We start from the raw sequence: 57,671 nt of genomic DNA, 5'->3' as shown, positions 1-57,671 counted from the left end.
ACGACACCGGAGGGACAGCGCCGCGATAAGGCCGACCCTATGGCGCGTGCTGCTGAGCTCCCACCGGCTACCGGGTCGATTGTTGCGACCTCTGACTACGCCTGGGGTGACCAAGCGTGGATGGAAAAGCGCGCCAACACTGACTGGACCGAAGAGCCCATCTCTATCTACGAGGTCCACTTGGGTTCCTGGAAGCAGGGCCTGAGCTACGAAGTTATGGCGGAGAAGCTGGTGCGCTACGTGGTCGACATGGGCTACACCCACGTGGAGTTCATGCCGGTATGTGAGCACCCGTTCACCGGTTCCTGGGGTTATCAGGTTTCCGGCTACTACGCTCCGACCAGCCGCTTCGGCACCCCAGATCAGTTCCGCGGTCTAGTTGATGCCTTCCACGCCGCTGGCATCGGTGTCATCATGGACTGGGTTCCGGGGCACTTCCCGAAGGACGAGTTCGCACTTGCCCGCTTCGATGGCACGGCTTGCTACGAGCACCCGGACTGGCGCCGCGGCGAGCAGCGCGACTGGGGCACCTACGTTTTCGACTTCGGCCGCAACGAGGTACGCAACTTCCTCTACGCCAACGCACTGTACTGGGCGGAAGAGTTCCACATCGACGGTCTGCGCGTCGACGCAGTGGCTTCCATGCTGTACCTGGACTACTCCCGCAATGAAGGCGAGTGGCTGCCGAACCAGTACGGTGGCCGTGAAAACCTCGATGCTGTTCAGTTCCTGCAGGAATTCAACGCCACGGTACACAAGCACAACCCGGGCTTCCTCACCGTGGCCGAAGAATCCACTTCTTGGCCGGGTGTGACCGCACCTACCGAGCACGGTGGCTTGGGCTTCTCTATGAAGTGGAACATGGGCTGGATGAATGACACGCTGGAGTACTTCAGCAAGGAGCCGATTTACCGCTCCTACCACCACCATGAGCTCACTTTCGCTATGGTCTACGCCTACTCGGAAGAGTTCATTCTGCCGATTAGCCACGACGAGGTCGTGCACGGCAAGGGCTCGCTGTGGGAGCGCATGCCGGGCGGCGATTGGGATAAGGCCGCAGGCCTACGTACTTTCCTGACCTTCATGTGGGCACACCCGGGCAAGCAGCTTCTATTCCAGGGTCAGGATCTTGGCCAGAACCACGAGTGGAACCACGATGAGTCCGTGGCTTGGGACAACCTCGAAGGTTGGAGCGGCGAATTCCACCGCGGCATTCAGCTGCTGGTTAAGGACATCAACGCCATCTACAAGGAAAACCCGGCGTTCTACACCCAGGATGACCGCCCAGAGGGCTTCCAGTGGATTAACGCGGATGATTCCACAAACAATGTTGTGTCCTTTGTCCGTTACGGCACCGATGGATCGGTCGTCGCCTGTGTCTATAACCTGTCGGGAACCACGCAGGAAATCTACAAGATTGGCGTACCGCGCGGTGGTCAATGGACGGAGATCCTGAACACAAACGCATCGCGTTACGAGGGCTCCGGCTACGGTGAAAACGGTACTGTGACCGCGGTTGAGCACGGTTGGAACGGCCAGGCTCACTCGATTGATTTGGTGCTGCCGGCCAACACCGCCGTTTGGCTGAAGTGGCAGGGCTAGTCCCGAATCAAGCCAAACAAAAGACAATCTCATAGGAATTGCCCGTGCTGCACGGTTTTCAGTGATCTGAGTTTCGGCCTGAAAACCTGACTCACGGGCAATTTTGTTTTAGGGAGCGTATCCAGGTTTTATCCTCGGAACGGATTGAACCAGTCAGGTTCCAAAGATTCGTTGTAATTCGCAGAATCTGAATCATCGGTGTACGCGGATCCATCCATGCTGTCGGTTCCGATGCGATCCGGAATGCCGTCGCCATCCTCATCTGCACTCCACGTCGCAGCCTGCTTAGCACTCAGTGGCTTGCCATCCTCACCAAGGCGATTGTAATCCGGCAGCAGCGGGGCTATTTGGGAACCCAGCTGGCCGAGCAGTCCGTCGGTAAGCTCATTGAGCGGCACCTCATCAAAGCGCGTCGTAATGGCGTAAGCGATGGGTCCGGCTGCGGTGTACAAAATACCGTGGTCATTAACGCCCTCGGCAGTGTCACCGGTCTTCTGGACCGCGGAGCCGACGTACATCACAAACTTCTGCGAACCACCGTAAGTGAGGTAGGTCAATGCAGTTTGTGCCGTGTCCTTGGTAATGAAGTTGTGCTTTGAGGTGCCATCGGCCACTTCCTGGAGACGTGCCATGAACAGCGCAGCTTGAGAGGGAGTAAACCAGGACCGATCACCGCTGGGATTGGGGATGTTGAACTTGTTGCCCAGGTGGTAGCGCTTGTCATCAACACCGGCTTCCTTGATGGTTTTGTTGACCTCGTCGAAACCACCGACAGCGTCAATCAACCCATTCGCCGCGGTGTTGTCCGAATACCGCATCACGTACTGCAACAGCCCGTCGAGCGTGTATTGGCCAGGGCCAATCACGCTTCCGCCAACACCATTGTCCCAATCGACCGTCACCGTCTTGTCTAGGTCATCGCCGAATTTCTTCAGCGCAGTAACCACTAACGGAGCCTTGATGGTCGATGCGGAGTACTCCTTCGTATCCTCGCCTACCGACGCCGTGAGCCCTTTGTATGGACCGTCAATGACACGCAAATAGACACCTAAATCAATGCCATAGTTGTCGGAGAAACTCTTAGCCGCAGTATCGAGGACGTCCTGTGCATCAGACCAGGTGACTTCCTCGGAAGCATCCCAACCGTTATCTGGAGCATTAGGTTTTGTGGTAGCAGTGGTGGCCTTGGACCCGGTGGTGCTTGGGACATCGATGGTGCACCCCGCCAACAGAGTCGAGGCCGAAAGCGCAACAATGACCGAGGCGGAAGTAGCGCGAAGGGCTTTGGGGCGAAGTCGCATGCAAAACTCCTGGCTGCAGAAAACTGAAGACCAAAGGCACCTAGCGCAGTATGAACTGTCTGAGGTGAACAGGTGGATGAGATGCAGTGGTAACTGCTGTAAACCACTGAGAACTGTTGGAAGATTACCACCTTCCGAAAAATCTCGTTGCACTGGGGCGCAGCTTTTGTGCAACAATGGATTAAATATAGACATGATTAAAAGAATCAATGTCCAACGGTGCACCCAGGCAGTTGAGCTGCACATTTGATGCTTAATGCTTCAACGATGCCTCGTCCGAGACCGCTGCTAGAAATAGCGCACGGCACCGAAAATCGGAGGAAGTGAATCGCAATGAAGGAAAAGGTACATCGCTTGATGGACCGCATGCAGATTCGCCATGCCCATATGCGCAACACCTGGTATGGGCCGGTACTCTCCCCGGTTCTTCTCGTCGCAGGCTTCGTATTGCTCATTGTTGGCATTATCATTTTGCCAACTCCTGCTCCCGGATGGCTCTGCATCTTTGTTGCACTGGGAATTCTCTCGTTGGTGCATCCGCCGACACGTCGCCTGAACATCTGGTTGGCAGCAAAATTGGACGCCTTTTACGCCTGGTATGCGGAGCGTCATGTGGCAATGAAAGCAACACTTTTCCTGTTGCTAATGGCGTTTATGGCCGCTGTAATGGGCAGCGTCTACTACTTCATGGCTCCGGATGACTGGCCATACACCGACGCTTCAAGCTAGGAGCCTGAGCGCTTTCCAGGCTCCTAGTACAGTGCCCCTAGTCCAGTACTCCTAGTACAGTGCGCTAGCCATCCTCCGGCGTGCATCCAATGCCACTGGATCTGCGGTATCGAATAGCACAAGCAGCTCTAGTAGACGCGACTTGATGGCCTCACGGTCATCGCCAAACACCTGCGGGAGCAACTTCAACAAACGATCGAGCGCCTTCGCTGGATCGTCGACAAGCATCGTGACATCCGCGGCATCGAGGGCGAGCGCGACGTCCTTCGGCGCAGCGTCGGCCTTTGCAATTGGATCTGCGCTGCGATCGATTTTGGCAGCGCGGGCGAAGAAGGACACATTCGCGTGAGCGCGCTTCAGCCCCTGATTTGCGGGCTCGGACTGCAGCATAGCGTCATACAGCTCCAACGCTCCGTCGAAATCGCCCTCCTCGAGCAACTCTTCAGCCTGCTCCAAACGCGGGTCATCGGTGGGTACGGGATTGCCGAAGAAGTCAGTCGGCTCCGGAGCCTCCGGCCCGCTGCCCTCCCCAGCCATACGAGTTCCCGCCGGCAACCCCTTGAGACGACCCCGAGTGGCCTCCATAACCTGCGCCAGCCACTGCTCCAGCCAATCCCTGGTTTTCTCGCCGACAAACATGCCAATGGGACTGCCCATAGCCACAGCCGTGACTGTCGGCACTGCCTGCACACCGAATGCCTGGGCCAGCTGCGGATGCTCCTCAGCATCTGCCCACGCCAGGATCCAGTTCAAATTAGCCTCACGGGCCAAGCCTTCTAGCTCAGCCCGAAGACGCAACGAATCAGCTGCTCCAGCCATGCCGATCAAGACAATAACCGGTACCTGCTCCGAGCGCAGAACGACTTCTGCCTCAAGAGTCTGCGGGGCAATCTCAACTACAGGAGGAAGCCCATTTCCCTGATCACTGGTTGCCCGCTCGATCTCCTCTCGGCGCTTACGTTCGGCTTCGGCGCGCTGGTGGAGCTGCTCCAAATCAACCGTGCCGGGCGGTGGTGGCGGAGTCGAGCACTCGCGGTGACCGTGTGCTCCATGCGAGTGACCATGAGAATGGCCATGTGCGTGACCATGTCCAGCTGGCATCGTAAAAGGGTTCCTCTCCAGTGTCGTCGTAAAGCCTATGTGAAGACCTATGTAGAGCCTACGTGTCCAATCCGAACAAGAGACTAGTCGGTGGCTTTTAGCACATCCTCGACCGCATCCACTTTCGCACGCAGCTGCCCGGTATATCCGTTACGAATGTCCGCCTTGATGACCAGAGAAGTTCGTGGACTGACACGGCTGACTGCTTCCGTGGCTCGCTTAATGACATCCATCACCTCATCCCATTCGCCTTCAACAAGGGTGAACATGGCATTGGTCTCGTTGGGCAGGCCAGATTCGCGCACAACACGCACGGCTTCAGCAACGGCCTCAGCCATTCCCTGCTCAGGATCGGAGAAAGTGGGGGCAACAGAAAATGCGACAATCATGGCGCCGATAATAGCGAGTACCCTGGAAACTATGAGTGAGACACAGATTCCCGTTCCCCATAAGTACGTAGTCGCTGTTGATCACGTCGGCGTCGCAGTCCCGGATTTTGATGCCGCTATCGAGTGGTACCGCGCAAACCTTGGTTTCATCAACTACCACGATGAAGTCAATGAAGAGCAGGGCGTCCACGAGGCCATGGTCGGCCCGGCCGACAAGGTTGAAGGTGGCACTCTGGTTCAGATTCTTGCGCCACTGAATGACCAGTCCACGATTGCAAAGTACCTGGACAAGAAGGGGCCAGGAATCCAGCAGTACGCAGTTCGCGTCACTGATCTGGAGGCGCTGATGGCGCACCTGAAGGAGCAGGGCACCCGGGTGCTGTACCCGGAGCCGAAGATCGGTACCGCAGGTTCGCGCATCAACTTCATCCACCCGAAGGATGCCGGTGGCGTCCTGCTGGAGCTCGTTGAGCCGGCTAAGTAAATCTATCCCCAGCGGCGCGTGATAGTGCGGTGAGCTCTATTGCGCCAGCAGTTAGTGTGCCAATGGCGCCGGTCATCGGCGCCTGCACCATAATCCTGCGGCCAAGCTACGATGTGCGAGGTCCCGGGCATGATTTCCTGGTCGCACCCTGGACAGCGATAAACCTTGTTCGACTGTCCAGCGCTGATGTTACGCACCGCAAAGTCCACGTCCTGCCAACCGGCAGGCCCAGATTCAGTGCGGGTGTTTTGGAAAGAACTGCCAAATGCGGGCAGGCTGCCGCGATTCTGGCCGTGGTTATTACGCCCGCCGCGTTGATTACCTCGTTGATTACCGCGCCGCTTGTGGTTTCGCCTAGGCATGGCTAGAACAACCGCAATTCATTGGACTCCAGGCCACGCAGGGCGTCGTAATCCACGGTCACACAGCGAATCCCACGATCCTCTGCCAGAGTCTTGGCCTGTGGCTTAATCTCCTGGGCAGCAAAAATCCCTTCCACCGGTGCCAGCAGCTCATCGCGGTTCAGCATCTCCAAGTACCGGGTTAGCTGCTCAACACCGTCGATACCGCCCCGACGCTTAACCTCGACTGCAACGGTGGCGCCGTTTTCATCGCGGCCAAGCAGATCCACCGGTCCGATCGGGGTTGGGTATTCGCGCCTAATCAGGGTGTAGCCCTCGCCGAACGTTGTGAACTGATCTGCAAGCAGTTCCTGTAGATGCGCTTCTACCCCGTCTTTCTCAAGGCCAGGGTCCTCTCCCAGTTCGTACGTGCTATCAGCCAGCACCTTGCCGATAGTGATACGAAGTTGCTCGCCCTTCTTATTCTCAACGACCCAGAGCTTTTCACCAGTGTCTTCCCCCGACTCGTCGAGAATATCCTTCTCCGTCAGCGTGCACGGCGGTGTCATCCAGTTCAGAGGCTTATATGCACGGTCGTCGGCATGCACAGAAACTGACCCATCTGCTTTCACCAACAGCAAGCGCGGGGCATGAGGCAGATGGGCATTCAAGCGACCGACATAGTCAACAGTGCATTCAGCAATCACAAGGCGCATTCCCCTACCCTAACGTGACTGCCGCGCGGGAGAAAACAATACCCACTAGAGCCTTAGCAATAGCCTGTCGTAAGAGACTAGTACTGACTTCCCCGGCCACGGTTATAAGCCGAACGGAAGCGTCGCTCAATATCTGTAGGAAACTCACGAGTCTGGCGTGACGACGGCTTCGACTCCACCCACGCCACCAGCGCAGTGTCCGAGGACGAGTCCACGGCAAACTCCCATTCGGTATTTTTCCCCGTTTTAATCCTGACTACCCGAAGCCCGGGCGCGAAAAAACCCGCCTCGATGTCAGTCGGATCTCGGCGATCCACAATAGTGACATCGTGACGGGCAAATTCGGCATCACAGCCAGGACGCAGCGAACGTAGCTTGTACATCTTCAACGTCGACTCTGAATAAACAATGACACCATGGCGCCAATGACTGCCATCACCTGCAGGAAGGCGACGAGCAATAACAGGAGTACCTTTTGCATGCAGGCTGGCGAAACGCCACAGGGCAAGGACCCCGCCGACGATCAACATCGCACCGATAATCATGAACATGATTGACATCATGGTTACGCTTGAAAACACTATCTGCCAGCCTCGCATCCGGGTGAATAGACGACGAACCTTGGTTCAAAAGCGCTTTAGAGGCTTTTTACAAACCCTACCCGATTGTTGCACTGACATGAAAAATAACTAAGAAAAACGGGGCGGGAAGCTGGCAAGATTTCTCTTGCGAGCTCCCCGCCCCGTTTAAAGAAGCAGGAAGAATACGGTCGTGCGACCGGATGTTCAGGCGAAAAGACTAGTTGGTGGAAGCGCGACGAGCCGCGCGGACCTCCGACTCAGCCTGTGCCTTTACTGCAGGGTCATCCGAAGTCAGGTTGGACTCGGCCTCGGAGAGGTTAACCTCGTCAGCCCAGATTGCCTTATCCGCGAGGATCGAAACCTTCGAGGTAGACACGGAAATGAACCCACCCTGTACCGAAGCGACAAGAACCTTGCCGTCTGCGGTCTTGATGGTCACCGTGCCGTTGTTGACCAGCTGGCCAAGCAACGGCTGGTGTCCGGGCAGCACGCCGATCTCACCCTCGGTGGTCTGGGCAGAGACCAAGGTGGCCTTGCCCTTCCAGAGCGGTCGCTCAACGGCAACCAGTTCAGCGGTGATTTCAGCCATGAGGATGCCCCTTACTTCTTCTGCATTTCAGCGTACTTCTTCTCGACATCGTCGAGGCCACCCAGGCCGTCGAAGGCCATCTCCGGGTAGTTGTCGAAGTCGCCCTTGCAGATGCGGTCGAAGGCAACAATGGTGTCCTTCAGCGGGACGTACGAACCAGGCAGACCCGTGAACTTCTCAGCAACGAAGAAGTTCTGACCCAAGAATCGCTGGATACGACGTGCACGCTGCACGGTCACCTTGTCCTCCTCAGACAGCTCGTCCATACCGAGGATGGCGATGATGTCCTGGAGTTCCTTGTTCTTCTGCAGGATGTTAATAACCTGCTGAGCAACTCGGTAGTGCTCCTCACCGACGATCGACGGCTCGAGGATACGAGAAGTCGAAGTCAGCGGGTTCACTGCCGGGTAAATACCCTTCGATGCGATCGAGCGGTCGAGCTCGGTGGTTGCATCGAGGTGGGCGAAGGTCGTTGCCGGAGCCGGGTCGGTGTAGTCATCGGCAGGCACGTAGACGGCCTGCAGAGAGGTAATCGAACGGCCCTTGGTGGACGTAATGCGCTCCTGCAGAACACCCATCTCGTCAGCCAGGGTCGGCTGGTAACCCACGGCGGAAGGCATACGACCCAGCAGGGTCGAAACCTCAGAACCGGCCTGGGTGAAACGGAAGATGTTGTCAATGAAGAGCAACACGTCCTGGTGCTGAACATCGCGGAAGTACTCTGCCATGGTCAGACCCGACAGCGCGACACGCATACGGACTCCCGGAGGCTCGTCCATCTGGCCGAAGACGAGGGCGGTGTCCTGGAGAACGCCCATCTCTTCCATTTCCAGGAAGAGGTCGGTGCCCTCACGGGTACGCTCACCAACACCGGCGAAGACCGAAGTACCGGAGAACTCGCGTGCAATACGAGTAATCATCTCCTGGATCAGAACGGTCTTACCGACACCGGCACCACCGAACAGACCAATCTTGCCGCCCTTAACGTACGGGGTCAGCAGGTCGATGACCTTAATACCGGTTTCCAGAATCTCGGTCTTGCCCTCGAGCTGGTCGAAGGCCGGCGGCTCACGGTGGATGCCCCACTGCTCACCATCGCGACCCAAGCCCGGCTCATCCAGGCAGTCGCCCATTGCGTTAAAGACGTGACCCTTGACGACGTCACCAACCGGAACCGAAATCGGCTTACCGGTGTCCTTGACCTCTGCACCGCGGACCAGGCCGTCGGTCGGAGCCATAGCAATGGTACGAACCATGTTGTCACCGAGGTGCTGTGCAGTCTCGAGGACAATGGTCTTGGCGACCGAAGGAAGGGTAACTTCCACGGTCAGCGCGTTGTAAAGTGCCGGCAGTTCGTTACGCGGGAACTCCACGTCGACGACGGCACCGATGACACGCACAACACGGCCCACAGCCGTGGTGGTGTTCTGCTCACTTAGAGCTGTGCTCATATCTAGTCACTTTCTCCGCTGTCGTCGAGCGCACCGGCGCCACCGACGATTTCTGTGATTTCCTGGGTAATCTGTGCCTGACGTGCCTGGTTAGCAACACGCGAGAGGTCCTTGACCAGCTCGGTAGCGTTGTCCGTCGCGGACTTCATAGCGTTACGACGGGCAGCGGACTCAGAGGCAGCGGCCTCGAGCATCACTGCGAACAGAGTGCGGGACACGTACTGCGGCAGAAGCTCTGCCAACAGGGTGTCTGCATCAGGCTCGAATTCATAGTCCGGATTGAGGTCATCTGATCCATCGGACAGCATGTCCTCGCCCTGAGCAATCTCGACATCCTCGTACACAGGCTCAATCGGGAGCATCTGGTGTGCACGCGGAATCTGAGAAAGCATGGACACGAATTCCGTGTAGACAACGTGGACCTGGTCGAAGCCCTGAACGGCCTCGCCGTTGGTGCCACGCAGGCCTTCGCGGTACTTGGCAGTGCCCTCGGCCGTAGCGTTGAAACCATCAATGAGGTGACGACGCACGTCGTGGGTTGCGGCGTAGTCCGGATCCTGGGAGAAGCCCTCCCACGTACCGGCGAGCTCGACACCACGGAAGTCGTAGTAGTCGGTGCCCTTACGGCCAGTCACGTAGAGAACGACCTCATGCCCCTGCTCTTCCAGAGCGGTACGCAGTTCTGCAGCCTTCTTCAGGACGTTGTGGTTGTAGCCGCCACACATGCCGCGGTCACTGGTGACAACCAGGACAGCAACACGCTGGTTACCCTCACGCTCTACGAGCATCGGGTGATCCAACGACGAAGCCGATGCGAGACGTCCGATGACCTTCTCGATTTCGTCGGCGTACGGCTGGGAGTCTGCCACGCGACGCTGCGCCTTGGTAATGCGCGAGGTTGCGATAAGCTCCTGGGCCTTGGTGATCTTCTTGGTCGAGTTCACCGACTTGATTCGGGCTCGAAGTTCACGAAGATTTGCCATGTCCTATTCCCTCCCTTCAATTGCGAAAACGGTCATTGAGTAGCTCAACCTGCCTAGTTCTGGGCAGTCTTGCGGGAGACCGAAATCTGCTGCTTCTTGAGCTCGCCCTCGTCGAGTGCCTCGACCGGAGCCTCGGAAGCCAGCGGTGCACCCTCAGAAGTCTGGAAGGACTTCTTGAAGTTAGCGGTAGCGGACTTCAGAGCAGCCTTGGACTCGTCAGAGAAGGCGACGCCGCCGTCAATCTGCTCGAAGACTGCAGGCTGAGTGTCCTGCAGGTGCTCAAGCAGCTCGGCCTCGAAGCGACGGACGTCCTCAACCGGGACATCGTCGAATTCGCCCTCACCAGCGAGGTAGATGGAGGTCATCTGGTACTCGACCGGCTGCGGGTGGTTTTCCTTCTGCTTCAGCAGCTCAACCAGACGCTGACCGCGCTCCAGCTGACGCTTGGAGGCATCGTCCAGGTCGGATGCGAACATTGCGAATGCTTCCAGGTCGCGGTAGGACGCGAGGTCCAGACGCAGGTTACCGGAAACCTTCTTCATGCCCTTGGTCTGTGCGGCACCACCAACACGGGAAACCGACACACCGACGTTAATAGCCGGGCGGACACCCTGGTTGAACAGGTCGGACTCGAGGAAGACCTGGCCGTCGGTAATGGAAATGACGTTGGTCGGAATGAAGGCCGACACGTCGTTTGCCTTGGTCTCGATGATCGGCAGTGCGGTCAGCGAGCCTGCACCCATGTCGTCGGAGAGCTTCGCAGCACGCTCCAGCAGACGGGAGTGGAGGTAGAAGACGTCACCCGGGTAAGCTTCGCGTCCCGGCGGACGACGCAGCAGCAGCGAGATGGCACGGTATGCCTCTGCCTGCTTAGTCAGATCATCGTAAATGACCAGGACGTGCTTGCCCTGGTACATCCAGTGCTGACCCAGTGCGGCGCCTGCGAATGGTGCAAGCCACTTGAAGCCTGCGGCATCCGACGCCGGGGCAGCAACGATGGTGGTGTACTCGAGTGCGCCCTGCTCCTCCAGGGTCTGGCGCACACCAGCAATGGTGGAGCCCTTCTGACCGATAGCAACGTAGATGCATCGCACCTGCTTGCTCGGGTCACCGGACTCCCAGTTAGCCTTCTGGTTCAAAATGGTGTCCAGGCAGACCGCGGTCTTACCGGTCTTACGGTCACCAATGATCAGCTGACGCTGACCACGACCAATTGGGGTCATTGCGTCGATGGCCTTAATACCAGTAGCCATCGGCTCTTCAACCGGCTGACGCTGCAGCACGGTCGGTGCCTGCAGCTCGAGGACGCGGTCCTCTTCAGCCTCAATGTCGCCCAGGCCGTCAATCGGCTGGCCCAGGGGGTTAATTACGCGACCGAGGAACTTGTCCCCGACCGGAATCGAAAGGACGTCACCCGTCCGCTTTACCTCGTCACCCTCTTTAAGCGACTCGAAGTTACCCAGCACCACAACGCCGACCTTGTCGGTGTCGAGGTTCTGAGCGACGCCAATAACGCCGCCCGGGAACTCCAGAAGCTCATTCGTCATGACCGACGGCATTCCCGAAACCTGGGCGATACCATCAGCTGCACTGATAACAACGCCAACCTCCTCGCGGGAGGCCTCCGGGGAGTAGCTCGAGGTGTAGTTCGCAATCGCGCTACGGATCTCGTCGGAGGAGATCGTCAGCTCCGCCATGTTCTTCCTGCTCTCGGTAATATTCTTCCAGTGATTAATCGTCTAAACCATCCGTCAGCCGAGGCCGACGCGCAGCTTCTCAAGCTTTGTTGAAAGGCTACCGTCGATGACCTCGTCGCCAACCCGGATGACCAGTCCACCGAGAATCGACTTATCGATCACGGTGTGGATGGACATCGCCTTGCCGTAGACTCGGCCGAGCTTGTCCGCCAGTGCTCGCTCTTGCTCGTCAGAGACGGCCGTGGCACTGGTCACGCGAGCGACGACGTGGTTCCGCAGGCCGGCGGCTAGCCGGGACAGGGAGTCTATGTCGTCCGCGGGGCGCTTGGATGGGCGGCCAACAGCCTGCAGTGCCAGGGTCTCGGTCACGGAAGTGACCTTGCCGTACAGCACAGAGGCGAGGAGCCCACGCTTGGCTTCGGGGGTTGCGGCCTTGTCGGCCAGCAGCTGTTCAAGCTGCGACTGCTCAGCCAGGATGTGTCCCAGTTGGAACAGCTCAGACTCAACGGTCTCAAGCTGTCCCTGGCCTTCGGCAGAGCGAAGGAGGGCTCGACGGCCCAGCTCTACCAAACCCTCACGCATTTCACGCGGGGTGGACCATACCTGCGCGGCAGCATCCACGACGAGGTTAAGAGTCGTCTCAGATACCTTGCCCGCGAACAGGCTCCGGACAAGGCCGGAACGCTGTTCCGCAGTCGCCGAGGTGTCGGCGACAGCGACACGCAGGCCGCGGTCGGAGTCCAGGACCTCGACGATGTCGAAAAGCTCGGAACCAGTCTGAGCAGCCTGAGCAACAGCGACATTGTCGCCACCGATAGCGGCGTCCAGTCGCTGGCTAAGGGCTGCCAGGGATTCGCGGCTTGCTGCGTGCATGTCGCCTACTTTCCGGCCGGGGCCACGGTGTCAAGGTTGGACAAGAAGTTGTCAATCGTCGACGAGTTACGAACGTCGTCGGAAAGCTGCTCGCCCAGAAGGCGCTCAGCGAGATTGATGGAGTTCTGGCCCATTTCCTTGCGCAGCTCTGCGACTACCTGCTCACGCTGGGCAGCGAGCTGCTTTTCACCGGACTCGATGATTCGTGCGCTCTCGTCATTGGCCTTAGTCGTAGCGTCTGCAATGATGCGCTGACCCTGTGCACGGGCTTCGTCGCGAATCTTTGCTGCTTCAGTACGGGCCTCTGCGAGCTGACTGTTGTACTTTTCCAGAGCGGCCTTCGCCTCGGCCTGTGCAGCCTCAGCGCGCTCAATGCCGCCCTCAATCCGGTCCTCCCGCTCGGTCAGGACCTCCTGGAACTTCGGAAGAACGAGCTTCCAGAAGAGAACCAGGATAACTACCAGCGGGACAACGGACCAGACGATGTCATAGGTCTTTGGCAGCAGCGGGTTAATGGACTCTCCCATCGGGAGGTCACCCGCAGCTAGCAAAAAGGTGAAATCTGTCATGGTTTACGTGTTCTCCGCTTGAAGGTCCGGACTTAAACAAAAACGAAGCCTGCGACCAGGCCGATTAGGGCGAGAGCCTCAGTGAAGGCAATGCCCAGGAACATGGTGGTACGCAGCTGGCCGGCCATCTCAGGCTGGCGTGCCATGCCCTCAACGGTCTTGCCGGCGACGATGCCGATGCCGAGGCCCGGGCCCAGGGTGGACAGACCGTAACCGATGGTCTTCAGGCCAGCGTTGGTGTCGACAGCCTGGACAGCGTCCTGAGCGGAGAGGATGACGTCGTTCATTATGAACCGTTCCCTTTCTTAAAGGATGGCCCCGGATTTAAGATTATTGAAAGTAGGCCCGGGGCTTTGTGGGTCAAGTGGGTCTTTCTATTAAGTTTGCGAGGCCTTGTTGCCGAATGTGCGGCCTCATTAGTTATGGGTTAGTGCTCGTCTGCGTGCAGCGACAGTTCGATGTAGACGGCGCTCAGCAGGGCAAAGATGTATGCCTGCAGGAAAATCACCAGCATCTCGAACAGCGTGAATGCTACCGCAGCGACAAGGGTCAACCCGGACAGGGCGGTCCAACCATTCAGCTGCCAGAAGAAGAAGTTCGTGGCACCGAAAAGCAGGACTAGAACCATGTGGCCCGCCAGCATGTTGGCCATCAGACGGATGGTCAGCGTAACTGGGCGGAGAACGAAGTTGGAGAAAATCTCGATCGGCACCACGATGAGGTGGAGTACCGGTGGCAAGTTCGGAATAACGACTGCCGACTTCACAAACTTGAAGAAGCCCATCTTCTTCGAGCCCGCGTAAATGAAGGCAACGTATGCGAACAGGGCCAGAACCAGTGGCATACCGATTCGGGCGTTCGGCGAAATATTGAGGCCAGGAATAATAGCCGCAATATTCATCGAGATAACAAGGAAGAAGATGGTGGCCAGAACCGGAAGGAAACGACGCCCCTCCTTCTTACCCAGAATCTCCTCCGCGATGTGGATGCGGACGAAGTCCAGCATCAACTCCGCAACGTTCTGCAGACCAGTCGGCACGAGCTTCGGACGACGCATTGCGACGACGAAGAACACGGCGACGATCACGGCCATCAAAAGACGAACAATCATCAGGCGGTCCATGGCGTACCAGTCGCCACTGCCACCTAGAATGAAGTCGCCAAATTGTTCACCCGGGAAATACTCCTCCTGCAAGTTGGGTGAGTGAAACTCACCCCGCATCTCGGCAAGTGTTGTAACGCTCAGCGTTCTCTCCCGTGATTGGGCCGCTAGAACTATTGTCAAGCGGTGCGAAGGACGTCATTTAACGTGTCGCGCCGCGGATTCCATTCGCTCATCAGCACGGCGCTCACGGGGACCGTACCTGTGGAAATGATAGTTATTTCGCTACAGGCCGTCTTACCCGAAACTCAGGATAACAGTTCTGACTCATTTTCCCCACCCGGTACACCCCCGCGTTTCCGACCCCGAATCCAACAAAGAGGCCGACCCCCTCTGTGGGTTTCGGCCTCTATTTGTGGCATCTTCTGCACAAACTGGACAATATGCTTATTACCTGCGGTTTTAGAAGCGCTTTGCAGCCTCTCAGCAGGTCAACAAGTTATTAACGAGCTATTCGTCCTTCATTGGTTGCACATAAGTGAGGTTAGATTGCGACATTCCCCACACTTCTGCACCGAGTGTCACCATCAGAGTGAGTACAACAGTGACGAAGAAAGTCATGTTGTCATAAAACTCAAGATTTCTAATAACAACCAGGACACCGATTAGTACGACAATCTTCAACAACCAACCACCCAGTACAACGGCAAGCGTAACGGACGGCGAAGTTCGAGCAGTAAAGAGGATGCCTAGAACGGTAAGCAATACGAAGCTTCCGCTAATGCCCGCTCCAAGGAGTACGCCCCAGACACCGGGCATACCGTTTTTGCCACCCCAGACCAGCAGCGAAAGCACGGTAATCACAGCGAGCGCGATTGCGCCCGAGCGAGCAGCAGCCAGCAGCGGTCGCCGCGAATCATCGTATTTAGACTCGGGCTCCGGAGTTGTTTTTTCAGTCACGGTCGAAGATTGTACCTTCTGCGTCCACGTCGACGTCTTATAACCTGCCGGACCCCACTTCCACTTCTGGGACGCGCTCCCCTTGAACGGTCGTCGGCAAGCGCATTGCGACGACGGAGGGTGAAGACAACCGCGATGATAAGCAGGACCCCGAAGGTGAGAGCGACGAATTCAAAGGGGAAAATGGTGGTGGCAACGGCGGCGTACGCGACGACCGACACCCATAGGTAAAGCACTAGCACCACGCGGCGATGACTGTGCCCCATCGACAAGAGGCGGTGGTGAATATGCATTTTGTCGGGTGAGAAAGGTGACTTGCCCTGGCTGACGCGGCGAACGACAGCAAGCAGCAAGTCGAGCATTGGCACGCTAATTGCTGCGATGACGACCACAACCGGCGAGATTAGAGCGATGACGTCAGCGGTGCCGTACATGGAGGGCGCGATGCGTCCCGACGCCGACACCGATGCCGCTGCGAGCAGCAAGCCGATCATCATGGCACCGGAATCGCCCATGAAAATGCGTGCGGGCTCGAAGTTGTGCGGCAAGAAGCCCAGGCAAGCGCCGAGGAGGCACGCGGAGATCATCGCGGGTGGATAGGCGGAGACGGTTCCGCCTTGGTCGTGAAGCATGACCATCGAATAGACAAGGATTGCAGCTGCGGCGATCATGCCGAGTCCAGCTGCGAGACCATCAATGCCGTCAACAAAATTGAAGGCGTTAATCAATGCCACAGTAAATAGGACAGTCAACACTGTGGACATGATTGGATCGAGAATGAGCGTGGCGCCGCCACTAAAAGGGATATAGAGCAGATACCAGTTGACGCCCATAAATGACATCAAAAGTGCCGCCGCGACCTGCCCCACCAGCTTGGTGAGGGCATCTAAGTCAAAGAGGTCATCCCAAATACCGACGATTAGCAGGAGCGACGCGGCCGCCACGACTGCCCTCATATCTGGAGTCATAGGTGGAAAACCACGGTTGAGGGCCGGCATCACCGAGGCAAGGGCGATAGCTGCGACCACGCCGGAGTACATCGCCACGCCTCCGAGTCTGGGCTTCGGAATATCGTGGACATCGCGCGTGCGGGGCGCATCCAACCAGCCCGAACGGACCAGCACATAACGCACCACTCCAGTGAGCAAATAACTGACAGCAGCGGAAACTAAAACGAGCATGGCGAGCTCGCGGATGGGCACACCTGCCCCACCCGACTGGGCTGCCAATAAGCTCATGTCCGCCACTAGGTACTACTCACCCACACAATCGCTGCAGATACTAAATAGGAAAAGCCTTAGGTAGCCAAGACTACTGCCCCAGCAGTCGCTCGGGCGTAGTACTCAAAACCTCGGCAACCGCCGCTGCTGACACAGCGCCTTCGCGCAGAATCCGCGGCACTGGAGTCGAGATATCGACAATCGTCGATGGGGTGCCAATCGTGGCTTCGCCGCCGTCGACGTAGACAGCCGCTTCCCCACCCAACATCTGCTTGGCACGCACGGCATTGGTGGCCGGTGCCTGGCCGGAGATGTTCGCACTGGACACGGCCATCGGACCGGTGCGGCGCAGAATCTCGATAGCAATTGGGTGCAGCGGCATGCGCAGCATGACCGTTCCCGCGGTATCACCAAGGTTCCATGGCAAGCTCGGCGCCTGGTTCACAACCAGCGACAGTCCGCCCGGCCAGAAAGCCTCCACCAGCGTGCGAGCAGCTGGCGAGTATTCGCGGACGAGCCCCTCAATCGTGTTCCAGGAACCCACGAGCACCGGTACCGGCATATCCGGGCCGCGGTGCTTGGCACGCAGCAAGGAGGCAACGGCCTGGTTATCAAAGGCATCGCAGCCAAGGCCATAGACGGTATCGGTAGGCATAACGACCAGCCGTCCTGCCTTCACTGCATCTACTGCTGCTGCAATTGCGCGTTCGCGGTTTTCATCTGTGCTGCAGTCCATAATCCTGCTCATCAGATTTGTGCTCCTGCTTCAAAGTTTGCTTTTAAGATTAATTTTTGCGTCCCACCGTAAAACGATCACGGCCTGCAAAGTCACGGCGGATCTCTACATCAGCGTAATCCCAGGTGTCCTTCAGCAGTGAACTGACATCGTCTCCTGAAGAGTCATCGTGCTCGATGCCGATGACTCCACCCGGCCGCACCAGCGCATCCACTAGGTTCATCATAGGTCGAATGACATCTAGCCCATCGTCGCCGCCGAAGACCGCAGAGTGCGGATCAGCTCTCACTTCGGGCGCAACCTCGGTGTCTTCGGGCACATATGGAGGGTTGGACACAACAATGTCGGTCTCATCTACCCAATCTGCGAGTTCACCGCCAGCATCAATCAGCTGTATATCCGTGACATCGCCAGCAATCAGACGCACACGCCCATCGCCGTACGTCTCGATATTCTTCGCAGCCCACGCCCGTGCCCGCTCAGAGAGCTCCACAGCCACCACGTCCGCTTCGGGTACGGCATCGGCAATCGCCAACGCAAGCGCACCAGATCCGGTACACAAGTCAACGATTTTCGGCTTGACGACGCCACTTGCGACCAGTTCACGGGCTCGATCGATTGCCCACTGCGCAAGCAGTTCCGTCTCCGGCCGGGGTACAAAAACACCGGGCCCAACCTGTAGTTCCAGGCTCATCATCGGCGCCGTACCGAGGATGTGCTGCAGTGGCTCACGAGCCACTCTGCGGGCCAGTACCTCGGCCAGATACTTGCGACCGTCCTCATCGGTGTACGGTTCGTCTCCGCGGAAGATGATGTCTGCCGGTCCCGCATTGATAGCAGCTGCAATTAGCGCCCGCGCGTCGGCATCCGGAGAAGCCAGCGCCGCGTCGTCAAGCGTGCGACGCGCATAGCGAAACAGCTCGCCGAGGGTACGGACGGAATCCGGTAACGTCGGCGAGCTATTTTCTGCGGGCGTGGGGCTACTCGGCTTCAAGACGCTCAGCGCGCTCCGCGTCGTGGAGGGCCTTGAGCAGGTCATCCATGTCGCCGCCCAGCACCGAGTCCAGGTTGTGAGCCTTGTAACCGATGCGGTGATCGGAAACGCGGTTCTCCGGGAAGTTGTAAGTGCGGATGCGCTCGGAGCGATCCATGTTGCGCACCTGAGACTTACGCTGGTCAGAGGCGGCCTCGGCAATCTCCTCTTCCTTCATCTGCTGCAGTCGAGCAGCAAGGACCTGCATAGCGCGGGCCTTGTTCTGAATCTGCGAGCGTTCCTTCTGACAGGTAACAACGAGACCAGTCGGCAGGTGCGTCAGGCGAACGGCGGAGTCAGTGGTGTTAACACCCTGACCGCCCTTACCGGAGGAGCGGTAGACGTCGACACGCAGATCCTTTTCATCAATCTGAATGTCTTCGACCTCGTCGGGCTCCGGGTAGACCAGCACACCAGCGGCGGACGTCTGAATACGGCCCTGAGATTCGGTAACCGGCACGCGCTGCACGCGGTGAACGCCACCTTCAAACTTGAACACGCTCCACGCACCGTCACGGGACGGAGTCTTAGCTCGGATGGACATAGTCATGTCCTTCACGCCGCCGAGATCAGACTCGGACAGCCCGAGAATCTCGGTGGTAAAGCCGTGCTTTTCTGCATAGCGCTGGTACATACGAGCGAGCTCACCTGCGAAGAGCGCTGCCTCCTCACCGCCGGCACCGGACTTGAGCTCCATAACGATGTCATCGCTGTCGTGCGGATCGCGCGGAGCCAGCAGGTCGGCGAGCTTTTCCTCGAGCTCCTCTGCCTCGACAGCGAGACGCTCAGCCTCAGCTGCGAATTCGGAGTCCTCGTATGCCATCTCGCGAGCTGCCTCCAGGTCATCCTGGACCTCAGTCAACTTCTTGTGAGTCTGAATGACCGGCTGCAACTCATTGAAGCGCTTGCCGACCTTACGGGCAGCCTTCGGGTCGTTGTGCAGCTCGGGGTCTGCCAGCTGCGCCTCAAGGCCGTGGTATTCGGAGAGGATGTCGTCAACTGCGGAAACCTGATTAGCCATTGAATATTCCTTCAGATTGTGATGGGTGAAATGCTAGTAGGTGCTGTGGTTTGCGGCTAACCCCAGCTAAAGCATGTCGTCCACATCAACGTCGGCGGCCATTGGTGCAGAAGAAGCCACCTGCATCAGGAATTCCTTATTGTTCCGGGTCTTCTTCAGCTGCTTAATCAACAGGTCAATAGCAGCCTGCGACTCTAGCGCGGAGAGGATGCGGCGCAGCTTGTGCATAATGCGAGCCTCCTCCGTGCTGAGCAGCAGCTCATCCTTACGAGTACCCGACGGGTTGACATCCACTGCCGGGAACACGCGGCGCTCGGAGATTTTACGGTCGAGCTTCAGCTCGGCGTTACCGGTGCCCTTGAACTCCTCGAAGATGACGGTATCGCCTGCGGAGCCGGTCTCCACCATCGCGGTGGCGATGATGGTGAGGCTGCCGCCTTCCTCGATGTTTCGGGCAGCACCCAAGAAGCGCTTCGGTGGGTACAGAGCGTTGGAGTCCACACCACCGGAGAGGATTCGTCCCGATGCCGGCGAAGAGTTGTTGTACGCACGGCCAAGGCGGGTAATGGAGTCCAGCAGTACGACGACGTCCTGCCCCTGTTCCACCAGACGCTTTGCACGCTCAATAGCCAACTCGGCCACTGCCGTGTGATCTGACGGCGGGCGGTCGAAAGTGGAGGCAATGACCTCGCCACGGACACTGCGCTGCATGTCGGTGACTTCCTCCGGGCGCTCGTCGACAAGCACGACCATCATGTAGCACTCGGGGTTGTTCGTCGCGATAGCGTTCGCGATGTTCTGCAGGATCGTGGTCTTACCGGCCTTCGGCGGCGAAACGATGAGCGCACGCTGACCCTTACCAATCGGCATAATCAGGTCGATGACGCGAGTGGTGAGGATCTTCTGCTCGGTCTCCAGACGCAGGCGACGGTTCGGGTACAGCGGGGTGAGCTTAGCGAAGTTCGGCCGCTGCTTTGCCTGCTCCGGATCGATGCCGTTTACAGTTTCGACCTTGACCAGCGGGTTGTACTTGCGGCGATTACGGCCGTTGCCATGAGTGACCTGGCCCGAGCCATTCTCACGCGGCATGCGGACCTGACCAGTGACGGCGTCGCCCTTGCGCAGACCGTATTTACGAACCATTTGCGCGGACACCAGCACATCGTTAGAGCCCGGCAGGTATCCGGACGTGCGCACGAATGCGGTCTTGTTATCTAGCACATCGACGATGCCAGCCACCGGCTGGAGAACGTCATCCTCGCGGATCTCGTCCTGACCGCCGTGTCCCCCACCGTTGTTATCGCGTCCGCGACGGTCGCGGCGATTGCGACGGTTGCGGCGGTTACGGTTGCCACGACCGTCATCGTCATGGTTATTGCGGTCGTTATTGCGATTGTTGTTGCGACCGCGGCGGTTGTTGCGGTTGCCGCGGCCTTCATCGTCGTTGTCTCGATCGTGGTTGTTGCGATCGTTGCGGTTATTACGGTCGTTGCGATCACCGCGGTCATTACGATCATTACGATCGTTGCGATTGTCGTTGCGATCACCGCGGTCGTTGCCGTTATCGGAATCGTCGCGGCTATCGTTGCTGCGATCGTCCTGATTCTCCTGCTCGCGCTGACGAGCACGGTTACGACGATTTCGACGCTGCTGAGAACGGGACATCTCCTCGCGACCATCCGCGTTGGCGTCGTCTCGCTTGTCGTTGCCCTTGTCGCTCTTGTCGGCGCTCTTACTGGAACCCTTATCCGCGCTTTCCGACGGCGATTCCTTGGCATCCTTCGCCTTGGAGCCGGTATCCGCAGCCCCAGCCGCAGCCTTCTTCGCGCGAGATTTCCGAGCTGGAGCGGAACCAGCAGCCGGGGCACCATTCTTAATGGCCTCAATCAGCTCATGCTTGCGCATGGCGGAGATGCCGCGAATGCCCTTGCTGGAAGCGATTTCACGCAGTTCTGCCATTCGGAGGGCCGCAAGATTCTCTGGGCCGCCTGCCGTGGCAGTGGTGTCCGTATCGGTCACGGATGTCCTTTCATCGACCTTCCCTGCAGTCACTCTCTACAGGGGGCTATGTCATTGACACTTTTTCGCTCTTACTGCCCGCCACCGCGTGTGCTCCGTCGTCGAACCTTTACCACGTGCGGAAAAGTAGCCGCAGCTGACGGGAAACTATCGAAAAAGCCAGGCAAAAGACCTCGACGTTGAAACTAAACCGAGGCATCTTGCCTACATTATTTCCGCATCTCAAACCCGAGCGTCCGGGCTGAAGATGGTTAGGAAATTTTAGGTCCACAGCACCGCAAGACTATGTAGTCGCACTACTGATTTATGTGTTTTCAATGTCACGTTGCGCCATCGCGTTGTGTGAACAACTGCGAAGGTCAACGGCATGCGGAGTACATGAAGAAGTACGTATCTAGCCGCGTATTGAAAACGACCTATTGCCCAAGGATAGTCACCAAATAGTCAGGTAGCAACACTAGTTCTCACCTGCGTTTCGCTAGGTCGCGGGGCTGTGAGTCGGTACTGTAGAGCTCATGCGCAGTACGATGCCTCATATTCCTCTCAATATCGCTCAGATTGTGGAATACGGTCGCACCATTCACGGTCGGACTCCGGTGACCTCCTGGAACAGTGACGGCCCCGAGACCACCACTTTTGCCGCCATCGCCGCACGCGCTAGTGCGCTGGCACATGCACTTCGCGATGAGCTCGGCATCGACGGGGATCAGCGCATCGCTACCCTGATGTACAACTGCGCCGAACACTTCGAGGTCTTCCTCGGCGTCGCCTCCATGGGCGCGGTATTCCAGCCGCTGAACAAGCAGCTCATGCCGGATCAGATTGTGCACATTATCAATCACGCCGATGACCAGGTCATCATCGCGGACCCGACCGAGATCGAACTGCTCGCCGAGGTTCTTCCGCACTGCCCGCGCGTCCGCGCTGTCATCATTATCGGTATCGGTGATCTGTCTGACGTGGCTGAGCAACTGCCGGATGGTATCCCGTGGTACTCCTACGAATCGCTCATCGACGGACGCCCCAGCCGCTTCGACTGGCCTGAGCTCGATGAAAACTCCGGTGCAGCCATGTGCTATTCGACGGGCACCGAGGGCGCACCTAAAGGTGTCGTCTACAGCCACCGTTCGCTGTACTTGCACAGCCTGAATATGCGCACCACTGACTCCTTTGCCATCTCGCATGGAAACCCGTGGCTTTGCTGTGTGCCCATTTATCACGTCCTGTCCTGGGGCGTGCCGCTGGCCTCCTTCATGTGCGGGGCGTCGCTAATCTTCCCCGGCGCGGACCTGTCCGCACCGCGTCTGGCAGAAATCATCGAAACCTCAATGCCGCGCGTAGCTCAGGGCGTGCCGACGCTGTGGATTAACCTCATGGCACACTACCTCAGCAATCCTCCGAAGCGCATGAGTCTGCAGGAGATTTTCTCGGGCGGTTCTCCTGTCCCACCTGCATTGATTCGGCTATGGGAAGAGCGCTACGGTGTCGATGTCATCCACTTCTGGGGCATGACCGAGACTTCGCCTATCGGTACCGTGGCACGACCTCCGTACGGCGCCTCCGGTGAGGCCCGCGAACGCTACCGTGTCAGCCAAGGACGTTTCCCGGACATCATGCAGTTCCGCATTGTTGATGACAACGACCGCGTGCTCGACCTGCATGACCGCAACCAGGGTGAGCTGCAGGTGCGCGGCAACACGGTCACCGGAGGCTACTACAGCTCTCCGGAGGCTCAAGATGGAGGCACCGCGCACTTCTTCCGCGGTGCGGAGGTCGACGAGGCTAGCGAACAGTTCACCGAGGACGGGTGGCTCCGCACTGGCGATGTCGGCTCGATTACTCACGACGGCTACCTGACTATTCATGACCGTGCTCGCGATGTCATTCGTTCCGGTGGTGAGTGGATCTACTCCGCTCAGCTGGAAAACTTCGTAATGGAAAGCCCACAGGTACTCGAGTGCGCGATTATCGGCATGCCAGATAAAAAGTGGGGTGAGCGCCCACTGGCCATTACGGTGCTGATGCCGGAAGTTGAACAGAGCAAGGAGACCGCTGAAATGCTCCGCGATGAACTGCGGCCAAAGCTGCCAAAGTGGATGCTGCCGGAGTACTGGGCCTTCGTGGACTCAATCGATAAGACCTCAGTGGGCAAGTTCGACAAGAAAGACCTGCGCTCGCACTTGAGCGCAGGTCAGTACAGCATCGTGAAACTGAAGGGGCCGGGCGAAAAGTAGGTAGCAGGCTAAGCCACTGGCCCGGCACCTGGCCGCAGCTGCGGCTTAGCCGTCGACCACGACCTTAACCGGCTCACCGATTCCCAGCTCCATGACCTTGATGCCAGCCTCGCGGGCATCGTCCAAGATCTTCTCATCTACTGCAGTAGTTCCCAGAACCATACAGGTCGGACCAGCACCCGAGAGGAATGCCGCGTAGCCACGGTTGCGCAGGCGGTTGACCCACTCTGCGGTCACCGGCAGCACGTCGGAGCGGTACGGCTGGTGCAGGCGATCTCGCGTTCCCTCCCACAGCAGTTCCGGGTGGGACTGCAGCGCTGCGGTCATAACCGCAGTACGGGAGACATTGAAACGAGCGTCGACATGCGAAACATCGCTCGGCAGCACCTGACGGACTGCATTCGTGGAGGCGTGGAATGCCGGTACGAGTGCGGTCGCCTGAATGGACTCATGCACCGGAATGCTCACTGCTCGGTACTGAGGTGCGGTGCGACCATCGACAGGCTTGTCAGTCCAGCTGACCACTGCCCCGCCGAGAACGGATGCGCCAGCGTTATCCGGGTGGCCTTCGAATACCGAGGATTCTTGGATTACCTGGTCATCGGTAAGCGGGAAGCCCGCCAGACCGTTAGCGGCAGCGACACCAGCAACGGCGGCGGCTGCGGAAGAGCCTAGACCGCGCGACTGCGGAATGGTGTTGTGGCAAATAACCTTCAGCCCCGGTGCCTCGACACCTGCGGCGCGAAGGCCCGCGCGAATCGCGCGCAAAACCAGATTAGATTCGTTGCGCGGCAGGTCGACTTCGCCCTCGCCGTGAATTTCAACGACGACACCGGACTCGATGACCTCGACCTCGACGATGTCGTAGAGCGCAACTGCCAACCCCAGGGTGTCGAAGCCCGGGCCCAAGTTCGCTGACGAACCTGCAACCGTGACGGTGACCTTCTGACCCGGGAAAAGCTCCTGTGCCATTTAGATATCCATTCCTTCGATACGAATGACGTTGTTGACGGCCAAAACCGCGTCGTTGGCGCGCAATTCGTCAACCGTTGCTTCCAAATCCTTCTCCAGTGCCTTGTGGGTCACGATGACCAGGCGAGCGCCGTTGGCGCCCTCTTCCTGACGGACGGTGCGCAGGGAGATGTTGTGATCAGAGAAGGTACGAGCGACATCGGCAAGCACTCCGACACGATCGTCGACGTGCAGGTCGATGTGGTAGCGGGTGCGAACGTCACCGAAGTCGAGAATCGGCAGGTTAGCGTAGGTAGAATCTCCCGGTGCGCGACCACCGTGGACAATGTTGCGAGCAGCTGCAACAAGGTCACCGAGCACTGCGGAGGCGGTCGGATTACCACCAGCGCCGTTGCCGTAGAACATCAGGCGACCAGCGGCCTCGGCCTCAATGAAGACAGCGTTGAAGGACTCACGCACAGTTGCCAGCGGGTGACGACGTGGAATCAGCGCTGGGTACACGCGGGCGGAAATGGACTCCTTGCCATTTTCGTCCGTAACCCGCTCACAGGTAGCCAGCAGCTTAATGGTGCAGTCTGCGCTCTTGGCAGCTGCGATGTCGTCAGCGGTGATCTCGGTAATGCCCTCGCAGTGAACGTCATCAGCAGTCACGCGGGTGTGAAATGCCAGGCTGGCCAGAATAGCTGCCTTGGAAGCGGCATCGTGGCCCTCGACGTCTGCAGTCGGATCGGCCTCGGCGTAACCCAGGCGGGTGGCCTCTGCCAGCATCTCGTCGTAGTCCGCACCGGTGGAGTCCATCGCATCAAGGATGAAGTTGGTAGTGCCGTTGACAATGCCCATGACCTTATTGACAGTGTCACCGGCCAGCGAACGACGGAGCGGACCGACGACCGGGATAGCTGCCGCCACAGCTGCCTCAAAGAACAGGTCGACACCCGAGGAATCGGCAGCCTCAGAGAGCTCCTCGCCGTGCGCGGCGACGAGTGCCTTGTTGGCGGTCACGACCGACTTGCCGGCACGCAGTGCCTCCAGCACAACGCGACGTGGGTAATCAATGCCGCCGATGACCTCGACTACCAGGTCAACGTCATCGCGCTGAACCAGCGAAAAAGCATCGTCGGTAAGAAGATCCTGATCCACATTAGGACGCGGCTTGGTCTTGTCGCTCACAGCAATACCAACGACCTCGACCGGTCCGCCGATGCGGCGCTCGAAGTCCTCAGCCTTCTCGTTGAGCAGGCGGTAAACCTCAGTACCGACTGTGCCAAGACCTAAAATAGCGACACCAACTTTGTGGCCCTCGCCCTTTCCAGGATTATTCGTTGCGGCAGTCATCGTGGCGTTTCACACTCCAGGCTTAGTAAGTCTTGTACGGTTTCTCGTCTTAATATTTGGGTCACTTGACCATCGCATACCGACACTACTGGTGGTCGCGTCAGCATGTTGTAGCGGCTGGCCATTGCGTAACAGTATGCCCCAGTAGCAGCGAGCGCGAACAGATCACCCTCGACAATGTCGTTCGGGTAGTTCGCATCGTTAATCAGAATGTCTCCCGATTCACAGTGCTTTCCGACGACGCGGGTGGGAATCCTGGAACCGGACACCTCGCGATTAACGACGCGACCATCATAGTTCGAGCCGTAAAGCGCCGGACGAATATTGTCGCTCATGCCGCCATCGACCGATACGTAACGACGGGTCATGCCATCATCGATGGTCACATCCTTCAAAGTGCCCACTTCGTACACCGTGACCATGGACGGGCCAACGATGGCACGACCTGGTTCAACAGCCACTGCCGGAGTCGCAATGCCGATACGCTGCGCAAGCTTGTCTACGGCAGTGAGGATCTCGTCGGCAAGCGGAGCAACGTCGAGGGGCTGCTCGCCTGCGGTGTAGGCGATCCCGAAACCGCCACCGAGGTCGAGAGTGTTGAAGTGTTCCGAGATTTCAGTGCCGTGGCGTTCGACCAGCTTTTCCACCAGTGAGAACACGCGCTCGGCGGCGAGAATGAAACCGTCGGAATCGACAATCTGGGAGCCGATGTGGCAGTGCAGACCAACCAGGCGCAGATTGTCGTCCTCTTCTACGAGGTTGGCAGCTTCCAGCGCAGAACCAGACGCGAGGGAAAAGCCGAACTTCTGATCTTCATGCGCAGTAGCAATGAACTCGTGGGTGTGCGCTTCCACACCGGGCTTCACGCGAACGAGCACGTCCTGCACCACGCCTCTTTCAGCCGCCACCTGGGACAGGCGACGCAGCTCCGAACGGGAGTCAAGCACAATCTTGCCCACGCCAGCGGAGATAGCATCACGCAGCTCAGCGGTGGACTTGTTGTTGCCGTGGAAGGTCATGTCCTTGGCTGGGAAACCCGCCGCCAGAGCGATAGCCATCTCGTTGCCCGAGGCGACATCGAGATGCAGCCCCTCCTCCATTACCCAGCGGGCAATGGTCTTCGACAGGAAAGCCTTGGATGCGTAGTGGACATTCTCCGCGCCGCGGAAGGCCTTGGCCATCGAGCGGCAGCGGGAGCGGAAGTCCTGCTCATCGACGACAAAAACCGGAGTGCCAAATTCCTTGGCAATGTCGACCAGGCTCACGCCGCCAATTTCCACCGAGCCGGAGCTTTCTTCGTCATCGCCCCGACGACGGGCGGTAGTTGGCCAGACATGCGCTGGTAGTTCATTAAATTGGGTGGAATCGGGTCGGGTGTAGCCACCCAGTTCGAAACCATTGCCGTCGATAGGCACGAAACAGCTCTCTTTCTCCGTTACCCGGGCGGAGCAACGGGGTGTAGTTTTACGGGCGCGTTCGACTACATGCGCTCAGGTGCGGTAACACCGAGCAGCTGCAGAGCATTGGCCAGCGTCTGGCGGGTAGCCTCAGCCAGGCCGAGACGAGCACGGTGTAGCTCGGATACCTCCTCGTCTGCCTTTGGCAGAATCTGGCAGGTGTCGTAGAAGCGGTGGAAGACACCGGCGAGCTGCTCAGAGTAACGGGCAATGCGGTGTGGTTCCCGCAGGTCAGCAGCAGACTTGATGATGGCCGGGAACTCACCGATAGTGCGGATGAGCTCACCTTCACGGTCCTCTACCAGCAGGGAGAAGTCAGCGCCTTCACTGGTCACACCGGCCTCTTCGGCACGGCGACCGATTGAGCACAGACGAGCGTGACCGTACTGGACGTAGTAGACCGGGTTGTCGCTGGACTGCGAAGCCCACAGCCCCAGGTCGATATCCAGGCTGGAGTCCACGGAGGAACGGATTAGCGAGTAGCGAGCAGCATCGACGCCGATTGCCTCAACCAGGTCGTCCAAGGTGACCACTGTGCCCGCACGCTTGGACATCCGGACAGCCTTGCCGTCGCGAAGCAAGTTGACCATCTGACCGATGAGCACCTCGACGCCATCGGCGTTGTAGCCGAGCGCTGCAGCGGCCGCGCGCAGACGCGCGATGTAGCCGTGGTGATCGGCACCCAGCATGTAGATGCACAGGTTGTGGCCGCGGTCGAACTTGTTCTTAACGTATGCGATGTCACCTGCGATGTAGGCTGCGTCGCCGTCGGATTTGATGACCACGCGGTCCTTGTCGTCACCGTAATCGGTGGACTTCAGCCACCACGCGCCGTCAGCTTCGTAGAGCTTGCCGTTTTCCTTCAGGGAATTGACAGCTGCTTCCACCTGACCGGACTCGAACAGCGAGTTTTCGTGGAAGTAAACGTCGAAATCGGTGCCGAACTCGTGCAGAGACTTCTTGATGTGCTCGAACATCATGTCCACGCCGATGGCGCGGAAGTGCTCCTGGACCTCTTCCTCAGAGCCCTCGAGTGCCTGCGGGTTCTTCTCCAGCACAGCAGCGGCGATGTCCTGGATGTACTCTCCGCCGTAGCCATCTTCCGGAGTCGGCTCGTTGCGAGCGGCTGCAACCAAGGAGTCGGAGAAGCGGTCAATCTGGCGACCGTGGTCATTGAAGTAGTACTCGCGGGTGACCTTGGCACCGGTGGCAGACAGGACACGACCGAGAGCGTCACCGACTGCTGCCCAGCGAGTACCGCCCAGGTGGATCGGCCCGGTCGGATTCGCGGAGACGAACTCCAGGTTCACGTCGAGGTTGGAGTTGAAGTCGGCATGACCCCACTTCTCCCCCGCTGCCAGGACGTCCTCGACGATCTTGCCCTGGGCATCGGAGGCCAGGCGGATGTTAATAAAGCCCGGGCCTGCGATGGTTGCTTCATCGATGCCCTCAGAAGCGCCGAGCGCTGTGGCAATTTCAGTTGCCAAGTCACGCGGCACCATGCCGACGCGCTTGCCCAGCTGCATGGCGATATTGGTTGCATAGTCGCCGTGCTCAGGGTTACGCGGACGCTCGACGGTCGGGTTTTCCGGCACGATAGAGACATCGGCATCGTGGGCAGTCAAAACCTCGACGGTGACTTTTCGGACTAGTACAGCAAGATCAGCAGGATTCACGATTGCCTATCCTATTAGGTCAATCGCAGTCGTGGAAACATCAGCCACCAAAAGATTGATTTGAGGGGTATCTGCAGGCCACCGCGTCCGGCTGTCCTACACCGCTTTCACGGTCCAGCCGAATTCAGGTTGAGAACAGATTTAATCCGGGGCTAGGCGTAGCATTCAGGTAGGAAATTATTGCCTTACCCCTCAACCCTTTTTGGAGCGACCGTGAAAGTAGCACTTTTCGCGACCTGCATCGGGGACATGATGTTTCCAGATGCAGTGAGTGCGACCGCCAGAGTTCTCACGCGCCTAGGATGCGATGTGGTCTTTCCACCACAACAAACCTGCTGCGGCCAAATGCACGTCAACACCGGGTACCAGAAGGAAGTCCTTCCTCAGCTGGACACCTACGCTGATGCTTTTGCAGATTCCTCGATTGATTACGTTGTCGCCCCGTCCGGTTCCTGCGCCGGCGCCGTTCGCCACCAGCATCCGATGATTGCGGGCCGTTACGGTACCCGTGCCCAAGTCCACGCGGCACAGGCCTGCGCGAACAAGACGCTGGATCTCTCCGAGTTCATCACCGATGTCGCTGGTGTGACTGACGTCGGTGCTTACTTCCCCCACTCAGTGACCTACCACTCCACCTGCCACAGCTTGCGGGTACTCAAGGTGGGTGACCGTCCGTGGCGGCTGCTCAGCGCAGTCGATGGAATCGATCTGCGCGAGCTGCCTGGCGCGGCGGAGTGCTGCGGTTTTGGCGGCACCTTCTCGGTGAAGAATGCGGAGACCTCCGCTGCAATGGTTGCCGACAAGACAGCCAATATCCGCGCTACGGAAGCGGAGTTCGTCACCGCTGGCGATGCTTCCTGCTTGCTCAATATCGGTGGCGCGTTGCGTCGCCAGGACTCTGGCGTGCACGCCATCCATATGGCCGAGATTCTGGCCTCCACCAAGGAGACCCCGTTTGATGTGCACAACCGCCAAGAAGCTTCCCTGCGAGGTGAACAGTAATGGTCGCAGTTAACGTCGGCATGCCAGCCCTTCCTCCCCGCGCGCCGCACAACGTCGGGCATCTGCGCGGTACGCGCGGGTTCACGGCCGCAGCGCACGAGGAGCTCAAGAACACTCGCATGCGCGAAAATGTCGGTCATGCCACGCGTTCGATTCGTCAGAAGCGCGCGCATGTCGTAGCCGAGAAGAATGACTGGGAGCAGCTGCGGCTCGCGGGCAGCCACATCAAGCGCGATGTTATGGCGCGTCTGCCGGAACTGCTGGAGCAGTTTGAAGAGTCAGTTACGAATGCCGGCGGTCACGTCCACTGGGCTCGCGATGCCGCCGAGGCAAACCGCATCATCACGGACTTGGTGAAAGAGACCGGCGAAGAAAAGGTCGTCAAGATTAAGTCGATGGCCACGCAGGAAATCGGCTTGAACGAAGCACTTGCCGACGCCGGCATCACCGCCCGCGAAACCGACCTGGCGGAACTCATCGTTCAGCTTGCCGACGACATGCCGAGCCACATCCTGGTTCCTGCTATCCACCGCAATCGCGAAGATATCCGCGAGATCTTCCTCAATGGAATCCCCGGAGTCGACCCGGACCTGAAAGCCAATCCGGCCGATCTGGCCGAGGCATCCCGTAAGTTCCTGCGCGAGCAGTTTATGGAGGCCAAGGTTGCGATTTCTGGCGCCAACTTCGGTGTAGCCGAAACCGGCACGGTAGCCGTCGTCGAATCTGAGGGCAACGGCCGTATGTGCCTCACACTGCCGGAAACACTGATTTCGGTGATGGGTATTGAGAAGCTGCTTCCCACCTTCCAGGATCTGGAAGTCTTCTTGCAGCTACTGCCACGGTCGTCGACAGGCGAGCGTATGAATCCCTACACCTCTCTGTGGACGGGAACGACCGACGGCGACGGCCCGAAGAATTTCCACATTGTGTTGCTGGACAATGGGCGCTCGGCCACTCTTGCAGATCCGATTGGGCGTGAAGCGCTGAAGTGCATTCGCTGCTCGGCATGCCTGAATATCTGCCCTGTTTATGAGCACGTGGGCGGTCACGCTTACGGTTCGGTCTACCCGGGCCCGATTGGTGCGATTTTGTCCCCGCAGCTCACTGGCATGGATTCCTACGATGATCCGAATGCTTCGCTGCCCTATGCGTCTTCGCTGTGCGGGGCTTGCTTTGAGGTCTGCCCGGTGCGAATTGACATCCCTGCGGCACTGCTGGAGCTGCGTCACCGTAAGGTCACGGAGCACCGCCCGCCGGTGGAGGGCAAGCTGTTTGCCACGCTCGGGTTCATCATGGGCAATCAGAAGCTGTGGAACATGAGCGCAAAGATGGCCTCCCTCGCCCGCGTACTCGGTTTGAAGGACGGCGAGATTCACGCCCTGCCGCTCTTCCTCAGCGGGTGGTCGGATGCGCGTGATACCCCGGTTCCGCCGAAGAAGCCGTTCCGCTCACTGTGGGGTTCGAAGGATTTCTCGGCGCAGCTGGCACGCGAATCGGCCCATCAGGTTCCAACGAAGATTAATGGGCTGTCGGGTTCTGATCAATCTGACTCGTCCGACACATCCGGCAAGGAGGCCTAGCGATGTCCCACTCCTCAGCATCCGCAAACATTGCCAAGAGCGAAATCCTCGAGCGTATCCGCAATGCTCAGAAAATCGCCTTCGAAGGCCGTGATTTGGCCTCTGACGTGGGCATCATCCCTGGCGAGCCCGGCGCGCATTTCGACATCCCACGCGACTACGAGCGCTCCTCCGACCTGACGGCCAAAGAGATTATTTCGCTTGCCGACGAACGCATCGCCGATTACAAAGCCGACGTGCGCCGCTGTGGCAGCTCGGCAACCGACATCAATGAGGCTGTGAAGAAGGCAATTGCTGATGTCGGGGCGTCGTTGATTGGTATTCCCGAGGGTCTAGACCGCGAGTGGGTTGCGGGGTTGGAGTCTGGTGGAGGTAAGGCCACTACCGAGATTCGCGTCGATACCGGTTTCACCGCCGAAGAGCTGGACGAGCTCGATGCGATTGTCACCAGCTCTGCTGTCACCTGCGCCGAGACCGGCACCATTTTCCTGGACGGTTCGGCTACTTCTGGCCGCCGCGCGCTGACCTTGGTGCCGGATATTCACATCTGCGTTGTCCCTGCTTCCACGGTCGTCTACGGCATTCCGGAGGCATTTTCCCGTCTACGCGAGAGTGATCCCACCGCTCCGATCACCATGATTTCGGGGCCTTCTGCGACCTCGGACATCGAGCTTGCCCGAGTCGAAGGTGTCCACGGGCCGCGCACGCTGATTGTGATTATTGCTGAGTAGAGACAGTCGGGTCGGTCCTTGGCTAGCATTTTTGATTGACACGCCAACATTTTGTTGTGGATGATGAATTTAGCTAGCCAAAGGAGCCTGTCATGAGCGCAATCATTCAAAAATTCTCCGTAGCCGATAATCCGCAGCTTCCAGGTATGGACCCATTCCTGTTTGCCGTCCACCACTATGACCTATATCCACAGGCCAAGGGCCAAACTATGGCTCCCGATGCCTCTCTGCTCGGCCGTAATATCGGCATGGACTTTTCCGGCAAGGACGGCTGGTCCATGTACCACGGCACAACCGTCCCCGGCTTCCCCTCCCACCCACACCGCGGCTTTGAAACTATCTCGATTGTCGAGGAAGGTTACGTCGACCACACCGACTCCGAAGGTGCACAGGCTCGTTACGGCGATGGCGACACTCAGTGGCTGACCACCGGCGCAGGCACTGCGCATGCTGAAATGTTCCCGCTTCTGCATAACGACGGCCCCAATCCTCACCACATGTTTCAGATTTGGCTGAACCTGCCGCCCGAAGGCAAGGGGGCAAAGCCGCACTTCCAGATGTTCTGGGCAGAAGACACTCCGCATGTCACCGGCACTGATGACAATGGCCACGGCTACGACATAAAGGTCATCGCGGGCGCATTCGGCGATACTCAGCCGCTTGCTCCACCACCGGAATCCTGGGCCGCTGCACCAGATTCCGATGTAGCCGTGTGGGCGCTGCGTTTGCAGCCGAACGCACAGCTAACGTTGCCACCAACCAAACATGCCGAGACAATTCGGACTCTCTACTCTCTACGCGGCAGCCTCACTATCGAGGGCGAAACGCTGGTGCAAGAGGGCGCAGTGCTGCGCTCAACCGAGGCACTGGACATTTCTGCAGGTGACGAGGGGGCCTTCGCGCTCATGCTCCAAGGCCGACCAATTGGCGCTCCCGTGTATCAGCATGGCCCGTTTGTCGCGAATAGCCGCGAAGAGCTCGTTGAGGCATTCGATGCCTACCAGCGTGGCGAGTTCGGCGCATGGCGGTTTGATTCCAACGATCCGGTTGCACCCTTTGAAGAGGGGCGCTTTGCCCGCTATCCGGACGGTACGGTTCGTCGCCCGGTCAATTAACCGGGATCCCCCGACGGGCTGCACATGTGAAACTGTGTGAGTTTATGACACTTTCAGGCCATTTTTTTGGGTCATTTTTGTCATAAACGCAGTCAGTAACTCGGATTGGCCCGCTTCCGCCAGGTACACCCGAAACAAAAATCCCTCAAGCAACCAGGCGAATCTAATCGAACCTAACCGCTTAAGGGATAAGACGTGCCCCCGAGAGGAGTCGAACCTCCGACCTTCGGTACCGGAAACCGGCGCTCTATCCACTGAGCTACGGGGGCGTGTGGCACAAGTACAACAAGTGCAACGAGAAGAGATGTTACCACTTGGCTGGGGCGATTAGCGAAATGCCCCGCACCCCAGCCAAATCCGCACTATGCGGCCTCAGAAACCTGGTCTTCCTCAATAGGACACACCACAGGCACGCCTCCATCATTAAGCACGCGGGCTCGAATTCCATAGACGCGGGCCAAGAGATCCGGTGTGAGAACGTCAGCAGGACTCCCCTGGGCAACCACGTGGCCGTCGTGAAGCATGACAAGCTCATCGCAGTAGCGGGCTGCGAGATTGAGATCGTGGATTGCGACGAGCGCCAAGGAGCTCCGTGAGGCGACCTCCGCGCGGACGAGCTGTAGGAGTTCCACCTGGTGGCGCAGGTCGAGGGCGGAGGTGGGTTCGTCGAGAAGCATGACCTCGGGATCGCGGACAAACATCTGCGCGACGGCGACGAGCTGACGCTGACCGCCGGAGAGCTCGCCGACGAAGCGGTCGGCAAGGTGCTCAATACCAACCTTCCGGAGAACCTCCGCCGTGTGCTCAATCTCGGAGCCGCGCACGCGCAGACGCCCGGCGCGCCGACCAGAGACCAGTACCGATTCGAATGCGGTCAGCGAGGCGCTAGCCGGCAGATCCTGCGGCACGTAGCCCACCACATCGCGCAGTTCGGAGCCGATGACCCGCTCATTGTCACGGGTCAGTGCAATCTCCCCGGACATGGGCTTTCGAATCCCCGCCAGAGTGGTCATCAGTGTGGATTTGCCCGCAGCGTTTGGCCCGAGCAAACCCGTCACCGTACCGGGCTTCAGCGTGCGTACTGAGGCCCCGCGCAGCACCTTCCGCTTGCCATAGCCTGCAGCTACTTCGTTGACATCGAGAAATACGCCCATTAGTTCCACACCGTCCTCTTACGCAGGAAAACCAAGCCAACAAAAAATGGGACACCGACGATTGCGGTAATGATGCCAATCGGCACTGCCACACCCGGCACCACCGTGATGGATACCGCATGAGCTGCCGCCAGCAGCGCCGCGCCTGCCGCCATCGATGCCGGGGCAAAGAAGCGCTGTTCTTCACCGACCAGCATGCGCGCAATGTGTGGACCGACCAGTCCGATGAAGCCGATGATGCCGGCAAAGGCCACTGCGGTTGCCGCCAGCAGCGAGGCTACAATCAGCGTCGCAATGCGCAGCCTATCCACATTGATGCCCACGGCTTTTGCGCGGGCATCGCCAAGTCGCAGCACCGTCAGCGCCCACGCATAGCGAATGGTGAACGGAATGGCGATCAGCAGCGCCGCCGCAATAATGCCGTTGGCCACCCAGTTCGCGCGCTGTAGCGAGCCCATCGTCCAGAACACAATCTGCTGGAGCGCCTCGGTAGTCGCGCGGTATTGCAACAGCGCCAACAGCGCTTGGAATAGAAACACCAGACCAATACCCAGCAGAATCATCGATTCCTTACCCGAGCCGCGCCATACCGACGCCGCCGCCACAATCGCCACCGCGATGACGGATGATACCCAGGCCACGGCCGCCAGGTTGAACTGCGCATGCGGAATAATCACCCAGCCCAGCACAATCGATGCCGCCCCACCGAACGCCGCTGCAGCCGAAATACCGAGGGTAAACGGCTCCGCCAGTGGGTTGTCGAGGATTGTCTGCATCTGTGCACCGGCAAGCGACAGCGCTGCACCAATCAGCACTGCCATCACTGATGCAGGAAGGCGCAGCTTCCACAGCACCGTACGAGTGGTTTCATCAACGTCATTCGGGCTCACGATACCCCGCACGACATCCCCCACACTCAGTGACATCGGCCCCACGATCGTCGCTACTACAAACGCGCACACGGCCAGCCCCACCAGCACCGCAATAACGGCAATCTTCCGGGCGGAGCGTCGTCGGTACTGTCGCGCAGAGTCGTAGGTCGTGCTTGACGACGGACACTCGTGCTGTTCGGTGGCGGGCTGCGACTCTTGACCGCCACTGTCGTTGGTGGAGGTGGGCTCGCGGGGTTCGTCGTCAAGCCCTGACGCGGGAGCGTGCAGATTGGTGTAAGTCATCGGATTCCTTCTTCGATGGTGGAAGATGGGTTACTTGGTCGGCTCCAGCGCGGCGAAGAAGGTGCCGCTGAGTTCGAAGGGTAGGTAGTCCTTGTGGAACTTGGCGAAGTCAGCGACTGGGTCGAGGTCAGCGAACTCTTCGGGGTGAATCCACTTGGCGAATTGCTCGAGGGCGAAGACGTTGTACGGCGAGTCGTAGAACTGGTGGAAGGCGGCGTACAGGTCCCCCTTCTTCGGCGCGGTCAGGGTGTCAAAACCCGGAGTCTTCAGCAGGCCTTCCAGAGTGCGCTGTGCGGTCTCTGGAGTGGCGGTGTAACCGAGTTCGACGTGTGGCAGGACTTCCGGCTTCTTCGGGTCGAGTGCCCAGGAACCGCCTGTGGCGATAATCTTCTCCGGCTGGACGGACAGGACCTTCTCTGCGGTCACGTTGCCCGATTCGGTGTCGATGAGGCTGTCTCCGAGGTTCTCACCGCCGGCTGCTGTGACGAGGTCACCGAGGTTGGACTTGTTGACGGTCGAGCAGCAATCCTTGAGGCCGGCTGCTCGCCAGACCAGGGTCTTTGGCTTGTCTTCGAGCTTGGCGGCGCGTTCGGTGATCTCGTTGACGCGCTTAGTGTAGAAGTCGGTGAACTTCTTGGCATTGTCCTGCTCGTCGACGATCTGGCCGAGGAGCTCGACGGACTTGGCGGTGTTTTCCAGGGGCTTCTGACGGAAGTCGGTGAATACGTACTTCAGACCTGCCTGATCGAGCTTGGTGAGGAAGCCGGACTCCTCCGCGGCCTTCTTGTGGTCAAGGGTCATGACGACCACATCTGGGTCGTGGGAGATGAGGTTTTCAACTGTGACATCGCCCTTGGCAATATTGCCGATGGTCGGCATGTCCTTCAGCTCTGGATTCGTCTCGAAAAGCTTGGCTTCAAACGATGGTGCGCCCGAATGCAGATCGCTGCCCATGGCGACAACATGGTCACCCGGGTTTTCTTGGTCAAGCATCGCGGTGACAAACATGGCGCGACCTTCACCGAGCACGACTCGTTCTGGCTGCTTGTCGAAGGTCACAGTGCGACCTGCGACATCAGTGACAGTGAGTTCTCCCTTGTTGTCGGCAGCCGTGTTCGACTCTGCGTCCGCACCGCATGCTGTAGCGACGAAGCTCAGCGCTGCACACCCGATTGCGGCCAGAGTTTTGGTCTTTGGCGCGGTTTTAGCCTTGGCGAAAATATTGACTCTCATGCGTTCTTGTTTCTGCCTTATTTATCTCTGCGTAGTTTTTTGGTGTTTAGGGCGCACAAAGAGAAGTGAATACTCATCCCTTTGCATTAGGCACGCCTTACCTTACAGATTGAAGCGGAGAGAAAAAAGCGCCCTGCTAGTGGTGGTTTTACTAGCAGGGCGTAGGAGGCTTATTTCCTTTCGAGAACCGCCTGGAAGCACCTCAACATCACTTCGCGGTCTTCATTCGCAAGTGGCGAAATAACTTCCTCGCGAACGGTGTCTACGTAGTCCGGCGCCGCTTCGGCAAACACATGTCGACCAACACCTGTTAGGACGACGACATAATCCGAGTCCGGGTCTTCGCCGTGATCTTCGGTGTGAATAAATCCGCGCTTTTCCAACCTGTTGGTATGCAGCAGCGCGCGAGGATGGTTCCACTTCAGTCGATCACAAATCTTGTCAACATGCAGAATCCCATCCTCCACCTCATGCAGAGCGATGAGCAGGGTAAAGTCCGCGAACGTCAGCCCGGTTCGAGTGCGTAGGCTCCGCTCAATATTGCGCTCTACCTCGCGAAAAGCAGCTACCATCGACTGCCAAAAGAGCTGTTCATCATCACTCAGCCATTCAAATGAGTTCATACTGCTCTAGGCTAATGGTGAGAGCCTCGAAGCGGAGACAAATGAGAAAACACTCACAGAAAAACTTTTGACTACTCTGCTTTTCCGTCGACGGAATCGGTGACCGCAGCATTGGCGGTCGCTGCAATCTTATCGAGCACAGCGGAAATCCCCTGATAGTCGATATTTTCACCGAGCACGTCAAACAAGACATGACGTACAAGCTTCACATGGTTCGGCGCCGCCTTCTCAATCACGGTTCGACCGTGTTCAGTAAGCGTGACATCGATACCACGGTTATCGCAGGCGCAGCGTTCCTTAGTTACTAGTCCGCGTCGCTCCATGCGAGTAATTTGGTGCGACATTCGGCTGCGGTCCCATTCCAGGGACTCACACAGGGTGCGCATGCGGACAACATTGTCTTCAGCCTCGGAGAGAGCAACCAGAACCGAAAAATCTGCAGTGGAAATATCGAGAGAATCTTGCAGCTGAAGGTCGATTGACCTGTCAACGGCCCGTTTAGCGTTCAGAATTGAGCGCCATAACCGCTGCTCTTCATCACTTAACCACGGAACATCTTGCATATGTACAGAGCCTACTATCTTGAAACCAAATCCTGAATTTTCATAAATTCCGCTCCTGTCACACGATCAAACCGGGCTTCATCGCACGTCAGGACTAATACCTGCATATCGCGCCCCGCTTTGGCAAGAGCATTATTCATCCGCCGCAAACGGTGTTCGTCTGAATAACCTAACGCATCATCAATAATCACCGGGGCGCCTTGGCCGCCCTCCATGACACCGGCAACGGCCAAGCGCAGCAGAATGTCCAGCTGCTCTTGCGCTCCACCAGATAGTTCATCGACATCGAACTTGCCATCGGCATTAGACCGTGACTCAATCTGCAAGTCCTCATTCATCGTGAACTGGGTTCCCGCACCGAACACACCGCCGCCGTACTCTTCGAGCTTGCGGAGCAAGGGGTCAGCCAGCGCATTCCGCGATGCCGCACGTGCCTGTGTCATTACCTCCATAAGAGTCTTGGCGGCGGCTGCACGGCGACGCATCGAGTCCCGATCTCGCTGTGTTCGCTCCACTACCCCCTCAGCAGCTGCCAGCTTCTCATTCGCGCTGTCGAAATAGTCCAAGTGCACCCGAATCTCTTGCCGGCGCTTTTCCAGCTCAGCCAGGCGACTCTCAACTGCATCCCGTCGCTGCTTAGCGCCCGCGAGCGATGCTTCCACGTCGTCGGCATCCCGCTGCGCCAACTCTTTCAGAGCCGCAGCCAGCTGCTCTTCTGCCACCTCATAGTCCTTGCCTCGGTTTTCCACCGCAGCAAAAATCTCGGCATCCGAGGCTTTTTCTCGCGCCGTCGTGAGCGAATCTTCGCGCACCTTCAAGACGGACCGAGCCCCTTCAAGCTCGCTGCTAGCCTTCGTATAGTTGGCGTGTGCAGGACGCTTTTCCAGCTTCGACAAGCGCATATCGGCATTGTCACGCTCCGACTCGGCATCCCTACGCCCCACTGCAGCTTCTTCCAGCCGCGACTTTGCCGACACCAAGTCAATCTCCGTCGGCGCATCCTCGCCCGCAAGTTCCCGATACCGCTCGCCCTGTACTCGTGCTTCTTCCTTCGCATCGTCTAACTCTGCGGTGAGCTGGTGATACTCCACACCGTCGGACACCGCAGTTATGGATGTCTCCACCTGGAATTTTGCTTTTTCCGCTTCACGACGTCGAGTGTGTGCCTTTTGTGCTTCCGCGACGGAATCAGCGCCTGCCGCCTCAAGCTGTTCCTTGAGCGAAATCTCTGCTTTTCCTAGCTTTCGCTGCTGCGAATCTGAGCCGTCTCCGGGCTGGACAGCAACCGTGACGTCGCCAACTTCGATGGCCAACGGCTTAGTAACCGCATGTTGAACTGACTCAGCCTCCGGCGCTAGCCCCACTTTCTCGCCGTCGACCGTGACCTCCTGCGCACTACTAGCCGAGAGCTGCACACTCGGGCTCGATGCCTCCAGCACAGCGGTGGCTGTTACAACTTCGCGTTCGCAGGTCAACAGTTGTTCCAGTACCTCCTCGGTAACGGAATTTCGTGCAATTACCTCCTTGTGCTCTGCCAATTGTGCACGGAGCTCATCGAGCTTCTCCACTCGCTTCGACAGAGCTTCGACCAAGCCGCGCTTCTCCCCCAATGCGACTTCAGCTGCAGCCAGCTCTTCTGCTTTTCGAGCTTCGCGGTACGCGGTCACAACCGCATCGCGATCCTCCTGCGCCTTCTTTAAAGCTGCGACCTCCTTATCGAACGCTTCCTTAAGTTCAGCAACTCTCTTCTCTGCGACGGAATGCTGGTCCTTGGCATCTTGTGCCTGCTGAATGAAGGTTTCCCGCTCTTGCTGAGCCTGTTTAGCTAAGTCCAGCTGCTGCTTCGCCGCTGCAGAGACCTCCTGTGCCTGGGACACGGCAACCCTGAACTTTTCGAGTTCTTCGAGTGCCTGCGCCCAATGCTCGACTTCGTTTTTGGCTTCTGGCAACGATGCCCGCTGCGTGTGTTGGCTTTCTTCATTACGAGCAGCTTCCTCATTGAGCGCTTCGAATTCCCGGACCTTTTTCGCCGCTTCGTCGCGCACCCGCTGGGCTTCCGCCAGCTCCTTGTCTACGTCGGTAAGCTGCTTGCGCTCTTTGCCATTTTTTTGGAAATAGTTGCCGTATTCAGCTTCAACGGCTTCAAACAGGCCTACCTCTTCTGCGGTTTCCGCGCGCTGCCCCGATGCCGACTGCAGTGCGCTTGTGACCTGCGCATAACCGCCCAAGGAGAGTGTCTTTTGTGCTTGCCCCTGCTCGGCAACGAAGACCTGCCACAGGTTCTTGGTGTCTGCATTGTGCATTCGGGCGGCCAGCCACTCTTCCGCCTGGTCATCTTTAAGAACCTCGGCTGTCGGAGAGTGGACGGTGACGATTGTGCCGGTGTCCTTGGTGCTACCAAAGATCTTGTCCAGCGTAAATTCGTAGCCGTCAAGCTCCAGCCGGAGCTTAACCTGCGGCTTTTCCTGGCTGGAGTGACTGTTCAGACTAAGCGCTTCGCTTGCCCTGGACTTCCATTTTGTCGTCAGCGCAACGTGAATAGCTTTGGCGATTGTCGTCTTACCTGACTCGTTTTCACCGGAAATCACTACCACGCCCCGCTCGGCGAGCCCTGTGATTGAGAGTGAATCAATCGCACGTACATTGTGTAATTCGATGTCGTGAAAACGCATGATTTATTCCTTCTCTCCGGCCAGGCGCGCCAGCAAGCGAAGCGCATCGGCTGCTGCGGTGGTTTCAGATTCTGATAGCGGGCTGCCGCTCTCGGTTCGCCCTTTGCTCAAGACCGTTAGTTTTTCTGCAGCTATGAGCGGATAACCGGTGAGATTGAGATTAGAGATATCCCCCTCGGACGGAACCACCGTCAAATCGGAACCACTTTCCCGGCGATAAAGTGCAGCGAAAAGCTGTTGATACTGCTCAAGTCGTTTTTCAAAGGTAGTCGACTCCGACAGTGTCACGGTTCCTCGCAATGAATACTTCACCGCTGTGTCTGTCTTCGCCTCGATACCGTCCAGTTCAGCAAAGAACTCATCGAGGTCTTCCGCGCCAGTGATATCCATGTCAATGGCATGAAAAGCCCACTGCCCCACTCGGTGGGAGGCCACGGTAACTGAGCCCTTTTCGGGGCTGCTCTCTACAATGTCGACGACGAGTGCATTGCCGGAATCCCGTTCTTTGTCGTCGTACGCTGTGGTTTCGTGTGCGCCGGAGAAATAAACTCTGCCAGTATGATCGAGTTGGCTCGTGGAGTGGGAATCCCCCAGCGCAACATAGTGCAACGCCCCGCGGTCAATAGCTTGTTCCAAGCTGGTCAGATCAATGGTGGCTCCTGCATCAGCACCAAAGCCTTCTACTTGGCCGTGTGCGACCATCACTCGGATTCCATCGGCGGGCTCAAGCTCCGTGGCTATTTCCGCCACGTTGTCATCAGCCGAATACTTGCCGCGCACTGGCACGCCGATGAGTTCCACCCCGTCACGGATGGCAATGGGCGCACTGTCGCGAATTACGTAAACTCCTCGGTCTTCCAAAGATTCGAAAGCACTACGTCGATAAATGGAAGAAGCATCAAGCGCATCATGGTTGCCGGGTAGGAGATACACCGGCACGGGTAGCTTGGCGATTCGCTCAAGAGCCCGCAAGAACACCTTGTCCGGCAATGTGTTGGAATCGAACACGTCTCCAGCGACGACAATGAACTCAGCGCCTTCGCTGGTCGCCAACTCGCCGATGCGATCGATGGCGTTGAGGCGACTTTCGTGGAACCTAGCTTGGGCTTCACCGCCGTCGAGCTCTAGGAACCACCGAGTCATTCCCAGTTGCCAATCTGAGGTGTGAATGAATTTCATGACTAGCGCTCCTTTTGTCCCAGGCTCAGCGATTCCTGCAGATGTTGCCAACAATCTTCCAAATCAGCGACTGCACGAATGGTCTCTCTCGAAATTACGCAGGTTGGCTGCAATGCTTCATGCAGCAAACTGCGGTCGGTAACTGTTAGTGGGTCAATAACCTCGAGCGAAGGAACACTGACTCGTTCCAAGTCATTGCCCCAGTAATCGGCTTCGACAGCGAAAAGTTCGGCAACCTTCTTCTGCTCGTTGTCACCGCTATCTTTTCCACCAGCATCATTCGACTTCTGGGCGGTTTTATTGGGATTCTCCCGAACCGCGCCACCAAGCCCGAGGCGCTTCGGCGCAGTCCGGTTTCGCAGCTGTGTTAGTTCCTGAAGCCGGCGTTGCAATTCGCGCTGCGGATAATCGCGCAGCTGCAGTAGCGACAGCGGATCGCGGTCGATATCAGCGACAAGTTGAGCGGCAACTGCAACGGTGTGCTTACACACAGGTGCCGGGTCCGGGCAGGTGCATTCGCTGTAAATGTGCTCTTCGCCATCGCACAACAGCATTTCCATCTGCTCATACGGCAACTCGCCGTGCTCAAACTCTGTGAAGGCCGACGGATTGTTCACCAACCACCGCAGTACGTCGTCAGTTTGTTTCTGCTCCCGCCGTGGGAACCGAATAAAGACTGAAAATGGTTCCGGCTGGCTGCCCTGCACTTCACCGATGATGTAACCATCCGCGATTCGAAGCCCCAGCACATTGCCGTCGAACCTGTACTTCTCACCTCTGTGAACACGACCCGAATCAGCGCCACGGATGATGAACTCCCACACCCACCGGGCAAAAGTAGTACGTGGCTCGACCGCCACGCGCGCTGCGGTTCCACGTCGCTGCTGTCCGGTAAATGCACCAGCCCAGTCCTGGGTGGCCAGGAGCTTTTCAATCGTCGAGCTGGTTGCTGGCGCGCTTCGCGCCGTGGTCCTTTTACGACCACGCTTTCCAGAGGGCCCCTTGCCAAACTCGGCAAAGATGACATTGTCGCCCCATGTCACGTCTCCGTCACCGGCCATCAGTACCACCTCTTCTGGACTCTAAACGGGGTCACATTGTTGGGAATCGAATCGTCATCCGAGGTTGTGGAGTCCGATGCCGTGCCCTCCGGGTTCACCCCATCAGTCACCGTCCCACCGGACTTTGACTCCGCTGCGTCCATCGGTTCACGCAGTGCCTGAATCTTGTCCTTGTCCAATTGCCACAGAGACCGCAAACGGTGAAAGTCCATCTCCGTCAGCTTGGTTTCACCAGCACGCACAACTGCATCCGCCAATTCTGCCTTCTCGAAAATCAGCTCGTCGATACGCTCTTCCAAAGTTCCCACACTGACCAGCTTGTGCACGTGTACGTCTTTACGCTGACCGATGCGGTAAGAGCGGTCCGTGGCCTGGTTTTCAACTGCTGGATTCCACCACCTGTCAATGTGAATGACGTGGTTGGCGGCAACCAGGTTGATGCCAACACCTGCCGCGAGAGTAGACAGCAAAATGATTGGTGGGCCGTCCGGGGCATTAAACTCTGCCACTACTTTCTCGCGCTGTGCCGGAGTCATTGCCCCTTGGATAAACGGAATGTCCACGCCCAGGCGCTTGCTGAAATGAGGGGCGAGCATCTTGCCGAACTCCACGAACTGCGTGAACACAAGCGCGCGTTCACCGTTTTGGACAATCTCATCGACGAGCTCTTCCAGCCGTGCAACCTTGCCCGAGCGATGCTGCCCATGATTAAGCAGCCCCGAGCCGTCGTGCTGGTAGTGCGCTGGGTGGTTGCAAATCTGCTTCAACTTCATGATGCCGCCGAGGATGATGCTCTTTCGCCCGAAGTTGCCAGAGCGATTCCGCTTCGAGCGCTTGAGCTTGTCCTCGATGTCCTTCACAGCTTCCTGATACAAGAAAGCCTGCTCCGTCGTGAGAGGAACCATCTCCACCTGCTCATTCTTCTTGGGCAGGTCCGGTGCAATAGCTGGATCCGACTTGAGTCGGCGCAGAATAAAAGGTGCTGTAATCGACTGCAATTGCAGTAGCATTTCCGCATTCCCATCACGCTCGATGGGAATCGCAAACTTGTTGCGAAATGCATTCGCCGACCCCAGCATGCCTGGATTACAGAAATCCATGATGGTGCGCAGCTCGCCCAAGTCGTTTTCCACCGGAGTACCAGTCATGGCGATGTTGTGCCGCGAGCCCAGGCTCCGCAGCGCTCTGGATACCTGGGCGTTGGGGTTCTTAATTGCCTGCGCTTCGTCAGCAATCACATGATCCCACTGCACTTGGGACAGTTCGTTCACATCGCGGGTAGCAACACCATAGGTCGTCACAACAACATCGTGTTTTCCGATAAATTCCTGTAGTTCTTCACCATGAGGGCGGTTTGAACCATGCAGCAGCCCAACCTTGAACTCTGGAGTGAACTTTGCCGCTTCTGCTGCCCAATTGCGCAGCACACCTGTCGGAACGACCAGAAGCGAAGCCTTGTGCTCTTGATCCTTCGCATCCGCTTGACGACGGCAGCGCTCAAACTCCAACAGCGCCAGAATTTGCACAGTCTTACCAAGCCCCATGTCGTCAGCGAGAATGACACCAAAGCCGCGGTTGGACATATCCGCCAGCCACTCCACACCGCGCTGTTGATACGCCCGCAGCTCACCGACAAAACTCGGTGGCACCTCGACCGACTCTGCGAGGGCCGTGGAACCGTCTGAGTACTTCGACACCAACGCCTTGAGCCAAGAGGGATCCCTGGGGGCGACTGGCACTGCTGCTGGAGCTTGCGACTCCATGCCACCGTCGAAGACCAGCTCTTTCAGGGTGGCTTGCCCCTTACCGGTTTCCTCCCCGGCCTTGGTCTGCTCCACCAGAAACTTCAGGGCTTCTCTAGCTACCTCTGGGTTCGCGTGCACCCAGTGGTCGCGCAGATGCACTAGCCCCGTACTCGATGCAGCGAGCTCACGCATTTCCGCTTCCGTCAGTACGGCATCCCCCACAGCCAACTTCCACTCGTAATCAACCAGTTGGTCAAATCCGAGTTTCGGTTCCGAACGGCGCCCAGCAGGCCCCGTCGGGTCTAACTGGACGACTTCAGTGTGCAACTGCAGGGTGGTTTCCACTGACTTCCAGTTCGGCGGCAGCATCACATCGATATCGACCTTTGCCAACTGCGAGATGCCATCAGTCATAAGCTCTATCAGCTGCTCTGAGGTCAGCAGCAGATCTAAACCCGGGTGGCCCGCTGCTTTCGCATATTTGAGCGTTGGGAATGCCTCTTGTGCAGCCAATAGCTGCGGGCGAAGCAGCGACAACACGGAGCGGCGACACATTTCTGGGTTCAGGCGTTCCGGAGCTGCGACGCCGATGCGGTAGTACATCCGCAATGGCCACAGAGTCTCATGTTCCACCGCAGCTGAACGAGGGTTGAAGCGAGTAACTGAGCCGCCTTCGTCATCCGCTCGATCCCGCAACTCCAACAGCTGCGGAAGATCCACATCCGGCAAGTCTTCCAGCCGTCCCTCAAAACCGACAGGTTCTTGCACCATTAGCTGGAGGCGAACATCCTCACCATCGGCCGACAGCCTCCACTTTGCCAGCGACTGCGCCACCCCCGGCGTCGCGCGCCCCAGGGAATCCGACTGCAACAACGACCGCACGAAACTCTGGCGCTGTTCTGCCGGTTCATCCAAATCGGCCAGGAGCGCGTTGGTGACCCAATGAAACATCCGATTGATGAAATCCTCAGCCACCGTGGCACCTCCGTTATCAATCAACACCGGTGGTGTACGGGAAATGACCTGACTCTGCCAGGCAATCTCACTCAACCCCTCCGACATCCGCCACGTCGGCCACCACTCATTGTCTTCCCACGTCAGCGCCACCAGTGCCCGCCCAGAGCGTGCGAAAGCATCCAATCCCTGTACAACATCTACAAAGAACCTAAGATCCGGCGCCATCGCCGCCGAGGAAACTTCCTCCTGCAATTGCACCAGTGCTGTCACAGCAGCCCATGGCGGGAACACCCATGTGGGTACCGTTTTCTCTACTGCCCGCCCCTTCGGTGTGCGCAGTTTTAGCGTCAGCTGCGCTCGACTCCCCCGGTCCAGGACTGCAAAAAGCCGACGCTGATGCGCCGGGACTTCCAGCAAATCCACGTCCGCAATAATCCGGTGCCCCTCTGGCCGCTCCACCCATAGGTGAAGACCCGAATCATCCTTCCAGACCGCGTGCAGCAGCAACGGCACCGCTGACTTAGCAACTTGGCCCATTACTTCCTCCCCACTGCTTGCTCAGCCATCACCGTCTAATCACCCGGCGACTTCGCCACCAGATATTTCTTCAATGAAGATTCTGCCACGCACCCCGGAGCAGCTTTTCCATCACACCACAAAATTAGCACGCGTGTTCGAATTATGCATCTTGCAAAAATTACTTCACCTCCACCCAAATACCCCTTTTCCCAGGTAATTTGTCGCACTTAACCGATTTTTAAAGCCTTTTTCAACGCTTCTTATCTTGCAATGCAGCGCATCACATGCAAACGTCGTATGAGCTACAAGAATTAAAAATGTGTGACTCGTGCAATAGTTCTGCCATGGTTCGCAAGTGCCAGTGGGCTCCGCTGACTGTCGTAGACAGCCTGGAAGCTGAAGTTGTGTTTCATTGCGAATCGCAGGTTCCGCTGTTTCTGTCGGCCACTTTCTGGCTCGATTTTGCTGCGACGCTGTGAACGTCGTCAAGCGGACGGACTCAATTGAAATTGAGTGATGCGCCAGGAAACTGTTTCCGGCGTGCTGGGCAGTGCGTGAGTCCGACTGTACGCCTAATAAATAATGAGGAGTTGCCCTGTGGACCAACAAACATGGTTCATCATCGCACTAGTCATTTATCTGCTGTTGATGGTCTACATCGGTTGGACCGGATGGAAAAAGACCGCAGAGTATGACGAATACATGATTGGCGGTCGCGGTCTGCATCCGTTCGTCGCAGCACTGTCAGCGGGTGCATCGGACATGTCCGGCTGGCTGCTAATGGGTCTGCCCGGCGCGATTTACCTTTCAGGCCTGAATCAGACCTGGATTGCAATCGGCCTGGTCGCAGGCGCATGGTTGAACTGGAAGTTCACCGCACCGCGCCTGCGTAGCTACACCAAGATTGCTCGTAACTCGATTACCGTGCCGTCGTTCCTGGAGAACCGTCTGCACGATACGTCGAAGGTGCTGCGCGTTTCCGCAGGCCTGATTATTCTGCTGTTCTTCACCTTCTACGTCTCCTCGGGCATGGTCGCAGGTGGCCGCTACTGGGAGTCGACGTTCGGTGGCAGCTACCTCGTCGGCATGCTGCTGGTTGCGGGGATCACTGTCGCATATACCCTGTTCGGCGGCTTCCTTGCTGTCTCCTACACGGACGCGGTGCAGGGCATCATCATGTTCATTGCGCTGCTGACGGTTCCGACTGTCGGCATCATCTACCTGATTAACAACGGCAACTCCTTCTCGGACATCTTCAGCTTTGCTGCTAACAACCCGTACCCGGGCAGCGAGGGACAGCCGGTTGAGACCTTCTTCAATCCGTTCGCCGGCATTCCGCTAATCACTATTATCGGTCTCCTCGGCTGGGGTCTGGGCTACTTTGGCCAGCCGCACATTATCGTCCGCTTCATGGCTCTGCGCAGTGCAAAGGACGCAACTGAGGGTCGCCGCTGGGGCGTTGGCTGGCAGGCACTGTGCATGCTCGGCTCGGTCCTCGTGGCCCTGACCGCAACTGTTTTCTTCGCTACGAACCCAGATGCTTCGGTCACTGATGCGTCTTCCTACGAGACCATCTTCCTGGACATGACCCGCATCCTGTTCCACCCGCTGATTGCAGGCCTGATTCTGACTGCAGTGCTGGCAGCAATCATGTCCACCATTTCTTCGCAGCTGCTGGTGTCTTCCTCCGCGCTGATCGAGGACCTGTTCAAGGCAACGGTCAACAAGTCCCTGCGTCCGAAGACCTACATGACGCTCTCCCGCGTCGCCGTCGCGCTGATTGCCATCATCGCCGCAATCATCGCTGCTAACCCGAACAGCTCCATTCTGGATCTGGTTGGCTTCGCGTGGGCTGGCTTCGGCTCGGCATTCGGCCCGATTCTGCTGGCCGCCCTCTACTGGTCGCGCCTGAACACCCCTGGTGCTGCTGCCGGCATGATCACCGGTGCGGTTGTCTCCTTCGCATGGGGCATGAGCTCGCTCAGCGACACTCTCTACGAGATCGTCCCGGGCTTCGCCGCTGCAACTGTCGTGATGATTATTGTCACGCTGCTTACCAAGGAGCCGAACGAGAAGATCAAGGAAGAGTTCGACCACGCAGCAAAGCAGGCTCTGGTCTAACGCTTTGATCTAGGCTTGGCCTCCGCTAGCCCCGCAGGCTAGCCCCGGCGCATACCTACAAGGGAACCGAAAAAGTATTTTTCGCGCCCAACTAGGTATGCGCCCTTTTTTATTTGCCATCCTGGCCGCCTCCCTGACTACCGCCTTTGTCTCATCCTTTGCGCTTACGCGAGTTCTCGTCACCTCCTCCCCCGCGGGGTCGGAGACGGAAGCCGTCGTCAAGCAACTGCGCACCGTGCGCGTCGTCGCCGACCGCCCCACCGTCACCGGATACAAACGCGAGCGCTTCGACGTCTGGGCAGGTTCTGCCGATTGCAATACACGCCATAAAGTGTTGGCGGCGTGGTTCGGGGGCTCTGCGTGTTCGCTTGACGACGGCTCCCCGCGCGAAACCCCCGACCCTTACACGGGTGACCCAGTTGGTGCGCATGAGGTCGATATCGACCACATTTATCCGTTGGCAGCGGCGTGGGATTTCGGAGCCTACGCATGGGATTCCGAGAGGCGTCGGCAATTTGCCAACGATATCGAGACCAACCTCGTACCCACGCGAAGCGCGGTCAACCGGGATAAAGGAGATGCCAGCCCGGCCGAATGGCTTCCTGAGGATACGAAGGCGTGTGACTATTCGCATCGTTACTTAGCGGTGGCCATTAAATGGGACCTGCCCGTATCGTCGGCAGACTGGAAGGCGATGGCCACTGCGTGTGGAATCCGCGCGAGGAAAGGCACGAAATAGAGAAAATAGTGCGAGCACGTTAAGTTAAGGACTGGTCTTAATAAAGAAATATCCAGGCCACTCCTCGCTTGAACGCGAGGCCTACATTCAGTCGTGGAAAGGTAATACGTGCAAAACGTAGTTCTTATGGTTCACGTCCTGGCGGCAATTCTGCTGCTTGGACCGGTGACTGTCGCAATTTCGATGTTCCCGAAGCTCGCGCTTGCAGCCCGCGGCGGAGAGGCTGGAACGGTCGGCGCCGCGCGCACCATGCACGCCATTTCGCGCACCTACGGCATGTGGTCGCTGCTCGTGCCGCTGCTCGGCTTCGGTGTCATGTTCACCGATGTGTCGACCTACATGAAGTCCGGGGCAATGCACGCCGCAATTCTGCTGGCTATCATCGCCTGGGCACTGTTGTTCTTCCTGGTCATTCCGCGTCAGCGTCTGATGATGGCCGGCCTCGGCATCGCTGACGAAGACGAGGATGCTGACGATCCGGAGTTCATCGAGCGTCGCAAGAAGGCTGAAGAGCTCGACTGGGACAAGCAGAAGGGCCAGCTGGCTATGTTCTCCGGCATCTTCTCCCTGCTGTGGGTTGTCGCCGGCATCCTGATGTTCTTCATCTAGAGCTCACGCTCAGACACAATAAAACTGCCGGTGCGTCTGTACGTTTCGGCCCGACTAATCGGGTTTGAAAGTACATGCGTACCGGCAGTTTTTTATTTTCTAGGTCAGCGCCAAGGGCGGTCGTCGGTTGTCGCCTGACGACGACCACCCAGCTCACCTCACCTAGCAGGTTTAGCGGCGTCCGCCTCGGTAACCACCGCGACGGTCATCACGGTCACCACGGTAGCCACCACGACGGTCGTCGCGACCGCGACCACCACGGTATCCTCCGCGACCACGGCCGCCGAAATCGTCACCATCTTCGAAGTTTCCACGGTAGCCACCGCGGCCACGGCCACCACCACGACGGTCGTCGCGACCGCGACCACCACGGTATCCTCCGCGACCACGGCCGCCATCACGACGATCGCCACGGTAGCCACCACGGCCACCGCGGTAGTCATCGCTGTCGTCGACCGAGGTGCCGTCGTCAAGCTTCAGCCCAATGAGCTGGCCGGAGATGCGAGTATCGGAGAGGTTGTTGATGACTTCTTGCGGCAGGTTGGCCGGCAGTTCGACCAGAGTGTGATCGCCACGGATGTCGATGTGTCCGAAGTCCTTGGAGGACAGGCCACCCTCGTTGGCGATGGCACCGACGATGGCACCCGGGCGGACGTGCTGGCGACGACCGACGCTGATACGGTAGGTTGCGGTGCCCGCGCGGTCGAACTCGACCAGGTCAGCGCGCTTGCCCTGACCGCGCTCACCACGGGAGCGACCATCGCGGCCACGGTTGCGGTCGCGGTCGAAACGATCACGGTCACGGTCGTTACGACGGCCACGCGGCGGCTCCTTCATTAGGAAGTCGCCCGACTGTGCCTGCGCAGCGATAGCGGCGGCGATATCAACCAGTGGGGTGTCGTGCTCTTCTGCGTACTCCTCGATGAGCTCACGGAAGACCGGAACCTGCGAATCAGCAAGCGCCTCGGTCAAGTCATCAGCGAACTTCTGCTTGCGAGAGTCGTTGACCTCATCGACGGTCGGCAGCTTCATCTCGTGCAGCTGCGACTTGGTTGCACGCTCAATCGAGCGCAGCAGGCGTCCCTCACGCGGGGTGACAAAGAGCAGCGCCTCGCCGGAGCGGCCAGCGCGGCCGGTACGACCGATGCGGTGGACATAGGACTCGGTATCGTGCGGAATGTCGTAGTTGACCACGTGGGAAATACGGTCAACGTCCAGGCCACGAGCAGCCACATCGGTTGCCACCAGAATGTCCAGGCGACCGTCCTTGAGCTGATCAATCGTGCGCTCACGCAGAGTCTGCGGGATGTCGCCGTTGATGGCGGCAGCGGAGAATCCGCGGGCACGCAGCTTCTCGGCGAGCTCCTCGGTCTCGTGCTTGGTGCGCACGAACATGATCATCGCTTCGAATTCCTCGACTTCGAGGATGCGGGTCAGCGCGTCCAGCTTGTTGCGGTGGCTGACCATCAGGAAGCGCTGGCGAATGCTGTCCGCAGTGCGAGTCTGGGACTTGACGGTAATCTCTTCCGGCTCCGTCAGGTACTGCTTGGACAGGCGACGAATCGCAGCCGGCATGGTAGCCGAGAACAGCGCGACCTGCTTGTCATCCGGGGTGTCGGCAAGAATGCGCTCGACATCCTCCTGGAAGCCCATCTGCAGCATCTCATCGGCCTCGTCCAGTACCAGGAAGCGCAGGTCGGAGATGTCCAGCGAGCCCTTCTCCAGGTGGTCGATGACACGACCAGGCGTGCCGACGATAATCTGCGCACCTCGGCGCAGACCCGACAGCTGCACTCCATAAGACTGACCACCGTAGATTGGCAGGACCTGAATCTTGCCCAGGTGATCAGCAAACGACTGGAAGGAATCCGCAACCTGGAGCGCCAGCTCACGGGTCGGAGCGAGCACCAGAGCCTGTGGTGCACGGACGGAGCGATCAATGCGAGCCAGAATCGGCAGCGCAAACGCCGCGGTCTTACCGGTACCAGTCTGAGCCAGGCCGACGACGTCGCGGCCGCTCATCAGAGTCGGGATAGTTGCAGCCTGAATTGGGGACGGAGTCTCAAACCCAACCTTGCGAACTGCATTGACAATGTCATCCGGCAGCTCAAGCTCATCGAAGCCGACGGTGTCGTCGCCGTTGTCGTCTTTGTTCTTTTCGGCCTTCTTCTCGGCCTTTTCCTTGACCTCAGCCTTTTCGGTCTTTTCCTCAGCGGCCTTCTCTTCGACCACCGGTGCTTCCTCGGCCACTACATCCTCGGCCTTCACAATTGCGTCCTCGCGCTGGTTTTCGCGCTGATCCTCGCGGTTTTCCTCGACGCTGCCATTCATTTCATTATTAGCCATTTGGGGCTCTTCCTGGGCCTTTTCGCCCGCACACTCAATATTCAACAGTTGATTACTCACAGTTGGGTCGCACATACATGACCCGCCCAATTTACGTTCTTGTTTTCAGTGCTCTCACGTCGGAATTGCGATGACATCGCTTCTCTTGCACATACTTCGAAAAATTGCGCCCAAACCCAATTCAGCTTTTACTTCCGAGGAGGGGCGCCCATCATGCACTATGCACTTTCAAGCGTTTCACCAGCGAATTTATACCGCTGCCAGATTCTCTGCGACATTGTCGTCAGGATTTCACACCGAGTGCCCAGACTACGCCACCGTCGGTCAAAAAACCATTTCCTGTCCGCAAGGTCACGACACTAGGCGGTCGATTTCTTGGATGAGGCCCCGGCGCTGGGGCCGTCGTTAAGCGAGCGCATTTCACCCACTTCGGGGTACCTATTTTGCAATTGCATGGGGTGAGGTGGCTAACATTTTCCCTACAAGTTTGTACACATATCAGCTATTTTCCGCCGTGGAACACCCACCGTTCGGCGGATTTTTGCAATTTCGCAACGTATAAGCCCAAGGTCGCTAGAGAATGTCCAGCTATAACAACGCACCAGAAACGCAGCCGTCTTCGCCCCGGCAGTCCCCACTAAAACCACATTCTCCCGAGGAGATTTCTGGGAATGGCAGGCAGGAAAATAAGGCACCGTCGAAGCTCTCGGCAATGATTGAAGTTCTCGGGTTTCCGGGCTTTATTTTGGCGGGTTCGGCGCTGGCATTCTTCTTCCCCGCCCCGTTTACTCCGCTGACGGATTACATCACGTACTTCCTGATGATCATCATGTTCGCGATGGGCCTCACCCTGACCATCCCGGACTTTAAGCAGGTCGCTAAGCGCCCGTTGGCGATTCTCTTCGGCGTCATTGCGCAGTTTGTCATCATGCCACTGCTGGCGATTGCCGTGGCTAAAGTCCTCGGACTCAACCCGGCACTCGCTGTTGGTCTGCTCATGCTGGGCTCTGTTCCGGGCGGCACTTCGTCGAATGTCATCGCATACCTGTCGCGTGGCGATGTCGCGCTGTCCGTCGCCATGACCAGTGTGTCGACACTGGTCTCGCCGATTATGACGCCGTTTCTTATGCTCTTGCTTGCCGACGCGCACACGGAGGTCGACGGCCTCGGGATGGCCTGGAGCCTCTGCCAGACAGTCCTCCTGCCAGTGATTGGCGGTCTGATTATCCGCTTTGTGGCCGATACCTTTATTAACAAGATCCTCCCGATCCTGCCGTGGATTTCTATTCTCGGTATCGGTGGCGTGGTCTTCGGTGCCGTGGCCAAGAACGCAGAGAGCCTGGCAAACATTGGCCTGATTGTGTTTGTGGCTGTGATCATCCACAACGTTCTGGGCTACGTGCTCGGCTTCTTTGCAGGCCAGCTGGTGGGGATGCCGACTGCGGGCAAGCGCACGGTGGCGGTGGAGGTCGGCACACAGTCCGCTGGCCTGTCCTCCGGTATGGCAGCGAAGTTCTTTACCCCGGAGGCAGCGCTTCCCGGCGCGGTGGCCGCTGTGGTGCACAACATCACTGGCGCTATCTACGTGGCTATTTGCCGAAAGCTCGATGAAGGCAAGGAAACTAGCAAATCCGCTTCTGCTTAAGCTGTTTTCGCTTTGACTTCTTTGGCCCCGCTGTTCGACGAGTGGGCTGGTAGAGTCTCGCGCCCGAAAATCCAGCCCACCATTGCGACCAGCGAAATGACACCGCAAACAAGGAAACCGGCCTTGAACCCTGCGGCATCCACGATTGCGCCGACAATCAGCGGGCCGGAAATCGCTCCGAAGTCCTGAGCCATCTGGAAATTGGCGAGCACCTTTCCACCTTGGCGGTTGGCGCCGATGACGTCGGCAAGCACGGCCTGCTGCGATGGATTGATCATGCCAGCGCCGAAGCCGGCGAGGACTGAGAGAATCAGTAGCGGAATGGCACCGCTGCTAAATCCGATTGCGCCAGTGAACACGCCGTTGATAAACAGGCCTGTGATGAGCAGTGGACGACGGCCAATGCGGTCGGAGAGACGACCGGAAAACTGCAATGCCGTGACATTGCCGAGCGCGAAGGCCGTCAGCGCGAAACCAGCTGTGGCAGTGGCGGCTACTGCCCCATCGCTGCCCGGTTCTGGGGCGCCAACATGGGAAAACGTTGCCGCAGCGAACAGCGGGACAATCGCGACGCGCACGCCGAAGTTCGACCAGCCGTTGGCGAAGGCTCCGACTAGTGCGCTTCGATATGCCGAGTCACGGATTGCTTCGGAGAACCTCAGCACCGGGGTTGTGCGCTTGGGCACTACATGGCGAAGATGCTCCGCACTCAGCGACATGCCGACCACAATCGTTGCCACAATCAGCGCGCCACCGTAGATGAAAAACGGCACCCTCATGCCCCATGCGCCCATTGCAGCACCAATGATTGGGCCAAAGACATTGCCCAACAGGAAGGCTGTGCCGTAGGCGGCCGAGCTCTTACCGCGGATCTCCGGCGGTGAAATCCGCACAATCAGCCCCATTGCCGAGACCGTAAACATCGTCGAACCGATGCCTCCGAGCGCACGAAACGCCAGCAGTTGCCAATATGTCTGCGCAACACCGACAAGCAAAGTCGAGAGCGCGACGATGCTGATGCCGGTTAGGTACGTGCGCCGATATCCGAGCTTCTCTACCAGTGAGCCCGATGCCGGCGCGAAGATTAGCCGGAAAATGGAGAACGAACTGACCACGAAGCTGGCCGCGAACACCCCCACATCGAAGCTGCGCGCGTACTGCGGCAAGATTGGTGCAATCAGACCGAAGCCCAGCGCAATGATGAACGCAGCGCTGACCAGAATCCAAATCTCTCGCGGAATCGGCTGTTTAGTCCCGTCTAATTCACCCTGCCGAGGATCCAGACCTTGTGGTTTGCTTCCCACCTCCGATGCGATATCCGGCTGAGATTCGCACTTTGCTTTACGACGAAGCAGGTCGCGCGAACGGGAAGCTGACAAGGTAACGGTCCTTTCTAAAACCTCTAGTCAGAGTCGCCCATTTCACTTTCAATTCGCCGGGCCAACTCTTTGCCAATCAAATGAGGAATTCCAACTACTAGTGCATTACCCATGCAAAAGGCACGATGGCCGTCGGTCATTCCTGTGTCCGTCCATCCTTTAGGGAATCCTTGCAGAGCATCCAGTTCATCTGGAACTAGACGACGCAGTCTTCCATCCACCTTAACCACATGCTTGAAACGGGAGGCCGATTTTCCGCCTTCACCAGTCAAAATCGTTCGGGAGGGCTTTTCCGTCGAGTCCGGGAAGGACATACTCCCCTCACTGTACAAATACGTAAAACCAGTCTTTTTATTGACTCGTTCTTCGCGCTTTGAACCCTTCAGATACTCCCACTTATGAACTTCATCCGCGTGAATGACGAAAGAATCTGGAACAGCAGACTCATCAACAAGGACATCCCCAAGAACTTGTCGAGGCCCATCATAGGACTCAACCACAGAAAATGTCAGCGCCTTGAAGTTCTGCATTATGCCTCCAGTTTCGAATGGAGACTTCTTGGCACCTAGTGAAAACGTCTTTGTTGCTTCATATGGATCCTCTGGAATCACAACTTCTGTGAAATGCAGAGGTTCCTCAATTGGTAAAGCCGCGGCCATGATGCCATCCTTAGCGCGCTGCTCTAATTCCCAGGTGCCGGGATTCTTAACTGCATAGATGTAGACCCGCTTACGTCGCTGCGGAAAACCATACTCAGCACTATTAATCACCCTCCACTCGACGGAGTAGCCGAGGTCACCGAAGCACGACAACATAATTGCAAAGTCGCGACCTCGCTGAGTAGCAGGGCTCTTCAGCAATCGATCAACGTTTTCCAACAAGACATACTTGGGGCTCTTTAGCTTAAGGAACCTGTAGATATCCCACCAGAGGACACCTTTTTTCCCTTCAATCCCACCTGCTTGCGATAGCGGTTTGGCAACTGAGTAGTCCTGGCACGGAAACCCTCCCACAACCATGTCTACATCGGGAATTTCGAACAGCCCGGCTTCCGCATTGTCGAGAACAACGTTGATGTCTTCATTCACACAGCTGTTCTCCCCGAACCTGTTTACATAACAGCGCCATGCAAACTGGCGAGCTGGAGTTCCTGGTGGTTCCCACTGGTTAGCCCACACGGTCTCAAATGGTCCTGCCGCCGGAAGAGATGCTATACCGTCGCTTTGATCCTGATAGCCGTCTAAGCCGAGGCGAAAGCCACCTACTCCCGCGAACAATTCGGCTACGCGAATGGTTTTATCAGACACGTTTCTCCAATCGCTACTGTGTTCTGATACGTCAGAGTGATTCTAACCATGACACAGAGGCCGGATCAAACTGGCCGATAGTTAACCAAAACCGCCGCCTTATTCGAACACTATTTCTAAATCTCTAGGAATTTAGAACCCGACTGATCTCATCACCCACGTACCCCGCGTTCAACCAAAAGGACTTTTTGACCACAGTTTCACCTCGCGGAGTAACAGCTGTATCTGCCTTGTTTCGAGCCTTCGGCCGAACGTGACAGCAACGGTTCTCCGTACTCTTAACCGACTCGCTAGCGCGCCCGTCGATTACACGCTCCCGCATCAGGTCGTAACATGCACGTGCCTCTACCAAGTCAGAGTCAGGCATCTGCCAAAACAGTACGTCCGCTAGTCGAAACTCTCCAAGATTCGACTCATCTTCGCAGAAGACAACAAAAAGGTACTTCTGCGCCAACTGCTCACTGAACTCGCTTTGCTCGAAATCTTGCTCCACCAAATCACGGTAGGAAAACCTTGGAAAAGATAGGGATTCCTTGGGCTTTCCATTTCTCTTCAAACGGATAACCTTAGGGACGATCCCAGCTTTTACAAACTCAGCAATTTCAGATTCCTTGTCCACACCGAGAATACTCTTAACAATAAGACTGCCAATATGCTTAGGAAGGCGGGTGTTACTGTAACCCAAGCCTTCAGCCAAGCTAGTAAGGGTACGATTCATATACGGCGCGAATCGCTTCTTTACCAGCCCAAGCAAATCCATATCTGCTTCTGATTGCTTTCGTTCAATCTCTTGAGCATTAAGCATGCCGTTGAGAATGACATCAATATAACTCCGCTTAAAGGCCCATGCCCGAGGCTTCGCCGGCTCATCCGAGAATGGCTGCTTCCGCGTAATCGTGCTATTCGCTGCCTTAGTACAGGCTTCCAGGTACATCGTGTCACCAGATGAAATGGTGTGCGCTTGTCCTCGTCGGACCTTCTCCTGAATCAATTCCCAGTCACTGCGAAGCTGGACAATGTCATCCTGCGACAGTTCCCAAAGCTT

At 57.8% G+C, this 57,671-nt stretch carries 49 protein-coding genes and 1 tRNA gene (2 of these 50 cut by a window edge); 13 read left to right on the top strand and 37 right to left on the bottom strand.

From position 1 onward, the window contains the following. Nucleotides 1-1,602, top strand: the 3' portion of a protein-coding gene (gene glgB, locus CRD20_RS09395) for a 1,4-alpha-glucan branching protein GlgB (RefSeq protein ID WP_016422465.1). 594 nt of this gene lie to the left of the window's left edge; only the last 1,602 of its 2,196 coding nucleotides appear in the window; the start codon falls outside the window, past its left edge; the stop codon is at nt 1,600-1,602. Between the two features lie 128 nt (nt 1,603-1,730). Here glgB and CRD20_RS09390 read toward each other — a convergent pair whose 3' ends face one another. Beyond that, on the bottom strand, nt 1,731-2,903 hold the full coding sequence (locus tag CRD20_RS09390; protein WP_016422464.1) for a serine hydrolase: 1,173 nt from the start codon (nt 2,901-2,903) through the stop codon (nt 1,731-1,733). A gap of 333 nt (nt 2,904-3,236) precedes the next feature. Between CRD20_RS09390 and CRD20_RS09385 the strand changes: the two genes are divergently transcribed. After that, nucleotides 3,237-3,632: a TIGR02611 family protein gene (locus CRD20_RS09385; protein ID WP_016422463.1), complete on the top strand. Its 396-nt coding sequence runs from the start codon at nt 3,237-3,239 to the stop codon at nt 3,630-3,632. Between the two features lie 51 nt (nt 3,633-3,683). Here CRD20_RS09385 and CRD20_RS09380 read toward each other — a convergent pair whose 3' ends face one another. Then, on the bottom strand, nt 3,684-4,733 hold the full coding sequence (locus CRD20_RS09380) for a co-chaperone YbbN (RefSeq protein ID WP_070643851.1): 1,050 nt from the start codon (nt 4,731-4,733) through the stop codon (nt 3,684-3,686). A gap of 83 nt (nt 4,734-4,816) precedes the next feature. Then, a complete protein-coding gene (locus CRD20_RS09375) occupies nt 4,817-5,122 on the bottom strand; it encodes a thiamine-binding protein (RefSeq protein WP_016422461.1) in 306 nt (101 codons plus the stop codon). Between the two features lie 31 nt (nt 5,123-5,153). On the opposite strand from CRD20_RS09375, the gene mce reads away from it, so the two are divergent. Then, a complete protein-coding gene (mce, locus tag CRD20_RS09370) occupies nt 5,154-5,606 on the top strand; it encodes a methylmalonyl-CoA epimerase (RefSeq protein WP_005509354.1) in 453 nt (150 codons plus the stop codon). Nucleotides 5,607-5,970: 364 nt separating this feature from the next. Here mce and nucS read toward each other — a convergent pair whose 3' ends face one another. The 16 genes from nucS to rho form a co-directional block, all read right to left on the bottom strand. Continuing rightward, nucleotides 5,971-6,663, bottom strand: a complete 693-nt coding sequence (nucS, locus tag CRD20_RS09365) for an endonuclease NucS (protein ID WP_005509457.1) — start codon at nt 6,661-6,663, stop codon at nt 5,971-5,973. Between the two features lie 77 nt (nt 6,664-6,740). Next, nucleotides 6,741-7,244 carry a DUF2550 domain-containing protein gene (locus CRD20_RS09360; protein WP_016422460.1) on the bottom strand — a complete coding sequence of 168 codons (504 nt, stop codon included), beginning with the start codon at nt 7,242-7,244 and terminating at the stop codon, nt 6,741-6,743. A gap of 217 nt (nt 7,245-7,461) precedes the next feature. Then, entirely contained in the window at nt 7,462-7,833 is a 372-nt protein-coding gene (locus CRD20_RS09355) for a F0F1 ATP synthase subunit epsilon (protein ID WP_016422459.1), read from the bottom strand. A gap of 11 nt (nt 7,834-7,844) precedes the next feature. Further along, complete coding sequence (gene atpD, locus CRD20_RS09350) at nt 7,845-9,284, bottom strand: F0F1 ATP synthase subunit beta (RefSeq protein WP_005509621.1); 1,440 nt, start codon at nt 9,282-9,284, stop codon at nt 7,845-7,847. Nucleotides 9,285-9,286: 2 nt separating this feature from the next. After that, complete coding sequence (locus CRD20_RS09345; RefSeq protein ID WP_048735250.1) at nt 9,287-10,267, bottom strand: F0F1 ATP synthase subunit gamma; 981 nt, start codon at nt 10,265-10,267, stop codon at nt 9,287-9,289. 53 nt (nt 10,268-10,320) lie between these two features. Beyond that, nucleotides 10,321-11,964: a F0F1 ATP synthase subunit alpha gene (gene atpA, locus CRD20_RS09340; protein WP_070595725.1), complete on the bottom strand. Its 1,644-nt coding sequence runs from the start codon at nt 11,962-11,964 to the stop codon at nt 10,321-10,323. Nucleotides 11,965-12,018: 54 nt separating this feature from the next. Beyond that, nucleotides 12,019-12,837 (bottom strand): F0F1 ATP synthase subunit delta, encoded by an 819-nt coding sequence (locus CRD20_RS09335; RefSeq protein WP_048735245.1) that lies wholly within the window; start codon nt 12,835-12,837, stop codon nt 12,019-12,021. 5 nt (nt 12,838-12,842) lie between these two features. Beyond that, nucleotides 12,843-13,406 (bottom strand): F0F1 ATP synthase subunit B, encoded by a 564-nt coding sequence (locus CRD20_RS09330; protein WP_005509352.1) that lies wholly within the window; start codon nt 13,404-13,406, stop codon nt 12,843-12,845. Between the two features lie 32 nt (nt 13,407-13,438). Then, nucleotides 13,439-13,693 carry an ATP synthase F0 subunit C gene (locus CRD20_RS09325; RefSeq protein WP_005509463.1) on the bottom strand — a complete coding sequence of 85 codons (255 nt, stop codon included), beginning with the start codon at nt 13,691-13,693 and terminating at the stop codon, nt 13,439-13,441. A 140-nt stretch (nt 13,694-13,833) separates the two neighbouring features. Continuing rightward, the gene (gene atpB, locus CRD20_RS09320) at nt 13,834-14,628 is read right to left on the bottom strand and encodes a F0F1 ATP synthase subunit A (protein WP_016422455.1); all 795 of its coding nucleotides are present in this window, start codon (nt 14,626-14,628) and stop codon (nt 13,834-13,836) included. A gap of 390 nt (nt 14,629-15,018) precedes the next feature. Then, nucleotides 15,019-15,468, bottom strand: a complete 450-nt coding sequence (locus tag CRD20_RS09315; protein WP_005509564.1) for a hypothetical protein — start codon at nt 15,466-15,468, stop codon at nt 15,019-15,021. Then, on the bottom strand, nt 15,465-16,697 hold the full coding sequence (locus tag CRD20_RS09310; RefSeq protein WP_255468828.1) for a glycosyltransferase family 4 protein: 1,233 nt from the start codon (nt 16,695-16,697) through the stop codon (nt 15,465-15,467). Before CRD20_RS09310 ends, CRD20_RS09315 begins: the two co-directional genes overlap by 4 nt. An 82-nt stretch (nt 16,698-16,779) precedes the next feature. Next, nucleotides 16,780-17,436: an L-threonylcarbamoyladenylate synthase gene (locus tag CRD20_RS09305; RefSeq protein WP_005509411.1), complete on the bottom strand. Its 657-nt coding sequence runs from the start codon at nt 17,434-17,436 to the stop codon at nt 16,780-16,782. Between the two features lie 37 nt (nt 17,437-17,473). Then, nucleotides 17,474-18,418 carry a peptide chain release factor N(5)-glutamine methyltransferase gene (gene prmC, locus CRD20_RS09300; RefSeq protein WP_150963224.1) on the bottom strand — a complete coding sequence of 315 codons (945 nt, stop codon included), beginning with the start codon at nt 18,416-18,418 and terminating at the stop codon, nt 17,474-17,476. After that, nucleotides 18,405-19,478, bottom strand: coding sequence for a peptide chain release factor 1 (gene prfA, locus CRD20_RS09295; protein WP_016422451.1), 1,074 nt, complete (start codon nt 19,476-19,478; stop codon nt 18,405-18,407). The genes prmC and prfA overlap by 14 nt, the downstream gene beginning before the upstream one ends. A gap of 66 nt (nt 19,479-19,544) precedes the next feature. Continuing rightward, nucleotides 19,545-21,497 carry a transcription termination factor Rho gene (rho, locus tag CRD20_RS09290; protein ID WP_049172046.1) on the bottom strand — a complete coding sequence of 651 codons (1,953 nt, stop codon included), beginning with the start codon at nt 21,495-21,497 and terminating at the stop codon, nt 19,545-19,547. Nucleotides 21,498-22,012: 515 nt separating this feature from the next. Between rho and CRD20_RS09285 the strand changes: the two genes are divergently transcribed. Next, nucleotides 22,013-23,731: a long-chain fatty-acid--CoA ligase gene (locus CRD20_RS09285; RefSeq protein ID WP_049172045.1), complete on the top strand. Its 1,719-nt coding sequence runs from the start codon at nt 22,013-22,015 to the stop codon at nt 23,729-23,731. Between the two features lie 45 nt (nt 23,732-23,776). On the opposite strand, the gene thrB is transcribed toward CRD20_RS09285, so the two are convergent. From thrB to argS, 4 genes are all read right to left on the bottom strand, one after another. Then, nucleotides 23,777-24,703, bottom strand: a complete 927-nt coding sequence (gene thrB / locus CRD20_RS09280; RefSeq protein ID WP_049190091.1) for a homoserine kinase — start codon at nt 24,701-24,703, stop codon at nt 23,777-23,779. Continuing rightward, a complete protein-coding gene (locus CRD20_RS09275; RefSeq protein WP_016422448.1) occupies nt 24,704-26,038 on the bottom strand; it encodes a homoserine dehydrogenase in 1,335 nt (444 codons plus the stop codon). It lies immediately after the preceding gene. Then, on the bottom strand, nt 26,035-27,453 hold the full coding sequence (lysA, locus tag CRD20_RS09270) for a diaminopimelate decarboxylase (RefSeq protein WP_070603728.1): 1,419 nt from the start codon (nt 27,451-27,453) through the stop codon (nt 26,035-26,037). Before lysA ends, CRD20_RS09275 begins: the two co-directional genes overlap by 4 nt. Nucleotides 27,454-27,518: 65 nt before the next feature. After that, complete coding sequence (gene argS, locus CRD20_RS09265) at nt 27,519-29,171, bottom strand: arginine--tRNA ligase (RefSeq protein WP_049172039.1); 1,653 nt, start codon at nt 29,169-29,171, stop codon at nt 27,519-27,521. Between the two features lie 213 nt (nt 29,172-29,384). Here argS and CRD20_RS09260 point away from each other — a divergent pair, with 213 nt between their 5' ends. From CRD20_RS09260 to CRD20_RS09245, 4 genes are all read left to right on the top strand, one after another. Continuing rightward, nucleotides 29,385-30,173, top strand: a complete 789-nt coding sequence (locus tag CRD20_RS09260; RefSeq protein WP_042388597.1) for a (Fe-S)-binding protein — start codon at nt 29,385-29,387, stop codon at nt 30,171-30,173. Beyond that, entirely contained in the window at nt 30,173-31,753 is a 1,581-nt protein-coding gene (locus tag CRD20_RS09255) for a LutB/LldF family L-lactate oxidation iron-sulfur protein (protein WP_070858442.1), read from the top strand. The genes CRD20_RS09260 and CRD20_RS09255 overlap by 1 nt, the downstream gene beginning before the upstream one ends. 2 nt (nt 31,754-31,755) lie before the next feature. Continuing rightward, nucleotides 31,756-32,484, top strand: coding sequence for an LUD domain-containing protein (locus tag CRD20_RS09250; RefSeq protein ID WP_076771929.1), 729 nt, complete (start codon nt 31,756-31,758; stop codon nt 32,482-32,484). Between the two features lie 92 nt (nt 32,485-32,576). Continuing rightward, nucleotides 32,577-33,599 carry a pirin family protein gene (locus CRD20_RS09245; RefSeq protein ID WP_187405299.1) on the top strand — a complete coding sequence of 341 codons (1,023 nt, stop codon included), beginning with the start codon at nt 32,577-32,579 and terminating at the stop codon, nt 33,597-33,599. Nucleotides 33,600-33,795: 196 nt separating this feature from the next. On the opposite strand, the gene CRD20_RS09240 is transcribed toward CRD20_RS09245, so the two are convergent. From CRD20_RS09240 to CRD20_RS09195, 10 genes are all read right to left on the bottom strand, one after another. Further along, nucleotides 33,796-33,868, bottom strand: a tRNA-Arg gene (locus tag CRD20_RS09240). Nucleotides 33,869-33,961: 93 nt separating this feature from the next. Further along, nucleotides 33,962-34,753 carry an ABC transporter ATP-binding protein gene (locus CRD20_RS09235; RefSeq protein ID WP_049194111.1) on the bottom strand — a complete coding sequence of 264 codons (792 nt, stop codon included), beginning with the start codon at nt 34,751-34,753 and terminating at the stop codon, nt 33,962-33,964. After that, nucleotides 34,753-35,928 (bottom strand): iron ABC transporter permease, encoded by a 1,176-nt coding sequence (locus CRD20_RS09230; RefSeq protein WP_049194113.1) that lies wholly within the window; start codon nt 35,926-35,928, stop codon nt 34,753-34,755. Before CRD20_RS09230 ends, CRD20_RS09235 begins: the two co-directional genes overlap by 1 nt. 30 nt (nt 35,929-35,958) lie before the next feature. Further along, nucleotides 35,959-37,161, bottom strand: a complete 1,203-nt coding sequence (locus CRD20_RS09225; protein WP_070605100.1) for an ABC transporter substrate-binding protein — start codon at nt 37,159-37,161, stop codon at nt 35,959-35,961. 170 nt (nt 37,162-37,331) lie between these two features. Next, nucleotides 37,332-37,784 carry a MarR family winged helix-turn-helix transcriptional regulator gene (locus tag CRD20_RS09220; RefSeq protein ID WP_016422437.1) on the bottom strand — a complete coding sequence of 151 codons (453 nt, stop codon included), beginning with the start codon at nt 37,782-37,784 and terminating at the stop codon, nt 37,332-37,334. 71 nt (nt 37,785-37,855) lie between these two features. Further along, nucleotides 37,856-38,347 carry a MarR family winged helix-turn-helix transcriptional regulator gene (locus CRD20_RS09215; protein ID WP_187405298.1) on the bottom strand — a complete coding sequence of 164 codons (492 nt, stop codon included), beginning with the start codon at nt 38,345-38,347 and terminating at the stop codon, nt 37,856-37,858. 14 nt (nt 38,348-38,361) lie between these two features. After that, nucleotides 38,362-41,019, bottom strand: coding sequence for an ATP-binding protein (locus CRD20_RS09210; RefSeq protein ID WP_187405297.1), 2,658 nt, complete (start codon nt 41,017-41,019; stop codon nt 38,362-38,364). 3 nt (nt 41,020-41,022) lie between these two features. After that, nucleotides 41,023-42,198: a DNA repair exonuclease gene (locus CRD20_RS09205; protein ID WP_187405296.1), complete on the bottom strand. Its 1,176-nt coding sequence runs from the start codon at nt 42,196-42,198 to the stop codon at nt 41,023-41,025. A gap of 2 nt (nt 42,199-42,200) precedes the next feature. Further along, a complete protein-coding gene (locus CRD20_RS09200) occupies nt 42,201-43,259 on the bottom strand; it encodes a hypothetical protein (RefSeq protein ID WP_070429342.1) in 1,059 nt (352 codons plus the stop codon). Continuing rightward, the gene (locus tag CRD20_RS09195) at nt 43,259-46,498 is read right to left on the bottom strand and encodes a DEAD/DEAH box helicase (protein WP_187405295.1); all 3,240 of its coding nucleotides are present in this window, start codon (nt 46,496-46,498) and stop codon (nt 43,259-43,261) included. The genes CRD20_RS09200 and CRD20_RS09195 overlap by 1 nt, the downstream gene beginning before the upstream one ends. 326 nt (nt 46,499-46,824) lie before the next feature. On the opposite strand from CRD20_RS09195, the gene CRD20_RS11225 reads away from it, so the two are divergent. The 4 genes from CRD20_RS11225 to CRD20_RS09180 all read left to right on the top strand — a co-directional run bounded on the left by CRD20_RS11225 (nt 46,825) and on the right by CRD20_RS09180 (nt 49,949). Next, entirely contained in the window at nt 46,825-46,959 is a 135-nt protein-coding gene (locus CRD20_RS11225) for a hypothetical protein (protein WP_255468811.1), read from the top strand. Between the two features lie 118 nt (nt 46,960-47,077). Beyond that, entirely contained in the window at nt 47,078-48,601 is a 1,524-nt protein-coding gene (gene putP / locus CRD20_RS09190) for a sodium/proline symporter PutP (protein ID WP_370546197.1), read from the top strand. Nucleotides 48,602-48,698: 97 nt separating this feature from the next. Beyond that, nucleotides 48,699-49,340: an HNH endonuclease family protein gene (locus tag CRD20_RS09185; protein WP_187405293.1), complete on the top strand. Its 642-nt coding sequence runs from the start codon at nt 48,699-48,701 to the stop codon at nt 49,338-49,340. Between the two features lie 108 nt (nt 49,341-49,448). After that, nucleotides 49,449-49,949 carry a hypothetical protein gene (locus CRD20_RS09180; protein WP_049172012.1) on the top strand — a complete coding sequence of 167 codons (501 nt, stop codon included), beginning with the start codon at nt 49,449-49,451 and terminating at the stop codon, nt 49,947-49,949. A 171-nt stretch (nt 49,950-50,120) separates the two neighbouring features. Here the strand turns inward: CRD20_RS09180 and CRD20_RS09175 are convergent, their stop codons facing one another. Further along, entirely contained in the window at nt 50,121-52,295 is a 2,175-nt protein-coding gene (locus CRD20_RS09175) for a DEAD/DEAH box helicase (protein WP_187405292.1), read from the bottom strand. 712 nt (nt 52,296-53,007) lie between these two features. Between CRD20_RS09175 and CRD20_RS09170 the strand changes: the two genes are divergently transcribed. Continuing rightward, the gene (locus CRD20_RS09170) at nt 53,008-53,940 is read left to right on the top strand and encodes a bile acid:sodium symporter family protein (RefSeq protein WP_187405291.1); all 933 of its coding nucleotides are present in this window, start codon (nt 53,008-53,010) and stop codon (nt 53,938-53,940) included. Here CRD20_RS09170 and CRD20_RS09165 read toward each other — a convergent pair. From CRD20_RS09165 to CRD20_RS09155, 3 genes are all read right to left on the bottom strand, one after another. After that, nucleotides 53,937-55,319, bottom strand: a complete 1,383-nt coding sequence (locus CRD20_RS09165) for an MFS transporter (RefSeq protein ID WP_370546194.1) — start codon at nt 55,317-55,319, stop codon at nt 53,937-53,939. The genes CRD20_RS09170 and CRD20_RS09165 overlap by 4 nt on opposite strands. 23 nt (nt 55,320-55,342) lie before the next feature. Next, nucleotides 55,343-56,626: a DNA (cytosine-5-)-methyltransferase gene (dcm, locus tag CRD20_RS09160; protein ID WP_069358840.1), complete on the bottom strand. Its 1,284-nt coding sequence runs from the start codon at nt 56,624-56,626 to the stop codon at nt 55,343-55,345. A gap of 124 nt (nt 56,627-56,750) precedes the next feature. Continuing rightward, on the bottom strand, nt 56,751-57,671 hold the 3' portion of the coding sequence (locus CRD20_RS09155; RefSeq protein ID WP_069358841.1) for a Sau3AI family type II restriction endonuclease. The gene runs 465 nt beyond the window's last position; 921 of the gene's 1,386 nt are visible here — the last part of the coding sequence; its start codon lies beyond the right edge, outside the window; its stop codon occupies nt 56,751-56,753.

The sequence above is a fragment of the Corynebacterium sp. LK33 genome (assembly GCF_014334955.1).
GTDB lineage: Bacteria > Actinomycetota > Actinomycetes > Mycobacteriales > Mycobacteriaceae > Corynebacterium > Corynebacterium jeikeium_D.
Note: the sequence above shows the minus strand (reverse complement) of the source record. Positions and strands in the feature narration are given on the sequence as shown.

What these genes read in the sequence shown, in the direction of transcription:
- CRD20_RS09390 (WP_016422464.1), bottom strand. Translation starts at nt 2,903, where the DNA reads ATGCGACTTCGCCCCAAAGCCCTTCGCGCTACTTCCGCCTCGGTCATT.
- CRD20_RS09385 (WP_016422463.1), top strand. Translation starts at nt 3,237, where the DNA reads ATGAAGGAAAAGGTACATCGCTTGATGGACCGCATGCAGATTCGCCAT.
- CRD20_RS09380 (WP_070643851.1), bottom strand. Translation starts at nt 4,733, where the DNA reads ATGCCAGCTGGACATGGTCACGCACATGGCCATTCTCATGGTCACTCG.
- CRD20_RS09375 (WP_016422461.1), bottom strand. Translation starts at nt 5,122, where the DNA reads ATGATTGTCGCATTTTCTGTTGCCCCCACTTTCTCCGATCCTGAGCAG.
- mce (WP_005509354.1), top strand. Translation starts at nt 5,154, where the DNA reads ATGAGTGAGACACAGATTCCCGTTCCCCATAAGTACGTAGTCGCTGTT.
- nucS (WP_005509457.1), bottom strand. Translation starts at nt 6,663, where the DNA reads ATGCGCCTTGTGATTGCTGAATGCACTGTTGACTATGTCGGTCGCTTG.
- CRD20_RS09355 (WP_016422459.1), bottom strand. Translation starts at nt 7,833, where the DNA reads ATGGCTGAAATCACCGCTGAACTGGTTGCCGTTGAGCGACCGCTCTGG.
- atpD (WP_005509621.1), bottom strand. Translation starts at nt 9,284, where the DNA reads ATGAGCACAGCTCTAAGTGAGCAGAACACCACCACGGCTGTGGGCCGT.
- CRD20_RS09345 (WP_048735250.1), bottom strand. Translation starts at nt 10,267, where the DNA reads ATGGCAAATCTTCGTGAACTTCGAGCCCGAATCAAGTCGGTGAACTCG.
- atpA (WP_070595725.1), bottom strand. Translation starts at nt 11,964, where the DNA reads ATGGCGGAGCTGACGATCTCCTCCGACGAGATCCGTAGCGCGATTGCG.
- CRD20_RS09335 (WP_048735245.1), bottom strand. Translation starts at nt 12,837, where the DNA reads ATGCACGCAGCAAGCCGCGAATCCCTGGCAGCCCTTAGCCAGCGACTG.
- CRD20_RS09330 (WP_005509352.1), bottom strand. Translation starts at nt 13,406, where the DNA reads ATGACAGATTTCACCTTTTTGCTAGCTGCGGGTGACCTCCCGATGGGA.
- CRD20_RS09325 (WP_005509463.1), bottom strand. Translation starts at nt 13,693, where the DNA reads ATGAACGACGTCATCCTCTCCGCTCAGGACGCTGTCCAGGCTGTCGAC.
- atpB (WP_016422455.1), bottom strand. Translation starts at nt 14,628, where the DNA reads ATGCGGGGTGAGTTTCACTCACCCAACTTGCAGGAGGAGTATTTCCCG.
- CRD20_RS09305 (WP_005509411.1), bottom strand. Translation starts at nt 17,436, where the DNA reads ATGAGCAGGATTATGGACTGCAGCACAGATGAAAACCGCGAACGCGCA.
- prfA (WP_016422451.1), bottom strand. Translation starts at nt 19,478, where the DNA reads ATGGCTAATCAGGTTTCCGCAGTTGACGACATCCTCTCCGAATACCAC.
- CRD20_RS09285 (WP_049172045.1), top strand. Translation starts at nt 22,013, where the DNA reads ATGCGCAGTACGATGCCTCATATTCCTCTCAATATCGCTCAGATTGTG.
- thrB (WP_049190091.1), bottom strand. Translation starts at nt 24,703, where the DNA reads ATGGCACAGGAGCTTTTCCCGGGTCAGAAGGTCACCGTCACGGTTGCA.
- CRD20_RS09275 (WP_016422448.1), bottom strand. Translation starts at nt 26,038, where the DNA reads ATGACTGCCGCAACGAATAATCCTGGAAAGGGCGAGGGCCACAAAGTT.
- CRD20_RS09255 (WP_070858442.1), top strand. Translation starts at nt 30,173, where the DNA reads ATGGTCGCAGTTAACGTCGGCATGCCAGCCCTTCCTCCCCGCGCGCCG.
- CRD20_RS09250 (WP_076771929.1), top strand. Translation starts at nt 31,756, where the DNA reads ATGTCCCACTCCTCAGCATCCGCAAACATTGCCAAGAGCGAAATCCTC.
- CRD20_RS09245 (WP_187405299.1), top strand. Translation starts at nt 32,577, where the DNA reads ATGAGCGCAATCATTCAAAAATTCTCCGTAGCCGATAATCCGCAGCTT.
- CRD20_RS09235 (WP_049194111.1), bottom strand. Translation starts at nt 34,753, where the DNA reads ATGGGCGTATTTCTCGATGTCAACGAAGTAGCTGCAGGCTATGGCAAG.
- CRD20_RS09230 (WP_049194113.1), bottom strand. Translation starts at nt 35,928, where the DNA reads ATGACTTACACCAATCTGCACGCTCCCGCGTCAGGGCTTGACGACGAA.
- CRD20_RS09225 (WP_070605100.1), bottom strand. Translation starts at nt 37,161, where the DNA reads ATGAGAGTCAATATTTTCGCCAAGGCTAAAACCGCGCCAAAGACCAAA.
- CRD20_RS09220 (WP_016422437.1), bottom strand. Translation starts at nt 37,784, where the DNA reads ATGAACTCATTTGAATGGCTGAGTGATGATGAACAGCTCTTTTGGCAG.
- CRD20_RS09215 (WP_187405298.1), bottom strand. Translation starts at nt 38,347, where the DNA reads ATGCAAGATGTTCCGTGGTTAAGTGATGAAGAGCAGCGGTTATGGCGC.
- CRD20_RS09210 (WP_187405297.1), bottom strand. Translation starts at nt 41,019, where the DNA reads ATGCGTTTTCACGACATCGAATTACACAATGTACGTGCGATTGATTCA.
- CRD20_RS09205 (WP_187405296.1), bottom strand. Translation starts at nt 42,198, where the DNA reads ATGAAATTCATTCACACCTCAGATTGGCAACTGGGAATGACTCGGTGG.
- CRD20_RS09200 (WP_070429342.1), bottom strand. Translation starts at nt 43,259, where the DNA reads ATGGCCGGTGACGGAGACGTGACATGGGGCGACAATGTCATCTTTGCC.
- CRD20_RS09195 (WP_187405295.1), bottom strand. Translation starts at nt 46,498, where the DNA reads ATGGGCCAAGTTGCTAAGTCAGCGGTGCCGTTGCTGCTGCACGCGGTC.
- CRD20_RS11225 (WP_255468811.1), top strand. Translation starts at nt 46,825, where the DNA reads ATGGTTCGCAAGTGCCAGTGGGCTCCGCTGACTGTCGTAGACAGCCTG.
- CRD20_RS09185 (WP_187405293.1), top strand. Translation starts at nt 48,699, where the DNA reads ATGCGCCCTTTTTTATTTGCCATCCTGGCCGCCTCCCTGACTACCGCC.
- CRD20_RS09175 (WP_187405292.1), bottom strand. Translation starts at nt 52,295, where the DNA reads ATGGCTAATAATGAAATGAATGGCAGCGTCGAGGAAAACCGCGAGGAT.
- CRD20_RS09170 (WP_187405291.1), top strand. Translation starts at nt 53,008, where the DNA reads ATGATTGAAGTTCTCGGGTTTCCGGGCTTTATTTTGGCGGGTTCGGCG.